Below are 57,671 nucleotides of genomic sequence, written 5' to 3'. Positions count from 1 at the left end.
TCTTGTTCATATTTTTTTAACTGTCTTCTTCCTTCTGGAGTAATTTGATAATATCTTCTATTTCTTCCACCAAAGGGCTGATCATAAGTTGTAAGACAATTGTCTTTTTGCAGTCGTCTTAACACCGGATATAGAGTGGATTCAGATATAGATATAGCCTCTATGAGATCTTGAGTGAGTTTGTAGCCGTAAGTGTCTTCTTTGTTCACAGTTGCAAGGACACATAAATCTAAAACTTGAGAACTTAGTACAAACATAAACATACTCCTTTCTATACGATATCATTTATTTGAGTATATTATACAGTGTATAGTATAGTGTGTCAATTAATATTAAAAATATTTACTATGTTTCTTTTATTGGAGTAGTTAGTATATAATAAAATAAAGTTAGAGTAGGGGTGAAAGTTTTGGATACAATATTTATTAAAGATTTGGCAATATGTGCAAAGCACGGTTTATATAGTGAAGAAAGAGAAGAGAAACAGAAATTTTTAATTTCTCTGGAATTGTATTTAAGGTTAATAAATGCAGGAGAGACGGGCGATTTAAAAAAATCTATAGATTATGTAGAACTATGTAAAAAAGTTGAAGAAAAATTTACGACAAATTTTTATAATTTATTAGAAGAAGCTGGAGAAGATTTAGCAGAGTTTATTTTAAGTGAATATGATATTTTAAATAAAGTTAGAGTTTCAATAAAGAAACTACATACTCTAAGGCCGAAAAATTTTAAATATGCTGAGGTTTCTGTAGTTAGACAATGGCACAGAGCGTATATAGCATTGGGCTCAAATGTGGGGAATAAAGAGGAAAACTTAGAGAAGGCAATTGAATTTATAAATAGTAAGTATCATACTAAAATAAAAAAGAAATCAAATTTTATAATTACAGAAGCTATTATAGATAGAAAAACTGAAGAATTTTTAAATGGAGCCTGTGAAATAAAAACTCTTTTAAGCCCTAGGGAATTAATTAATCATTTACGAGACTGTGAAGCTAAAATAAAAGAAAATAAAAGTGACTCAAAGACGATTATAGATTTAGATGTATTGTTATATGATGATATTGTAACAAATGATGAAGACATAATAATTCCTCATCCAAGATTGGAAGAGAGAGATTTTGTATTGACACCTTTAAGTGAAATAGCTCCATACTATGTACATCCTCTTTCAAAGAAGAGAATAGTGGATTTAAGAAATGAATTAAAGAAAAAAAACAAACAGTTATTTTAAAAACTGTTTGTTTTTTTGTTTATTCAAATGTGGCAATAAGCTCTCCACTTTTTACAATGTCATCAATTTTTACCAGAATTTCATGAATTGTACCATTAGAATTGGCAACGATATTGGATTCCATTTTCATAGCCTCAATTATCATAATAGTGTCGCCAGCTTTTATACTTTGACCTTGTTTTACATTTATATTTACAACTTTGCCTGGTATTGATGAACCTATTTGTTTTTCATCTTCAGGATTAGCATAGTCAATGCTGTCTTTTTTTATAGACATAGAAGTTACGTTTTTATCTTCAATTTTTATAGTTCTTCTATTTCCGTTTATATCAAAAGTTAAGTTTCTATATCCCTCTTGGTCAAGTTTTCCAATTTCTACTAGAGTTACAATTAAGTTTTTTCCTGTATCAATTGGAATTTCAGCTGTTTCATTTTCCATAAGTCCATGGAAGAAAACATGTGAAGGCATCATCCAAAGAGAACCATTTTTTTGTGAAGCTTTAATATAGTCTTCAAAAACTTTTGGATAAAGTGCAAAGCTAATTAGTTCTTCTTCAGTTGGATTTATTTTATATTTTGTATTTAAATAAACTTCATCAGCTTCAAAGTCTTCATCGTCAAGAAGGAGTCCGGCACGTACTTTTATTGGTTCTTCACCTTTTAAAATCATTCTCTGTAAGTCTTCAGGAAAACCGCCAAGAGGTTGACCCATCATACCTTTAAAATAACTTTTTACTGAATCTGGGTAATCTAAGTTTGTACCTTTTTCCAGTATGTTTTCTGGAGTTAGTTCATTTTGAACCATAAATATTGCAAAATCACCAACCATTTTTGATGAAGGAGTTACTTTTATAATGTCACCAACCATTTCATTTACAGAGCTAAACATTTCCTTAACTTCTTTAAATTTATATCCCAGTCCAAAACTCTCTACTTGAGGTTTTAAATTTGAATATTGTCCTCCTGGGATTTCATATTTGTATATTTCAGTTGAGCCGGATTTTAAGTCGGATTCAAAATTAGAATAAACTTCTCTTACAGAATCCCAATATTTTGAAATATCTTCAATTTTATCAAGATTAAGGCCCGTATCTCTATTAGTATTTTGAAGAGCAGCTACAACAGAGTTTAGTGCAGGTTGACTTGTAAGTCCGCTCATTGAGTTAATTGCAAGGTCTGCAATATCAACACCAACTTCTGTTGCCATTAATACTGTGGCTACACCGTTACCGGTAGTGTCATGAGTGTGAAGGTGAATTGGAATGGAGATTTCGTTTTTAAGAGCTTTAACGAGTTTCCTTGCAGCATAGGGTTTTAATAATCCGGACATATCTTTTATTCCTAGAATATGGCAACCGGATTTTTCAAGTTCCTTAGCTAAGTCAACGTAGTATTTTAAGTTGTACTTATCTCTATATTCATCTAGTATATCACCTGTATAACACATTGTACCTTCGGCAATTTTTCCGTTTTCTAAAACTTGATCAATAGAGAGTTTCATATTTTCCATCCAGTTTAGAGAATCAAAAATTCTAAAGATATCAACTCCATGTTCAGAGGATTTTTTAATAAAACTCTTAACAAGATTATCGGGGTAATTAGTATATCCAACTGTGTTATTGCCCCTTATTAACATTTGAAGTAATATATTTGGCATTAGTTCTCTAAGCATTATAAGTCTATCCCAAGGGTCTTCTTGCAAAAATCTATAAGCTACGTCAAAGGTAGCTCCTCCCCACATTTCAGATGAAAATAGTTCTTTCATATTGTTATTTGTAGCTTGGGCAATTTTTATTAAATCTATAGTTCTAACTCTAGTTGCCATGAGTGATTGATGGGCATCACGCATAGTAGTATCAGTAACTAGGAGTTTATTTTGTTTTAATATCCAATCAGAAAGTCCTTTAGCTCCAAGCTTGTCGAAGATTTGTTTTGTACCTTCATATTTTTTTATATCTTCTGCTTCTGGAACAATAGGGGTATTGTAAAGTCTGTCCTTTTTTGAAGGATTATTTACAATGTTTTCTCCTATAAAGGACATAAGTCTAAGTTCTGCATCAGGTTTAGTTTTAATTTTAAATAGAGAAGGATTCTTTGAAATAAATCCGGTGTCACAAGTTCCATTTTTAAACTCTGATGAGTTTAAAACATTTAGTAAGAAAGAGGAGTTAGTTTTTACTCCGGTAACCTTTGTTTCTCTAATAGCTCTAATAGCTTTACTTATAGTGTCCTTCCATGTTCTGGCATGAGTAATCACTTTTACCAGTAGGGAATCGTAGTAGGGAGTTATAATAGCTCCCGTGTATGCATTGCCGCCGTCTAATCTAACGCCAAATCCTGAACTTGACCTATAGTGAGTAATTTGACCTGTATCAGGTGCAAAGTCATTTAACGGGTCTTCAGTTGTTATTCTACACTGTATAGAGTATCCATTTAACTGTATAGAGTCTTGATTTTTAATATTTATCTCTTTGCTATTAAGAGGGTATCCCTCTGCAACGTAAATCATAGATTGAACTAAGTCGATTCCTGTAACCATTTCAGTTATAGTGTGTTCAACTTGAATTCTGGAGTTTACTTCTATAAAGTAGTGATTGTTATTTTTATCAACTAGAAATTCTACAGTACCGGCACTTAAATAGTTTAGGGACTTTGCAATTTTTAATGCATCATTTAATATATTGTCTCTTGTTTTTTTATCAAGGGAAAATGCCGGAGTAAATTCTATTACTTTCTGATGTCTTCTCTGAATAGAACAATCTCTTTCATAGAGATGGACAACATTTCCGTATTTGTCTCCAAATATTTGAACTTCTATGTGCTTTGGATTTTCTAAATATTTTTCAATAAACATTGCATCATTTCCAAAGGCTTTTGAGGCTTCCATTTTAGCGGAGCGAAAATTAGGTAGTAGCTCATCTTCGGTTCTAACTATTCTCATCCCTCTTCCGCCACCGCCAGCTGCAGCTTTTAACATTATTGGATATCCAGCTTCGTTGGCATATTTAATAGCGTCGCTTTCGGACTTTATAGCCTTATCTGTTCCCGGAATTACTTCTACACCAGCAGCTCTTGCAACTTTTTTTGATTCAATTTTATCACCAAGTGAAGCCATTACACTGGGTTGAGGTCCTATAAATGTAATTCCTGCTTCTTCACACTTTCTTGCAAACTCAGAGTTTTCAGCCAAAAAACCATAGCCGGGATGAATTGCATCTACATTTTTATTTAAGGCTAGAGTTATTATTTCATCAATATCTAAGTAAGCATCTAATGGAGATTTTCCTTTTCCGATTAGATAAGATTCGTCTGCTTTTGTTCTAAAAAGTGAAAGTGAATCTTCAACTGAATATATTGCAACGCTTCTTATACCAAGCTCTCGACAAGCTCTAAAAATTCTTATTGCAATTTCGCCACGATTTGCAACTAATATTTTTTTGAACTTTTTAATATTGTACATTTTCAATCTCCTTTTTTGGTTTAAATTTTATCTATTATACATCAATAGATTTTAAAAGTATAGTAAAATCCGTATAAAACTATATATAAAAAGCTATAGTAAGTTCGCTTAAACTATAGAAATAAGTGTATATGTTGTAATTTGTTGACAAATTAAAGAGGGTATGCTACTTTAATATAAACTGTAGATAGGGAAGTAAAAATAAGTTAAACTTTTTAGAGAGTGAACGATGGTGAGAGTTTCATAAGAAATGACTTATTAAATGGACCCTTGAGGGCTTTGGGGAAATTAGTATCCAAAGACGGCTTCTCCCGTAATAGAGATAGAGTGTTGTAGCATTCGAAGAGTGGGTAGTACATAATACTATCAATCAGGGTGGCACCGCAAAATGATTGTTTTGTCCTTGAAAATCTGTAGAGATTTTCGAGGGCTTTTTTAATTTAATTAGTATTACACTTTAGATGCGAGGAGTTTTTAGTTAAAAATAGGAGGCTATATTATGTCAAAAGTACCTTATAAAATTTATTTAACAGAAGATGAAATACCGGAGAATTATTACAATATTAGAGCTGATATGTTAAATAAACCTGACCCTTTATTAAATCCGGCTACAAAACAAGCTATAACAAAAGAAGAATTAGAAGCTGTGTTTTGTTCAGAACTTGTAGATCAAGAGTTAGACAATACTAATAGGTATATTCCAATACCAGAAGAAATAAGAGAAATTTATAAAATGTATAGGCCATCTCCAGTTGTAAGAGCCTATAATTTAGAAAAAAAATTAAATACACCTGCAAAAATTTACTATAAATTTGAAGGTAATAACACCTCAGGAAGCCATAAATTAAATTCTGCAATAGCCCAAATTTACTATGCAAAAAAACAGGGGTTAAAAAAAGTAACAACAGAAACGGGAGCAGGGCAATGGGGGACAGCTCTTGCAATAGCTTGTAGTTTATTTGATATGGACTTAGAAGTTTTTATGGTTAAATCCTCTTATGAGCAAAAACCCTTTAGGAAAAATATTATAAAAGTCTTTGGAGGAGAAGTAATCCCTAGTCCTAGTGATACTACAGAAGTTGGAAGAAAAATTCTTGCAGAAAATCCTAACACCAGTGGTTCTTTAGGGTGTGCAATTTCAGAGGCGGTTGAAGTGGCTTCAATGGATCCAAATTCAAGATATGTCCTAGGATCTGTTTTAAATCAAGTTGTACTTCATCAGTCTATTATCGGATTGGAGTCAAAAATTGCCCTTGAAAAGTATGGAGAATATCCAGATATAGTAATTGGGTGTGCAGGTGGAGGTTCCAACTTGGGTGGCCTTATAGCACCTTTTATATCTGACAATATAAAAGGTACAAGAGATAGTAAGATTATAGCTGTAGAGCCAGCTTCATGTCCATCACTTACGAGGGGAAAATTTGTATATGACTATTGTGATACTGGGAAAATAACACCTCTTGCTAAAATGTATACATTGGGAAGTGGGTTTATTCCTGCGGCAAATCACTCCGGAGGACTTAGATACCATGGGATGAGTCCTATAATTTCTAAACTATATCACGATGGATATATGGACGCTGTGTCTTATGCGCAGTCAAAAGTTTTTGAAGCAGCTATTATGTTTGCAAAAACTGAGACGATTTTACCGGCACCTGAATCAGCTCACGCAATAAGAGCTGCTATAGATGAGGCATTAAAGTGTAAGGAAACGGGAGAAGAAAAAACTATTTTGTTTGGATTGACAGGCACTGGTTATTTTGATATGTTAGCTTATGAATCATACTTAGAGGGTACAATGGAAGATTATATTCCATCAGATGAAGATTTAAAACTAGACTTAGTTGGAGAGCTTTAAAACTTGAAACTAAATATAGTTTAACTTTTTAATTTAGTGGTATCTATAAAGTGATATAAATTTTAAATGGGGGTAGTAATATGACTGAAGAAACTTTATTAGCAAAGAACTACAAAAAATATGAGGGTGAAAATATAGACATATATTTCAACCTAGAAGTATGTGAACATTCAGGAAAATGTGTTAAAGGGGACAATGAAGTTTTTGACACAGAGAGAAAACCATGGATAATGCCTTTGGCAAGTCACACTGAAAGAATTCAAGAAGTAATAAAAACTTGTCCTTCAGGAGCTCTTAAATACAAATTAAAAGACTCTGATGAAATTCTACCTTAAGGAGGTAATGTTAATGAACAGTATTGAATACAAATTTGAAAAGGGAAATGATTTTGAAAGATTTGCAGCTTATGAAAATGGAGTTGAGGCAGGAGAAGTAACATTCACAAGAGCAGGGGATGAAATTTTAATAATTGATCATACTTATGTAGATGAAAACTTTAGAGGCAAAAATATTGCCGTTGATTTGGTTAAACACGTAGTAGATCTTGCAATTGAAGAAAAGAAAAAAATTGTTCCACTATGTCCTTTTGCAAGAAGAGAGTTTAATCAAAAGCCAGAATATCAAGAAATAGAATATAAGGGATAAGTTATTTAAAATATAAGTAATACAAAAAATATCAATGGATTTCCATTGATATTTTTATTTTCATAAAATAAATGTAAAGATTGTACTAAGATTGAGAAAATCATGTATTTTTCCGTCATTTAAGTATATAATATATCTCAGTTAAAAATAGGAAATATTGTATAATAATTTGAAGTTAACAATGAGTAATGATAAAATTATAGTTTAAGTATAGAAAGGATGATTGCATGGGCTTATTTGAAAAAGTCTTTGGATCTTACAGTGATAGAGAAATAAAAAAAATAGAACCTCTAGTGAATAGTGTTGTGAGTCTTGAAGATGAAATTGAAAAGTTAACAGATGAAGAATTAAAATTAAAGACGCCTGAGTTTAAGAATAGATATGAAAATGGTGAGAGCTTAGATGATCTATTACCAGAGGCATTTGCAGTTGTAAGAGAAGCTGCTTGGAGAGTACTTGGAATGAAGCATTTCGAAGTACAAATCATGGGTGGAATAATATTACACCAAGGACGTATAGCAGAGATGAGAACTGGAGAGGGAAAGACTTTAGTTGCAACCTTGCCGGCCTATTTAAATGCACTATCTGGAAAAGGTGTACACATTGTAACTGTCAACGACTATTTAGCTAGTCGTGATATGTTGTGGATGGGAAAAGTATATCAATTTTTAGGATTGACAGTTGGATGTGTTATACATGATATGGAGCCGGCTGATAGAAAAGAAGCTTATAATTTTGACATTACTTATGGTACTAATAACGAATTTGGCTTTGACTATCTGCGAGATAACATGGTTGTATACAAAGAGGAAATGGTTCAAAGAGATTTAAACTATTGTATCGTTGACGAAGTTGACTCTATCTTAATAGACGAGGCTAGAACGCCTCTTATAATCTCAGGACAAGGTGATGAATCTACAGAATTATACGTTAGAGCAAGAGATTTTATAAATAGCTTGAGCTTTAGAATAAAAACTGAAGAAGAATCCAGCTTTGAAAGATTTAACAGAGAATTTGAAGAAGAGACAGTTGATTTTGTAATATCAGAAAAAGATAAAAGTTCTACACTTACAGATAAAGGTATAGAAAAAGCTGAAAAATATTTTGGAATCGACAACTTATCAGACTTAGAAAATATGGAAATCTCTCACCATATTAACCAAGCTTTAAAAGCTAAGGGAAATATGAAGAGGGACATTGACTATGTCGTTGAAGATGGAGAAATTGTAATTGTAGATGAGTTTACAGGTCGTTTAATGTATGGGCGAAGATATTCGGAAGGACTACATCAAGCAATTGAAGCAAAAGAAAACTTATCTGTAAAAGCTGAATCAAAAACACTTGCAACTATAACATTCCAAAATTATTTTAGAATGTATAAAAAACTGGCAGGTATGACAGGAACAGCAATGACAGAAGAAGAGGAATTTAGAGATATTTACCATATTGACGTTGTTGAAATACCTACAAACAAACCTATAATTAGAATAGATAACAATGATTCAATTTATAAAAATGAAGATGCTAAATTTAAAGCAGTAGTAAGAGATATAGAAGAAGCAAATACCAAGGGACAACCGGTTCTAGTAGGTACGATTTCAATTGAAAAATCTGAGGAACTATCAAGGTATTTAAAGCGCGCTGGAATAAAACACAATGTACTAAATGCTAAAAACCATGCTCAAGAATCTGAAATAGTAGCTCAAGCAGGACGTTACGGAGCTGTAACCATTGCCACTAACATGGCAGGACGTGGTACGGATATTGTACTTGGCGGTAATGCAGAGCATATGGCTAAAAAAGAGTTAGTTAAAAAGGGAATAGAACCTGAAGTTTTAGAACAAGTAGATACATTTAATGAAGTTGTAGATGAAGATGTATTAAAGGCACGTAAAGACTATCAAGAATTAGTTGAAAAATTTAAAGTTGAAACTGATAAAGAAGCTGCAGAAGTTATAAATGCAGGAGGACTTCACATAATTGGTACTGAAAGACATGAATCTAGACGTATAGACAACCAATTGAGAGGACGTTCTGGACGTCAAGGAGATCCGGGTTCAACAAGATTTTATATTTCAGGCGATGATGATTTAATTAGACTTTTTGCCGGAGATAGATTTAAAGATACAATGGAAAAAATAGATGCTCCAGAAGATGAACCAATAGAAGCTAAAATTTTAACTAGACTTATAGAGTCAGCACAAAGAAAAGTTGAAGGAAATAACTTTTCGATTCGTAAACATGTACTTCAATATGACGATGTAATGAATAAACAAAGAGAAGTAATCTATGCTGAAAGACGAAGAGTTCTAGAGGGAGAAGATTTAAAAGACTATATTTCTACTATGGTAGAAGACGTAATTGAAAAGAATGTGGACTTTTATAATAAACTTACAGATCATAACGAAAGACACCTTGACCTTGAAGGATTGAGTAATTTTGTAAGAGATGAATTTGGTATAGATAAGGGAAACTTGGAAGAATTTAAAGACCTGTCAGCTGAAGATATAGAAGGCAAGATAAAAGAGTTATCTAAAGAGAAATATAGTGAAAAAGAGTCTGAATTTGGAAGCGATAAGTTCAGAGAAATAGAAAGAGTGGTACTTCTTCAAGTAGTTGATCAAAAATGGATGGACCATATAGATGCAATGGATCAACTTAGAAAGGGTATAGGACTTAGGGCAGTAGGACAGACCGATCCTGTTAGAGCATATGGTCAAGAGGGATTTGACATGTTTGAAGAGATGAATGAAGCTATAAAAGAAGACACAGTAAAGATGTTATACCATGTACTGAATCCTGAAAGAGTTCAAAGAGTTAGAGTTGCAAAAGAAGTAGATACTGTGAATCCAGATACAGGGAAACATAAACCCTATACTAGAAAAGATAAAAAAATTGGAAGAAATGATCCCTGCCCATGTGGTAGCGGTAAAAAATATAAAAACTGTTGCGGAAAAAATCAATAATATTAGAGCTTCCCAAATATAGAAATATTTCTATGTTTGGGAAGTTTTTTTTGTTAAAAAAAGTTATGAAAGGGTATCCTTTATAAAGAAGAACTTATATTTACGTTTGACAAAATTTTATATTACTAGTAAAAAAGTATGTTATATTTTAAATTAAATAAATTTAAAATAGCTTGACATGGGCAAGTTGATACATTACTATATTAGTATAGTATTATATTGGGATTGCACAAATAATATAATACAGTTTAAAAATGTAAGTATGAAAAACGTTTCCCATAAACGTTTATTATAATATGGGGGTGCATAATATGAGTTTTTTTAAAAAGAAAAAGAAGCGATCAACAGAAGAAAAAAAGGACATAAATGCAGAAGTAGTAAAAAGTAATATAACGACTGAAGATGATAAATTTACAGATGAACAGAAAAAATTTTCTAAAGTTGATAAGGAAGAAGTACAAAATTTGAAAAGTGAAAAAGGGGGTAAATCTATGTTGTTTCAAACAAGTAAAGAACATGAAGACCTACGTAAAGAAATCAGAGCATTTGCAGAAACTGAAATTAAACCTATAGCATTTGAATTGGATCAAAATAATGAATTTCCTACAGAGGCAATTAAAAAATTTGGAGAAATGGGATTTATGGGATTGCCTTTTCCGAAAAAATATGGCGGAATGGGAAAAGATATTTTAAGTTATGCTATAGCAGTGGAAGAACTTTCTAGAATTGATGGTGGAACAGGAGTTATACTTTCTGCACACGTATCACTTGGAAGTTGGCCAATATTTGCATATGGTACAGAAGAACAAAAACAAAAATATTTAATACCATTAGCTAATGGATCTAAAATTGGAGCTTTTGGACTAACAGAAGAAAATGCAGGAAGTGACGCTGGTGAAACAGAGACAACTGCAGAATTAGATGGGGATTATTATATATTAAATGGTACAAAAATATTTATCACAAATGCAATTGTAGCTGATACTTATGTAGTATTTGCTGTAACTACTCCAGGAATTGGAACTAAGGGCATAAGTGCTTTTATAGTTGAAAAAGGATGGGAAGGATTTACTTTTGGAGACCATTACGATAAATTGGGAATTCGTTCTTCTTCAACAGCAGAATTAAATTTTAACAATGTAAAAGTTCCTAAGGAAAACTTATTGGGAAAAGAAGGTCAAGGATTTAGAATTGCAATGGCAACTCTTGATGGTGGACGTATTGGTATAGCAGCTCAAGCACTAGGTATTGCTCAAGGTGCTTATGAAAATGCAGTACAGTACTCTAAAGAGAGAGTTCAATTTGGAAAACCGGTTGGATTTAACCAAGCAATTTCTTTTAAAATATCAGATATGCTTACAAAGTTGACAACAGCTAGATTTTTAGTTTATTCAGCTGCAGAACTTAAAGAAAATGATAAACCATACGGAATGGAAGCAGCAATGGCTAAGCAATATGCTTCAGACATAGCACTTGAAGTTGTAAATGATGCACTTCAAATATACGGTGGTTCAGGATATATCAAGGGAATAGAAGTAGAACGTGCTTATCGTGACGCTAAAATAACTACAATATATGAAGGAACTAACGAAATTCAAAGAGTTGTAATTGCATCACATATTTTAGGAAGACAACCTAAGGAAAAATCTGTTTTATCTGTTAAAAAAGGTGGACCAATTACAGGCGAGAGAAAGAGATTAATTTTTAAAGATGGAACAGCTAAAGAAAAAGTAAAAGCGTTAGTTGATGCTTTAAAACAAGATGGATATGACTTTACAGTTGGTATTGATATTAATACACCAATCGTAGATTCTGAACGTGTTGTAAGTGCAGGTAAGGGAATTGGTCCTAAGGAAAACATGAAGTTAATTGAAGAACTAGCTAAACAAGCAGGGGCTTCAGTAGGTGCATCAAGACCAGTTGCAGAAACTCTAAAATATGTTCCACTAACTAGATACGTTGGAATGTCCGGTCAAAAGTTTAGGGGTAACCTATATATAGCTTGTGGTATTTCAGGAGCAACTCAGCACTTAAAGGGAATAAAAGATGCTGCTACAATAGTGGCAATTAATATAAATGGAAATGCACCTATATTTAAAAATTGTGACTATGGTATAGTTGGAGATTTAAAAGAAATTTTGCCACTACTAATAGAAGCTTTAAATACTGGTGAAGAAAAGAAACCAGCACCTCCAATGAAGAAGATGAAGAGATCTAAACCTAAGAAATTAGCTCCAAACTATAAAGTATACACATGTATTGGATGTGGATACGAATATGATCCTAATGTTGGAGATCCAGATGGTGAAGTTGATCCAGGTACTATGTTTGAAAAGATACCTGATGATTGGATTTGTCCAGACTGCGGTGAGGAAAAAGACAAATTTATTGAAGTTGAGTTTCCTGAAGGAAGACGCTAATTTAAGGGGGAAAATTGTATGCTAAATAATATTAGAAAAGTAACTGACGATTTATATTTTGTCGGAGCTAATGACCATAGATTGGCATTATTTGAAAATATCCATCCAATACCACAAGGAGTTTCTTATAACTCATACTTGATGATGGATGAAAAAACAGCTCTTTTTGACACAGTTGACTGGTCAGTAACAAGAAATTTACTTGAAAACATTAGAGAAGTACTTGATGGCAGGGATCTTGACTATTTAATTATAAATCATATGGAGCCGGATCACTGTGGAGCAATTGAAGAAATTTTAATAAGATATCCAAAATGTATAGTAGTTGCTACAGAAAAAGCATTTGACTATATGAGACAACTTAGATATAGATCAATAGATGATCATGAGTTAATGATAGTTAAAGAAGGAGACAGTCTTTCACTTGGAAAGCACAACATTGCATTTGTTGAAGCTCCTATGGTTCACTGGCCAGAGACAATGGTTTCCTTTGATACAACTGACGGAATACTATTCTCAGCCGATGCCTTTGGAAGTTTTATAGCACTTGATGGAGTACTATTTGCAGATGAAGTAGACTTTGACAGAGACTGGATAGATGAAGCAAGAAGATACTATACAAATATCGTTGGGAAATATGGACCATTTGTACAATCAGTTTTGAAGAAAGCTGCTACACTTCCAATTAAAATGATATGTCCACTTCACGGACCTATTTGGAGAGAAAACTTAGGTTATATACTTGATAAATATGACAAGTGGAGCAAATATGAGCCAGAGACAAAGGGAGTTTTAATTCCTTACGCTTCAATGTATGGAAATACAGAACAAGTTGCTCAAGTAATAGCTTCAAAACTATATGATGCTGGTATAAAAGACGTTGTACTATATGACGTTTCAAGTACAGATACATCTTATTTAATAGCTGAAACATTTAGATTAAGTAATATAATCTTATGCTCTGTAACTTATAACTTAAATATATATCCAAAAATGGAGTACTATTTAAGAGAAATGAAGTTGTTAAATCTTCAAAATAGAACATTTGCCATTGTAGAAAATGGATCATGGGCACCTAGATCTGGAGACTTAATGGAAAAATTCTTAGATGAAGAAATGCGTATGATGGACGTATTAAATGAGAGAGTAACATTGAACTCTGCACTTTCAGAAGGGAACTTAACAGATATCGACTCTCTTGTTGAAGCTGTAGTAGATTCAATTAATAATGATTAATTAAAAATAAATATAAAAATAACTGCTCTTTTAAGAGCAGTTATTTATTTTACTAGTATATTAGGAGCAGAGTAGTAGTTTCCCTGACCTCCTACTGTGGAATTTTTACCTATTCTAGTATATGGTGCAATAAATTTTTCGTTGTATATATACATCCCGATTACTGCATTAAAGTTATTAACCTCTAATTTCCCATTTTCATTAAACTCAATAAAACTCAGTGGTTCAACTTCAAGAAATTCTTGGTAAATATAATTTAAATCAATAGAAGTATTTATTTTTTCCTTCCATTCTTCAGAAGAATAATCTTTTCCAGCATAAACGCCACTACTTGCATAGTCATCGGCAGGTTTTAAAATATACTTATCTTTATTTTCCATTAAAATTCTAATGTCGTCTTCATCTTTTAAAAGACAAGTTTCAGGAAAGTGTCTTTCTATAAAATCATTTTCTTCATCAGATAAAATGCCCTTAGTAATTTCGTGAGATAATATAGTGAATATAATTTTACTGTGCATTATTTGAGACCTAAAAGATCCCAACATCATAAAGGCATTGTCATAGTAAGCTTCAATAAACTCAGGTAGCTCATTATAGTGTTTCATAAATTCTTTTGTGACCATACGTCTATATACTAAATCTATTTCATAATCATCGCATTTTAACTTGCCATCAGTATATGTCAACTTTCTGACGTCACAAATTTCACAGTTAAAGCCCAGTTTATTATAGTATCTTTTAAATTCATCAAATTCACTGGATATTCCAATATCTAAAAAGTCAACAATTGCAACATTAGGCTTTTTACTATATATATTTTCATATATTTTAGTAGACTCTGTTACCCATGGTGTAAAGAGCTCTATATTTTCCAATTCATAGTCTTTTTTAAAACTTTTAAAAGCCTCAGTCTGCATTAATAGACTTCCAATAATATTATCTTCATTCATTCCTGAGGTTCCATCAGTATTAAATTCGCAGAATTTAAATTTATCCGCTCCTGCATATAACATGTCATATCGAGCCATTGGAGCAGGAATAGTATAACCCGGATCGTGAATAATTAAGTTCTCTAAGTCTTTTGAAAAGTTAAATAGTTTTCTGTATTGGCTATTAGTTAAATATTCACTTGTAATTTTATTGGTAATACTTACGAGAACCTTTGTCATTTTGTTAAAATTTTCTTTTTCTCTTTCAGAATAAAAAAATCCTTGATATAGAGCGGGGACAGGTTCGCCTTTGTATATTGCATTAGATTTTGCAATGTTGTCCTGATATTTTAAATAGTCTTTAAAATATAACTCCTCATCTTTCTTTACAAGATTAATATATTTTTCTACATATTCATTATTGTACATCTGGCACCTCTATTTTATTTTCTAAAACTGCTTTGTTAAGTCCATATTTTTTATAGGAGTTTTCAAATATATCTCTAGGTCTTTGTCTGTTATTAGATAATTCTATTATAGGATCTAAATACTTAACCTCATCGGGAGCCAAACCCTTTGTTGCAAGGTTTAAAATAAATTCTTCCAAGTCATAGATTTTTTCACCAAGATATTCTCCGTTTAGTCCCAACTGCTGTGTTGAGTTTTTTGCATCAATAACATCTTTATAAGAGGCATCTTTAAATTTTTCATATAAAATATTTAAATTATCTTCACTGTAAAAAAGAGCCTTTATAAGTGCTACAACAGAAAAGTTTAAAGGATATTTTAAACCATCCATCATTCTAAATTCTAAATATTTTTTTAATCTAATATCTGGAAAAACAATACTCATAGCGTGAAAAATATCATCATCGGAATCAGTATCAGGATTAAATAGATCTTTAAAAAGTGTATCTCCAGTGCTAACTATTTCTCCGTCCTTTTCCATAAAAATAGGAGGAGAATTTAAAATAAATTCAGCATATTTTTCATAGGACAAGTCTTTGTCAAAGGCAATAGGTAGTACACCTGAGCGATCAGAATCAGTATTTTCCCATATTTTTTGCCTTAAATTATTGCTATCATAGGGTTTTGATTCAAAAATAAAACTATTGTCAAACATAGTATATAAAACAGGTGAAAGCGCACTTCCTAAAAAATATTTCTTTTTAAAATCATCTTCATTGTAAAAATCAATTGCAACTTGAACTGATGCAGTTCCCTTCATCATGTTGTGGGCCATAGTACCCTTGTTTTTAAAGTAATTAAACATATGAGAGTAGCGTTCCTTAGGAAGTATTTTAATCTCATCAATAGTAGTCTTAGGATGGTATCCTAAAGAAATTAAAACTTGATTTTTTTTAGCTAAGATAGGTTCTACTATTCTAATGAAATCTTCATAGCTATTTACAAGGTCAACTATATTTTTTTTAGATTTAATACTTAGCTCAAATTGAGATCCAGGTTCAGTGGATACAGTCCAATCATCTTTTTCAAAGCCTAATACATACTCTCCATCAAAAAAAGGTTTTGCATTAAGGTTTTTAGAGAGCTCTGCAAGAGTTTCACCGACACCATTTTCTCCATAGTAAGAAGCCGTTTTTAAAGTATCTTTATCTATTATAAAGTTTTCAAATTCCGCTCCAACAGTAAAATCATCTTTTTTCTTTTCGCCCGATTTTATATAATTAACGATCCTATCAATCTGTTTGTTATATTTCATATTTCCTCCATTAATTAAAGTATTTAAATACTATTAATTCTTATTTACCCAATAATGTACTTAAATATTCTAAAGTAATTTAAAAGAAAGTTAAAAATGGTATTGACAAATTTTTAATAAATGATATTATATCAATAAGTTATATAATTTATGAAGTGGGAAGTAGTATTTTTGAAGTTTTACAGAAAATTTGGTGTAGATGAGAGCCGAAGAATGGATTTAATATGAAATAGGACCATGGAGATTTTAGAGTGAAATAATTTAGCTCTTTACGGATAATCGCGTTAAAGATTTTGAGTGGATGTCTTTATGGCATCAACAAGAGTGGTACCACGGATAAATCGTCTCTTTTTGTAAATCAAAAAGAGATTTTTTTATACTCATAATTAGTAACTTAAATAATATTTTTACTAAAAAATTCTACGAAAAAATAACACTATTTAAATAGTGTTATTTTTTCGTAGAATTTTAAATCATTAAATTTGCAATTATAAATATAATTTTTGAAACAAAGTCAAATAATATAAATGGAATTAAATACCATGCAACAAAGTTGACTTTACTCTTATCTTTAAGTTGTCCCCAATATTGTCCTATTGAAATTAAAGTTGCAAATATAAATAGTAGTATAGTTGCAAGTGGTAGGGCCATTAGAGAACTAAGTAAACTAAATGAAAACAAACCATCCCATGGAGAGAATACAAATGCAATAAACAAGAATGCTTCACATACCATCCAATTGACAAGGGAGTAGTTGACAACTTCTTCATCACTGGTTTCAATCCAATCTTTTTCAGTGGCTATATTTAGTGAAAAATAAAATTTAAAAATCTCAAATAAATTTTTAAGTATTATTAAAACAAATAAACTTATGGAAATTCTTCTCATACTAATAATTATAGGTAGGGAAGAGAGAAGTATACATATCAGTAGCATTACTCTAGTATAATCTGCTCTATAGGAAGAAAATTTTTCCAATATTTCAATATTTTTTTTATTTATAAATTCTTCTAAATTTAATAAGTGCTTTTTAAAAGTAGTGCTAAAATTTTTTGTGGTTTTAACTTCACCAATATTAGAATTTAATTTATCTTCTTTTGAGTTAGGATTATCTAGTGTATTTTTTTCACTTTTTTCTTCATTTTTTACTTTTTTTTTCTGTTGTGATGCTTTTTTTGTTATTTTAGAAAAAAAATTATCCTTGTCTTCTTTAACGGAATCTGAATCTTCAACTTTATTTTTCTTAAGTTCTTCATTAACTTGTTCAGTAAAACTTTTATAGCTGACAGGTTGTTCTTTTTTACTTTCATCTGAACTTTTATCTTTTAAGTCTGAGCTTTTTTTAGAATCTTCTTTTTCACTTTCTAAAAGAGCTTTTTCTATAGCAACCTTAGGTATGCCTAAAGTGTTTTCCATAGAAGTTGTATATTCAGTTGAAGAAGATATTTCAATGTCCTCTTCCTTAGTTAAAGGTTTTTTTTCATTTGTAGAGGAAAAAATTGAAAATTCATCATCATCTTCATTTATAAAATCTTTCCAAACTTCTTTTAAGTTTCTTTTTTTCTTTGGAACAGATTTTTCCTCTATTGAGTCAACTACAGTGTCAGGAGCAATGTCAGTTTTTTCATTTGACTCTTTACTTAATACTTCTGCTTTTTGGGCAGTTTTTTCAGACGGTTTAACAATCTTAGGATTTTTAGAACTGTTTTTTTCAGGGCCATATGTGTCATTTGAAATTGATTTATTTTCATAATCGGAAATATTTTGAGAGATTTTTTCGTCAACTGCTTTTATAATATTTTTAATATCGTCAGTTGTATCTATTCCATCAAGATTTGTAATAGGTTTAAAGACTTTAGTGGAGTCATTTAAATTTACTTGTTTTTCTTCTTTTTTATTGCTTTCATCGACAATTGAAACTTTAACATTTTTTAAATTTTTGCCACAGACCGGGCAATAGTTGTCATTTGGAGAAACTTTACTTCCACAATTTGAACAAAACAATAAGCTCACCTTCTTTTATGTTAGTTTAATTAATTATAGCATAAAAAAAACAGATACTCTATTTTAAATAATAAAAAAAGGAAGCATTTGCTTCCTTTTTAAATCAGTTAAATTATTTTGCTGCTTCTTCTTCAGCTGGAGCTTCTTCGTTAGCTGGAGTTTCTTCAGTAGCTGCTTCTTCTTCAGTAGCTGCTTCTTCTTCAGCTGGTTCTTCTGTAGTAGTATTGTTTGCTGCTGGTTCTTCAACTGTGTTATTAGCTGGAGCGTTGTTTGCTGGAGCTTCTTCTTTTCCACCACAAGCAACTAAACCTAACATCATAACACCAACAGTAGCAACACTAAGAATTTTTTTAATTTTCATTTTAATAATACCTCCTAAGTAATAAATGATTATCTATATAATACCTGCAATCTGTGAAATTTAAGTGTATAGAATGTAAAAAGTAATGGAATTATAAAATATTTTTAAATAAGAACATAAAGAATTAAGTTTAAAATCATGTTATAATTACTTGGGGAGTGAATTTAATGTATCAGGCACTGTATAGAAAATACCGTTCAAAGACATTTGGAGAGCTTTTAGGACAAGATAGTATAGTTATGGCTTTGAAAAATCAAATTAAAAATGAAGAGTTGTCCCATGCGTATTTATTTTCAGGAACTAGGGGAACAGGAAAGACTTCTGCTGCAAAAATATTTGCAAGAGCAGTAAACTGTTTAAATCCAAAAGATGGAGAACCTTGTAATGAATGTGAAAGCTGCAGGGCAATTTTAGAAGATAGAGTTATGGATGTAGTTGAAATGGATGCAGCTTCAAATAATGGAGTAGATGACATTAGGGAATTAAAAGAAAAAGTTATATACCCACCTTCTACATCTAAGTACAAAGTCTATATAATAGATGAGGTTCATATGCTTTCAAAGGGAGCTTTTAATGCGCTTTTGAAAATATTGGAAGAGCCTCCAAAACACTTAATATTTATTTTAGCAACAACTGAACCTGAAAAAATACCTCAAACAATATTGTCTAGAACACAAAGATTTAATTTTAAGAGAATCGGTACAAATACCATAATAGAAAATTTAAAGAGAATTACTGAACTTGAAAATAAATCATGTGATGATGAAGTATATGCTCTAATTGCAAATAACTCCGATGGGGCAATGAGAGATGCACTTTCACTCTTAGATCAGTGCCTGTCTTTTACAGATGAGCATATTAGCTATGAATTGGCTATAGAGATACTGGGAGTAACTAATGACGATATAATATTTGAGTTAATTGATGCACTTATAGAATCTGATATTGACAGAGCACTTTTGTCTTTGGATAATATTTACATGGCGGGAAAAGATATTACTATATTAATATCTGATTTAATAATGTATTTTAGAAATTTAATGGTAGTTAAAACAGTTAAAAATCCAAAAGAATTATTTTATACTACAAAATTAGATGAATATATAAGGCTTGCTAAAAAAATTAGTATTGATAAAATAATAGAAATACTTAAAATATTAAGTGAGACATTAAATAATGTTAAGTATGTTCAAGATAAGAGAACTATTTTTGAAATGAGTATTATAAGAATAAATAGTCTTGAAAATGAAAGTAGTTTAGCTGCAAGAGTTGAATTACTAGAAGAAAAGTTAAAAAATCTACAAAGTTCAGGAAAAAGTTTTGAAAACACAGATATTTCTGAAGAAAGAATACAATCGCATAGTAGTGTAGAACGCACTTTACAAAAGTTAGATGAGGAAGTAGAGATTTCTACAATAAAAACACAGACTCAACAATCTAAAAGTATTTCAAAGGAAATTAATTCCGAAAATCTTAATTTAAAAACAGATGTTAAGTCAGGTGAAACTAAAACTACTACAGTTAGCAAAATCACTTTAGATATTATTTTAGAGAATTGGAATAAAATTTTAAATGAAATAAAACAACAGAGAAGAGTAAATGTGGCAGTTCTTCTGGGAATGGCAAAAATTGCAGATTTTAAAGACAATACACTGTTTATAGAATATGATGAGAAAAACTTTTTTAACTACAAGGCTATTTCTAATGAGGACAATATAAAATTTTTAACGGAATTTTTGAGTAAGTTCTTTAGTGAGAGTATAGAAGTAAAGTTTGTACTGTCAAATTTAAAGGACAAGGGAAGTGTGATTGAAAAAGTAGAAGATGTATTTGGTAAAGAAAATATACAAAAAATATAGGAGGACAATATGGCTAAGGGATACCCAGGATTTCCAAAAGGTGGCGGAGGAAATATGAACAACATGATGAAACAAGTTCAAAAACTTCAAAAACAAATGGAAACAATGCAAGAGGATTTAAAAACTCAAGAAGTTGAGGCAACTTCAGGTGGAGGAGCTGTAACGGCAAGAGTAAATGGCAATAAAGAATTAGTTGCACTAAAGATAGACGAAGAAGTAGTTGATCCGGAAGATGTGGAAATGTTAGAAGATTTAATTGTCGCAGCTGTAAATGAGGCAATGAGAGTTGCTGAACAAAAAGCAAGTTCAGAAATGAATAAACTTACAGGTGGACTTAATATTCCGGGACTGTAATTATGAAGACAACTGCAAAGCCCATAGAAAATTTAATAAACCAATTAAATAAGTTGCCGGGCATTGGAAGTAAAACAGCGCAGAGATTGGCATATTTTATAATAGATATGAAGGAAAGTGAAGTTAAAAACTTATCGGAGTCTATTATAGATGCAAAATTAAATGTAAAGGAATGTAGCATTTGTTCAAATTTTACAGATGAAGACCCATGTAAAATTTGTTCAAGCAGCAAGAGAGACAATAGTATAATATGTGTTATGGAATATCCAAAGGACGTTGAGGCTATGGAGAGAACAAGGTGTTATAATGGACTCTACCACGTTTTGCATGGCACTATATCACCTCAAAAGGGAGTAGGACCCAATGATTTAAAAATTAGGGAGCTCTTAAAGAGATTGGAAGATGACAGTGTAAAAGAAATAATAATAGCTACTAATCCAACAGTTGAAGGAGATACTACAGCACTTTATATATCAAAAATAACAGTTCCGCTGGGAATAAAAACTACTAGAATAGCTTATGGAATACCAGTTGGTGGAGATTTGGAATACTATGATGAAATAACAATTTCCACGGCGTTAAACAACAGAAGAGAATTAAAATAAAAAAGACACTTACGTGTCTTTTTATATTTCCTGTTCTATTACATTACTTACATCAAAGTGACCCATTAGAGATTGGACTATTTCGCCATCAACAGTAAACTGAACACTGGTAATAAAAGTTTCTCCATTGTTAGTTGTAGAAGTAAGCGTTTTAAATATTGAAGAAATTAATATTTCTTCATCTAAGCTCCCACCGCTTAAGTCTTTAGAGCTTAAATCAACAGTGGCAGTATATCCATTAACTTTAACTGAATTGATAGTTATTTTTTCAGGTATGGCAGGGTAGACTTCTACTACTTCAGCACTTTCACCAGAAACTTTTGGAGCATTTTTTAAATCTTTAACAGCGTCAAATACAAAGTCAACAGAATTTGACTTAAGGCTGCTAACCATTACAAACTTATTTTCTTCATTTCCACTTTCCACATAGTCTTTAGATGGGAAGTAGAGAGAAATTTCATAAGATGTATTTTCTAATGCCTCTTTTACTTCTGCATTTTCATTTTTTGAACAGGCAGTTAAAGTGAAAATCAGTAGTAAAGATAAAGATAGTAATATTTTTTTATAGTTTTTCATAATAATCTCCTTGTAAAATTTATAAATGATTATTTAAGTTATTGATAGGGTATTCTTAAATTATACTATTATATTGTGTAAATTTGTAGTATAATTTCTATTTGATTGAAAGGAAGTGATAGATATTGGCCGATAATAAAAAAAAGGATGACAAAAATTTTAAGAAAAAGCTTCCTATGCTTATATACTATGTGATTGCTATAATTTTGATTTTTGCAGTACCTTTGGTTTTTAATCCAATGCTACAGGGTAAAGAAGAAATTACGGAAGTAGATTATAGTAAGTTTCTAGAATATGTTGACGAGGGCAAGGTAAAAAGCGCTACAATTTGGGATCAAAAAGTAGAGTTTGAAACTGAAGATTCTAAGGGCAATGTTAAAAAATATGAAACTGCAAGAGCGGCAGATTGGACTTTAACAGATAAGCTACATGACAAAAATGTAGATTTTAAACAAGAATACACTAAACCTATGAATCCGTTTCTTTCAATTATTTTACAAATGTTAAGCACATTTTTAATTTTAGCTGCATTTTGGTATTTACTTTCAAAAGTACTGTCCAAAAAAATGGGCGACGGTGGCGGAGTAGGTCCAATGAGCTTTGGAAAGTCCAATGCAAAAATATATGTGGAGTCAACTGACGGCATTACTTTTAAAAATGTAGCAGGGCAAGATGAGGCGAAAGAACAGTTAACTGAAATAGTAGACTTTTTGCACAATCCTAAAAAGTATACTCAAATTGGAGCTAAACTTCCAAAGGGAGCTCTATTAGTAGGCCCTCCTGGAACAGGAAAGACTTTACTTGCAAAGGCAGTTGCAGGAGAGGCAAAAGTTCCTTTCTTCTCAATTTCAGGTTCTGAATTTGTGGAGATGTTTGTAGGGCTTGGAGCTGCAAAAGTTAGAGATTTGTTTAAACAGGCTCACGAAAAAGCACCTTGTATAGTATTTATTGATGAGATTGACACAATAGGAAAAAAACGTGATGGAGCAGGATTTTCTGGAAATGACGAGAGAGAACAGACGCTTAACCAGTTACTTTCAGAAATGGACGGTTTTGAGGGAAATGATGGAGTTGTTATTTTAGCAGCTACAAATAGACCGGATTCACTAGACCCAGCACTGTTAAGACCTGGTAGATTTGATAGAAGAGTTCCTGTGGAACTTCCGGATTTAGCAGGACGTGAAGCAATATTGAAAGTTCACGCAGAAAAAATAAAGAAAGATCCGAATATTGACTACAATGCAGTTGCAAGATCAACAGCAGGAGCAAGTGGAGCAGACCTTGCAAATATGGTCAATGAAGCAGCTCTTAGAGCTGTAAGAGAAAACAGAGACATTATGACTCAAAGAGATATTGAAGAGTCTGTTGAAGTGGTGTTGGCAGGATATGAAAAGAAAAACGCAGTTATTTTACCACAGGAAAAAGAAATTATTGCATATCACGAAGTTGGTCATGCAATTGTTGCTGCAAAACAGACGGATTCTGCGCCAGTTCATAAGATTACTATTGTTCCAAGAACAAGTGGAGCTTTGGGATATACAATGCAAGTTGATAAAGAAGAAAAATTCTTAATGAGTAGAGAAGATTTATTTAATAAAATCGTAACTCTAACTGGGGGACGTTCTGCAGAAGAACTGTTTTTCTCACTTAGAACTACTGGAGCATCAAATGACATTGAACAGGCTACTAAAATTGCAAGAGCTATGATAACAAGGTATGGAATGAGTGAAGAATTTGGATTTGTTGCAATGGAAACACTTACTAATCAATATCTTGGTGGAGATACATCTTTAAGTGTATCACCTGAGACAGCTAAGCGAATTGACATTGAAGTTCAAAAGGTAATTGAACAAGCCCATGAAAAGGCAATTAACATTATTAAAGAAAATGTTGATGCAGTTCATGAAATAGCAAATTATTTGCTACAAAAAGAGACAATTACCGGAGAAGAATTTATGGAAATATTAAAGAAACACGAAGAATAAAAATAAGAAACCTCTAGGTTAATTAGCCTAGAGGTTTCTCTATTTTATAAGTGTAACAATGGCATTTAAACCATAGTTTATTCCATCTCTTCTTGCAGAGTGCAGGTTTAGATTGGAATAGGTATTTTCTTTAGATACTTCAATATGTTTCTTTAAAATACCGTTTTGCAATAGTAACACTTCATTTGCAAGTTTCATATTTAATTTAAATTTATTCTCAGATTCTCTTTTAAAAAATATATCTCTATTTTTAAAGTGCTTAAATTCATCATATACATCTGAGCCCACTTCATATAGGTTAAAATCAATAGAAGGGCCAATAAATGCATACATATCTTCACGTTTAGAATTATAATCTGAGATGAGCTTTTCAATTGCAATTTCTGAAATTTTAGTGGAAGTTCCTCGCCAGCCAGAGTGAACACTTGCCTGAACTTTTTTAATTGGGTCATATAAAACTACTGGAGTGCAGTCTGCAAATTTAATTACCAGTGCAGTATCTCTATCATTAGTTACTAAGCCATCTACATTGGAAATAATTTTTCCGTATATAAAATCATCTCCACCTTTGGCATCTACAACGTTGTTACTGTGAGTTTGAATTGCTGTAAAAATGATTTTTGGATTTAAATTAGATTCTGCTAAAAAATTCTTCATGTCACTTCCAATTTTATCTCTATTATTTTTATATTTAAAATTATATTTTTTAGTGGCTATACTGTTTTGAAGTCCAATGGACTCTAATAAATTTGATTTCATATTATCACCTAACTAATTATAGCATGAAAAAGCTAGTTGTTTTAACAACTAGCTAGTTTATAAATATATTTAATTGTTGTCTTCGTACCATTCTTCAGAATGAATATTGCAGTAGAGAGTTGGGAAGTATTCATAGTCATCAGGAAATATATTGGAATGTTCTGATGGAATATAGGATTTTCTCTTAAATAATATTTTGTATTCAACATCTTCCTTAGGACAGTATTCTCCAGCAAGTCTGCTACTTTCGTTACAAATTAAAAGTTTTTCATGTTGGTCACAGTACTTTGTGGGTTCTGTACCACTTTTAAATTTTTCCATATAGCCGGAATTTGACTCTTCACAAAGTTTCGTACCTAATTTGCCGTTTTTTTGGCAAATGAATTTTTCCACTATATTCTCAGGTGAACTAAACTTTTTATTTTCAATATCTGTATTTAAATTTGAAGAAATATTTTTAAATAAATTAATTACAAGTTTGGGTTCAGAACTTAATTTTATCTTGGGAGAGTCACAGCCAATCCAAGAGGAGACAGTGTATTTAGAATTAAATCCACTAAACCATAAATCTGAATCATCTTCATTTACTCCAATCTCACCGGCAACGTCAATTTGTGGTGTTTTAGAACCTTTTGCAACACCTCTTGTAACATTTGTTCTAAGGGCATCTTCTATTAAGTAGCAGTTGTCGGAGTCAAATTTTTTATCTGCAGCTGTACTGCTATTGTTAATTAATTCAATTCCATTGGCATCTTCTATTTTTATAACAGAGCTAATTGGCTTGGTATTTCCCTTAGTCGCTATAGTTCTATAACTAGAAGCAGCTTGAATATTAGTAATACCCCTTTGCATATTTCCAAGGGCCAGACTGTTAAAGTTTTCATCATTTTTTTCTTTATTTTCCTCAGAACTTATAAAGTGGTCACTTTCAGGATCACTACTATTAATAAGTCCCAACTTAGAATAGGTTTCTTCAATTTTATCAATTCCCAGTTTTTTACCTAAACTTACAGGAACTACATTTGAATTATTTTCTAAAGCCAGTCTCAAAGTCAACAGTCCTCTAAATCCATTATAATCATTAATAGGCCACATTTCGCCAATTTCATCATATGTTGGAACATCATCAATTACAGAACCCAGTGTAAACTTATTTTCAAGGGCAGTTAAATATACAAAGGGCTTTAAAAGAGAACCGGGAGACCTAACAGAAGTTGTAGCTCTATTAAAGATTTTTGCATTTTTATTTTGTATATCTAAACCTCCTACTATTGCTTTAACATAACCTGTATCATTTTCAAGTATAATTGAAGAAGATTGAGGTTGAAGGGTAGGAGTATTTTCATAAGAATAGTAATTTTTTGAAATAATTAAATTGTCACTTTCATCAATTGTATAAAAATCACTAATCTCATTTAAATAACTGTGGTCAATTATTATATAATCAGCCTTTTTTTCAAAAGAGTCACTTGGAATATTTAAAAATCCAATATTATAGGTCTGTAAATTTTTATTGTCGTTTATTTCATAGAGATCTATTATATCTAACTTATTACTTGCTGAATTGAAAAGACCTTTGTCAATTGATAAATCTCCCTTTTCATTAATATTGTAATTATTTTTACTTAGTATAAAGTTAAACTCACTGTCAAAAAAATTGTCTTTGGCAAAATATATTACTTGGCCATTCTCATCTACGATGTTGTTATTGGAGTCTTTTGTAAATGCTAATCCATAGGCTCCATGAGAAGAAGATGAGTTGTTATTTAAATAAGCTGGAAAATCTTCATATAAGTTTTCTAAATTTTTTTGTAAGTTTTCATCTATTGAGGAATAAATTTTATATCCTCCAGTGAACAGTTTGTGTTCAGCTTCATCTGAAGATATATTGTAGTGTTCAGATAAAAGTCTGGCTGCTTCAGATTTAATGTAGTCAGTTGAATAACTACTCATATTGTGAAATTTTTTAATTCCCGGTTTAAGTGAAGCAACTACGTCAAATTTTAAAGCTTCTTCATATTCTTTTTTGTCTATATATTCAAGTTCTAACATTTTTTCTAAGACTATTTTTTGTCTTTCAAAAGAATTGGAATTTAAAACTATATACATTTGCTCCCCGTTTATATCCATAGTTCCTATAAATGGTTCATTGTTATAGTAGTCTTTGGGAATTCTCTTAAAAGGTGGATAAATAGTTGGAGATTTTGCAATTCCAGCTAAGAGGGCACATTGAGACAAATTTAAATTATATACATCTTTGGAAAAATAAGTTTGAGCAGCAGCTTCTACACCATAGGCACCTTGGCCTAAATTTATTCTATTCAAATAAGCTTCTAAAATTTCATCCTTTTTTAAAATAGTTTCTAAGTCCATGGACATATAAGCCTCTTGGATTTTTCTAGTCATTCGCTGGTCATTAGTCAAATAGACGTTTTTAATCAGTTGCTGAGTAATAGTAGATCCTCCTCTTACAACTTTACCAGCTGCAAGGTTTGATTTTAACGCCCCTAGAATTCCTCTTATATCAACACCCTTGTGCTCATAAAACCTTTGGTCTTCAATAGCTACAAAGGCATTTTTTAAGTTTTTGGGAACTTTTTCAATGGGCACTATAGTTCTATACTCCAGAGATTCAATTTTTTCAAGGAGTGTGCCTTCTTCATCATATATGTATGAGGTTTGGTCAAAGCTACTTGAAAGGTTTTTAAAATCAGTTTTAGGAGTTTCAGAAAGTATGTCTAATATAACAGAACCGACAAGAGTTCCAATTAACATTAATAAAATAAAAAAGATCAGCGCTAAAATTTTAAGCTTGTCTTTTTTATTGAGTTTTCTAAAGTTTTCCATGATTACCTCCAAAAATTATTATATCATTTAATACATTAAATTACTATAAAGAGCTTATCCAGCCACTGTAGAAATAAGATTTGAATACCTATAGGCTTATTTGTATAATGTAGGTATGGATATAATAAATGATGTAAAAAAAGAGAGAGTAATAATTGTGGGAACAGATATTGGGGCATATCCCCATAGTTTAGATTCATCATTAGCTGAGCTTGAAGAACTTGTAAAGGCAGATGGCGCAGAAGTAGTGGGCGTTGTGACGCAAAATATTGATAAGTATTCACCTAAACTTTTAATAGGATCTGGAAAAGTTGATGAAATAAAGGATATGATTCCAAAGTTAGAAGCTAATGCAGTAGTGTTTAATGATGAGTTGTCGGGAGTACAACTTAGAAACCTTGATGATATATTTAATGACAATAAGAAATTTGACAGAGAAATTAAAGTGTTAGATAGAACTAATTTAATATTGGATATATTTGCACTAAGAGCCTCTACTTATGAGGGAAAGTTACAAGTGCAATTAGCTCAATTAAACTATCAACTTCCAAGACTGTTGGGAATAGATGGATGGTCAAGAACTGGAGGGGGAATAGGAACTCGTGGACCTGGAGAGCAAATTATTGAGACAGACAGGAGAAGACTTTTAAGGGAAATTGACACAATAAGAAGAAAACTTAAGAGAGTACAAAAAAATAGAGAGTTAACCAGAAGTAGGAGGATTGACAATAAAATTCCAATAGTATCTCTAGTAGGTTATACGAATGCGGGAAAGTCTACTCTTTTAAATAGATTAAAAGTAAGTGATGCAAAAGAAGTCTATGTAAAAAACATGCTATTTGCCACACTTGACCCAAATTCCAGAAGGGCAAAACTTCCAAGTGGAAGAGAATATATAATTTCAGATACAGTTGGATTTGTATCAAAGCTGCCAACAAAACTAGTTGAGGCATTTAAGTCAACTTTGGAGGAAATAAAGTACTCTGATTTAATTTTGCATGTAATAGATGCATCAAGTGAGGATATGGATATACAGTATTCAACTACTATGAAAATTTTAAAGGACTTAGATATAGATACAGAAAAGGTAATCAATGTATTTAATAAATCTGACAAAATAGATGTAATGGAAACTTTAATATCACCTAAAATAGGTGGAGAAAAAATATTTTTATCTGCCAAGTTTGACGAGGACTTAAGTGAGCTATTAGATGTTATTGAAAAGAAACTACCTGAAAAGTTGTCAAGAGTAGAGTTGTTAATAGATTATAATGATTCAAATGTACTTTCTGAAATTTTAGACAATCACAAATATGAAAGTTTGGAATATTTAAATGATGGAGTAAAATTAGTTGTATTTCTTACAAGTGAAGAATTTAACAAATTTAAAAGGTATGTGGTTTAAATGTACAAGACAATACTCAATAATAATTTTGACGAATTTGTCGAAAAAAAATCTAAATTTATTGGATATGCATTTAAAATTTCAAGTGAAGAAGAGGCAATAAAAATAATCGGTGAAATAAGTAAAAAGCACAGAGATGCCACACATAACTGCAGTGCCTATATAATTGGAGAAAAGAAACTTATTCAAAAGTATAATGATGATGGAGAACCATCAGGAACGGCTGGAATTCCAATGCTTGAAGTATTAAAAAAAGAGGATTTAACAGATGTCTTGGTAATAGCAACCAGATACTTTGGAGGAACTCTGCTGGGAGCAGGGGGACTTGTTAGAGCTTATACAAAGACTGCTAAAATAGCTATAGACAGTGCAATAGTTGTAGATATGATGCCTTTTCAAAAATTGTCAATAAAGTATGACTATACTAAGCACGGTTCAATTACAAATTATTTAATAAAGAATGGCTATAAAATATTAGATGAAATATATACTGATAAAGTTGAAGTAGTTCTTCACAATGAAGTAAATAATGAAAAATTAAAATTTGATTTAATGAATGAAACAGGTGGAAATATAGAAATTGTTGAACTACTTAGAGAAAATTTACCTGTTTTAAATGGGAAAATTATCTATGAAAAAAATTAAGTGCTAATAATAAAATTTATTAAAGTTTATTTAATGGAGGATAAATATGGAATTTGAACCAGTTGTAAATTGGTTAAGAGAAATTGTAAAAAAATCTAATGCAAAGGGACTTGTATTTGGACTGTCGGGGGGAATTGACTCAGCAGTTATTGCAGGCCTTGCCAAAAAAGCCTTCCCAAATGATTCGCTAGGTGTAATTATGCCCTGCGAAAGTGCAGATGAGGACGAAGAAGATGCAATTCTTGTGGCAGATAGATTAAACTTAGAAGTTGAAAAAGTAGATTTGACCAACACTTATAGAACTCTTTTAAAAGATTCATTTATAAGTGATAATAAAATGGCGAAGTCTAATATAAAGCCAAGGCTTAGAATGACAACACTATATTACTATGCACAAGACAGAGGTTATTTAGTTTGTGGATCTTCAAATGCTTCAGAATTTTATATAGGATATTACACTAAAAATGGTGATAGTGGAGTTGACATATTGCCACTAGTTAGTTTTTTAAAAGAAGAAGTATTTGAAATGGCAAGAGAATTAAATATACCCGAAAAAATAATTGATAAAAAACCATCAGCAGGACTGTGGGAAAATCAAACAGATGAAATGGAAATGGGCTTTACTTATGAAGAGCTGGATGCTCACATAAGAGGAGAAAAAATAGATAGTGATATTGCCAAAAAAATTGAACATATGCATGAAGTATCAGAACACAAGAGAAGCTTTGCAGCAATGTATATAAAATAAACTAAAGGGATTTCCCTTTAGTTTATTTTATATACTCACTCTTATATTCATTGTATATATTTAAAATTAATTCTGCATTTGGATTAGCTCCAGATAGTACTAAAGCTATGTTTTTGCCTTGCAGTTTATTTTTATACTTTTCAAATGCTGCTACAACAGTGGCACTGGAAGGCTCAACAATCATAAGTTCCCTTAAGCCCATAAAGGCAGTTGCTTTTCTTATTTCTTTTTCAGAAACTAAAAAAATGTCATCTAAGTATTTTTTACAAATTTCAAAAGCTAAAGGTCCCACACCTCCGATTAGAGATTCACAAATGGAATCTTCACTTTCAAATTCTTCATAGCAAAAATCATCTTCAAGAGATTTTTTCATAGCTGGACAAGCTTCTGTTTGAACGCCATAAACTTTAATATTTGGATTGGTTTCCTTAGCGGCTACACATATTCCACCAATAAGGCCACCTCCTCCAATTGGAGCTATTATTGTGTCTATGTTTGGATTTTTCTCCAGTATTTCAAGCACCATAGTTCCTTGACCTGCATAAATATATGGGTCGTCATAATAGGAGTCTATTAAAGTTAAGTTGTTGTCTTCAATATATTTAGTTCCAAGGTTGTGAGCTTCATCATAATTATTTCCCATTTGTAAAACTTCTGCTCCAAAGTATTTTATTTTATTTAGTTTTGCAGTAGTTGTATTAGCAGGAACAATAATTACAGCTTTTTTTATTCCAAGGATTTGAGCACCAAGTGCTACAGAGGCGCCATGATTTCCAGAAGATATTGTAGCTACACCAAAATTTTTTTCATCTTCTGTCAAAGAAAACATCTTATTTAAGGCGCCTCTAATTTTAAAGGACTTAACTTCTTGAGTTGTCTCTAATTTAAAGAAAACGTTAGTGTCCTTATCTGATAAGTAAATTGACTTAATAAATGGAGTATTATTTATATATTTATCTATTTTTAATCTTGCATCTTTGACCATTTGTAAATTTAATTCTTTTAAATATTTCAAATAAAAAACCTCCCATATGTAATTTTTAAAACTAAAATATATATTGATATTAACATAAAAACATAAAAAAAGGACACGCTTTGTGTCCTTTTTAAAGTTAAATTTTATTTTTCTTTGCAAGTTGTGGCATTATAAGACCTAAACCTATCAAAATAAATGGAGTTATAATATTCATCATAAGTTGGAAAGAGTCTTCAGAGTACATTCCTCCTATACAGGCAAATGCTGTAAAGAAGAAGCACCAACCACCAAAGAGAATTCCCAACCATTTACTTTTTACAAATTTGTATTCAGGTTTAAATTTTTCTCCTGCTTTTTTTAAGGCAATATAAGCTACAAATACCCATAAATAGCGAAGAGGCATACATACTGAATTTAATTTAATAAGCCATTTAACAAATACATCAACATTATCAATTCCAAATGCAGGAACTACTATTAGTATAGATACTAGTACAAATGTTAATTTTATGCCATTAATGTAGGTGTCGTTTTTATTTTTCTTAAATAGAGCTTCCGGTATAAATCTTCTATCTCCTTCGTCAAGTAACATTCTAAGTGGAGCATCAATAGACATAATTAATACGGAAAATTGTCCAATCATATTTGTAATTGCATATACAATTAAGAAAAAGTTTCCAAGATTGTAGTATTCGCCTAGTTTTTGAAATGCATAGTAGGCACCATTTGTCATTAAATCTGTAGGGATATTATTTGGATCAAACATCATACCTAGAGATATAGTTCCTAAAATTGCAGTAACAGCTACCATAATAGCTAAAGTTATCATACCCTTAGAAAAATCTGTTGAAGGATTTTTCATTTTGTTTACATAGGGAGAAATTTTTTCAGACCCGCCTACGGCAAAAACTAAAATTGATATACTGGTAAAGAACTTCATGTCAAAAGTCGGTAAAAAAGTTTTAACAGACCAGTCAATGTCATATAATTTAGCACCGGTTATAGCAGGAGCTGTAACCATTAAAACTATAAATAATATTGACATAATAAACATAGTAGTTCCAGCAATAGAAGATAATTTTTTCAAGGGATTTAAACCCTTTGAAGCAATGTATATTCCTATTACAAATATTATAAAACTGCCAATTTGAAGTAACTTAGGGTCTACTGAACTGATAGTGTTGTTTTGAAAAACAGCCCAACTAGTTGCAATTAAGAACCCTTGAGGTTTCTGAGATATATAGGGCATATGAACTATCCAATAAGTCCATCCGGCGTAGTAAGCCAATTTTGGGCCGATTGTCTCATGGATCCACGAACTTACACCACCACCACTATCCTTAAAGGCAGAACCTAATTCTCCTACCATAAGTGTATAGGGAACGAAGTAAATTGCGAATATTATAATCCAAGCAACTATAGCCTTCAGGCCACCATATTCCGAAAATCCGTTTATTACATTTCCAAAACTCCAAACAGTTGAAAATGCCATAAAAGCTAAGGTGTACCACGTAATTTTTTTGCTTTTTGTCTCTGTCATTTTTTCACTCCTTATTATTATATTTACTGTAAAAATAAAATAATATAAAATAAGTGCTCGTAAATAATTAGTGAGTTATTTAAATTAATTAAATAATATATTTTTACAGCTTGGAATTTTATATTCCTTTAATATTTTAACACAAGTATAGGGATAAAAAATATTTGTATAAAAAATAAATTATGCTTGACAATGTTAAATATAAATAATACAATGAGTAAAATTTAATGAAGAGCTATGATAAAGAAAAAGATATTGGAATTTATTTTAGAGAGTCAGATTAGGTGAAAGCTGACATAGAGGAAAATATGTAATATTCACTTTTAAGCTTGATGGTAGAATGTTAGTAGACTGTCACGGATGCCACCGTTATTTTAGGCTAGGGATTTTTTGATTCTGAAAATGAGGTAATCTTTAGATTATAAACTTAGGTGGTACCGCGAATACACTTCGTCCTATATAGGACGAAGTTTTTTTATTTTACGGAGGAAAATTATGAAAAAATTATTAGTTTTGGCGATTTTATGTAGTGTACTTTTAGTTGGTTGTTCTCAAAAAGAGACAAGTAATAGTGTTGGAGAAAAATCTAATACTGAAATAACTTCTAAGAGTTATAAGGTGGGAATAATAAAGTATATGGATCAGATTTCTTTGGACGAGGCAAAAGAAGGCTTTATTGAAGAAATGGAAAAAAATGGAATTGAAGTAGAATATGTTGATAAAAATTTAAACGGAGATATGTCACTTGTAACAGTTGTTCCTGAAAAAATGCTATCAGATGAAGTGGATTTAATATATACTGTGTCAACAATAGCAACTCAAGGAGCAAAAAACACAACTGAAGACATTCCAATAGTATTTAGTGCGGTAACAGATCCGGTAGCTGCAGAATTAGTAGACTCTATTGAAAAGCCAGGTGGAAATGTGACAGGGGTATCAGACTACATTGATCCATCAGCTCAAATTGATGAATTTTTAAAACTATATCCCAATGTAAAGACATTTGGAGTTATTTACAATTCAGCTGAACAAAATTCTCAAGTTCAACTTGAAGAGTTAAAAAAAGTAACTGAGGAAAAGGGACTTGGACTTGAAATTTCAGGAATAAGTACTGTAAATGACATTCCACTTGCAATAACTTCACTATCCGGAAAAATAGATGCTCTGTTTGCTTTAACAGACAATATGGTGGCAAGTGCAGCACCAATAGTTTCAGAAAATTTGTTAAAGAATAATTTGCCAAGTTTATCAGCTGAAGAAGGACAGGTAAAAAATGGACTTTTAATGAGTGAAGGAGTTAACTATAGAGAGCAAGGAGCTCAAGCTGCCAGAATGGCAATAAAAATACTGCAAGGTGAAAAACCTGAAAATTTACCAGTAGAGTACAATGAAAAAAATGTAAAAAAAGTAAATGAAAAAGCTGCAAAGGCATTAAATCTTGATTTAAACAATGAAATATTTAAAGATGCAGAAATAATAAAATAAAAATTTAATATACCTCTTGACTTTAAAGTACTAATACCATATAATTCATATTAATTTAATAAAAGCATAGCAGGAGAGAAAGAAAGCTGGATTATCTAAAGAGAGTCGTGAATGGTGAGATGCGGCATTAAACGGTTTTGTAATATACACTCCCAAGCTTATCTGTTGAAATTATAGTAGGTAGATACGGACGCCCCCGTTAACGTAGGATAAGGATTTGTTGATCCTGAATAAGGTAATCTTTTATTGATTATGAAATAGGGTGGTACCGCGTAAGTCAAGTCTTTCGCCCCTTAGGAAACTAAGGAGTGAAGGGCTTTTTTTGTACATTTATTTAGTGGTTTAATTACAGGAGGGAAAAGATGAAAAGGAAATTATTATTAATTGCAATTTGTATGACAATGATTTTGACGGCATGTGGTTCTAAGGGAGAAACTGAAAATACCGGAAAGGAAGTAAACGAAGATAAAGTATTAAAAGTTGGAATTATACAATATTCGCAACATATAGCGCTTGATAGAGCTAGAGAAGGTTTTATAAAACAATTGGAAAATGACGGATTTGCACTTGAGGTAGAAACCATTAATGTACAAGGAGACAGTAATTTAGTTTCTACTACAGCAAAGAAATTTGAGTCAGATGGAGTGGATTTAATATATGCAATAGCTACACCGGCAGCTCAAGGGGCAAAAAATGCAGTTGAAAATACACCGGTAATATTTAATGCAGTAACAGATCCCGTAGATGCAGGCCTTGTGGAGTCTAACGAAAAACCTGGTGTAAATGTTACAGGAGTTTCAGACTATTACTCTATAGAATCTCAGCTGGAAAGCTTTCTAAAGTATTTTCCAGAATCTAAAAAGCTTGGAGTATTGTACTCCACTGGAGAGACAAACTCTGAAACACAAATTAAAGAGCTAAAAGAAATTACGGAAAAATTGGGAATAGAGCTCTTTGAAATAGGTGTAAGTACTATTAATGACGTTCCTCAAGCTATGACTTCACTAAGTAGAAAAATTGATTCATATGTTGCAATTTTAGATAACTTGGCATCATCTTCAGCAAGTGTAATATCTGTTGAATTAATTAAACAAGAAATTCCTTCTTTTGCCAGTGAAGGTGGTCCTGTTGAAAATGGAATACTAATGAGTGATGGAGTAGACTATGAAAAACTTGGAGCAGAGGCAGCTAAAATAGCAGAAAAAATTAAATCAGGAGAAAAAGCAGCAGATATACCGGTGGTATTTTCAAAAGATACAACTAGAACAGTAAATAAAAAGACAGCAGATGGATTAAAAATAGATGAAAATTCACTAATATTTGAAAATGCAAATATTGTGGAATAAGGAGGAGTAATTAGTATGGGTGCAGTCTTAATGGCATCTCTTGAAATAGGGTTAATATTTTCACTACTTGCAATAGGAGTAATGTTGACATATAAAATTTTAGATATAGCAGATTTATCAGTTGAGGGAACATTTCCACTAGGAGCTTTTGTATTTTCAAGTGTAGTAATGAATGGGTTAAGCCCTTACTTGGGAATGTTATTAAGCTTTTGTGCAGGTTTATTAGCAGGATTTTTGACATTTGTACTCTATAAAAAACTTAAAATTGCACCGATTCTTGCGGGAATTTTAACAATGACAATACTTTATTCAGTAAACCTTAGAATTACTGGAAGCAGTAATGTACCATTAAATAATTACGACACAATTTTTAGTAAATTAGAATTTCTTCCAAAAGTTGTAATTTTAATAGTTATTGTAGTACTTTTAAAAATAATTATGGATACTTTTTTTAAGACGGAAAAAGGTTATTTATTAATAGTTACTGGAGACAATGAATCTCTAGTGAAATCTCTTGGGAAAAATCCTGATGTCTACACTATGGTAGGTTTGATGTTAGCCAATGGACTGGTTTCATTAAGTGGATGCTTAATGGCACAATACCAAGGATTTGCCGATGCTCAAATGGGGGCTACAATGATCGTAACTGCTCTAGCATCTATAATTATAGGTGACACTTTTATGAAGAACAGTAGAAAGTTAAAAATGACAACTAGAGCTATAATTGGAGCAATTGCCTATAGGATAATAATAGGAATAGCAATAGACTTAGGATTAAATCCAAATGATTTAAAGGCAGTTACTGCAATTACGGTTATAATATTTATTTTATACAACAATGTTTCAGCTGTTGGCATGAGTAAATTAAAAAATATAAACACCAGAGCTTAGAAAGAGGTTTGAAATGTTAAAAATAGAAAATTTAAATAAAACTTTTTACCCGGGTACACCTGAAGAACAGAAAATATTTAACAACTTTTCTCTTGAGATAGAAAAAAATGTATGTACTACAATTTTGGGACCAAATGGATGTGGAAAGAGTACTTTATTTAATTTAATAAGTGGCAGTATAGAAAGTGATGGCGGAACTATTACTTTAAAGGAAAAAAATATTGAAAAGCTATCTGAAGAAAAGAGAGCTATTTACATTGGAAAAGTAAGTCAAGATCCGTCAATGGGAGTTTCACCAAGCTTGAATATTTTAGAAAATATGTCTATGGCACTTAAAAAAGGAGAAAAGTTTACTTTTAAAAAACTAGTAAAGAATGAAAATCTTAATTTTATTGTAAATAAATTAAAAGAATTGGATTTAGGCTTAGAAGATAAATTAACTACACAAGTAAAATTTTTATCAGGAGGTCAGAGGCAATCACTATCTCTATTGATGTCCACTATAAAGAGGCCGGATTTATTACTTTTAGATGAGCACACTGCAGCTTTGGATCCTAAAACTTCAAAGTTAATTATGGACAAGACAGTGGATTTAATAAATAAAGAAAAAATCACTACTTTGATGATAACTCATAATTTAAGACATGCAATAGAGTATTCAAAGAGAATTATTATGTTAAATAAAGGTGAAATTGTACTGGATATAAATTCAAAGGAAATAACGGAAGAAGAACTCACTAAATTTTACAATGACAATATTTTAGAGAGTTTAAAATTAGTATCTTAAGTATTTTAAAGGAGGCAGATTTTAGGTTGCCTCCTTTTCATCTTTATTGAATTACTGCTATAAAGAGAGTATAATACATATATAGACTTAAAATAAATATTAGGTCTATATTTATAGGAGGTAATAATATGAATATTGAAAAATATTTAGATGAGAAAGAAATCATTGGCTGGAGAAGATGGTTTCACGAAAATGGAGAATTATCTTTTAAAGAGTATAATACCAGTGCTTTTATTGAAAATGAACTTAAAAAAATTGGCAATATAGAAATCTTAAAACCTACTCCAACTAGTATAATAGGTGTTATTAAAGGACCTAAAGAGGGAAAAGTCGTTGGACTTAGAGCGGATATAGATGCCCTTCCAATTGAAGAAGAGGCAGATGTGGATTTTAAATCAAAAAATAAAGGTGTAATGCACGCCTGTGGACATGATACTCATGCAGCAATGCTACTTGGAGCTGCAAAGGTACTGGCAAATAATAGAGAAGAATTAAATGGAACAGTAAAATTAATATTCCAACATGCTGAGGAACTGCCACCAGGAGGAGCTATTGAAATAGTAAATTCAGGTATGGTTGACGATGTAGATGAATTTTATGGAATTCATATATTTCCAGGGTTACCAGCAGGTCATATACTCTCTAATACAGGTGCTATTATGGCATCTTCTGACACAGTTACACTTAAGATACAGGGAAAGGGTGCACATGGGTCAATGCCTGATAAATCTATAGATCCAATTATGATAGGTTCTATGATTGTTATAAATATAAATCAAATAATTTCCAGAAATATAAATGCCTTTGAAAATGCTGTAATTAGTTGTGGAATATTTAATTCTGGAACAGCTGAAAACATAATTCCAGACACAGCAAACTTAAAATTTACTGTTAGAAATTTATCTGAAGATGTGAGAAGAACTATAAAATCCAGAATAGAAGATATAATTGCCGGAATTTGTAAGGCAAATGGAGCAACTTATGAATTAGATTATCTAATGGGCTATGATGTAAATATAAATGATGAAAATTGTGTAAATAAAATTAAAAAAGCAGCTGAAAAAGTCGTTGGGTTAGATAATTATGTGGAATTGCCCCAACAAATGGGAAGTGAAGATTTTTCTTCTTATAGGAGAATTGCCCCAAGTGGATATTTGGGATTATCTGGAGGAAGTGCAGAAGAAGGATATGAATATGTAAATCACAATCCAAAATTTAAAATTGACGAAAAAGCTCTAATGTATGGTGCTAAAATGCACATTGAGTTGGCATTATTGGGATTGGAAAAATAAATATATAGATTTTACGCTGAGTTCAAATTTGGACTCAGTTTTTTTATAGATTTTAAAAGGAAAAACATGGGTATATTATTAATAGTTTGTACTATAAAAGTAAAGGGGGATTTTAATTGAACACTTGCTCAGTAAAAAGTGGCTGTGGGTGTGTTAAACAGATAAAAATTCCGCTATTGATATTTTTTATATTAATAATGCTCAAACATGACTACGGTGTAGTAAAAAAAGACCATGCAGTTTATGCTTTTGAAAACTATGTGGAAAGCGAGTTATTATCTGACAGTATAAAAAATTACAGTATTGATTATGACAAAGATAGTGGAATGTATATTGTAGATGTAGAAAATTTAAAAGACTTAGATAATAAGGGCACTTATACTATAAATAAATCTGGAGTAAATAAGATTTATAACTTAAGTAATACAGAAAAAAGTGTTAAAAATCAAGAATTGTTATTTAAATATTCAATGAAAGATTATTTAGTAGATAAACTATTTAAAACAAAGAGTGTTTAATTAAACACTCTTTGAGTTTATATTTTTTATAGAGTTAAAATTAGGAGGAGAAAAATTATGAAATTTAAATATTTAATAGATGTTGAAAGTAGAGACCTTTCAAGGACATTAAATAATATTGAAGAAAAGGTGGAAATGGTTCAAATTGTAAACCGAACTATTGTAGAAAATTTAACGTATTTTGATGTATTAGTTGGATTTGAAGCTAAAGAGTGATGAATTTAATACTTCAAAATAGAGTATTTAAAGTTATTTATATATTAATGTCGGTTGAAAATTGAAAAACATAGGTATATATATTAAGTAGATACATATGAAAGAGGTGTTTAAATGAAATATGAAGTTGTAAGAGATTTTCCTGATAGTATATTGTTTGATAGAGGTGGTGTCTGTATATCAATTTATCAACCTACACACAAAAATAAATCAGAAAATGCACTGGATAAAATTATGTTTAAAAACCAAGTTCAAAAAGCCGAAAGGAGTTTAGCGCAAAAATTTTCTAAGAGAGAAATCGAAGAGTTTTTAGATCCACTGTATAAATTAGACCAAGATAATGAATTTTGGAATAAGACAAAAGATGGATTGGCTATATTTTTAAATAAAAATAAATGTGTAATCTATAAACTAGATAGAGAATTAAAAGAACTTACAGTTGTTTCAGATAGTTTTCACATTAAACCACTTATAAGAGTATTTCAATCAGCGGATAAATACTATGTATTAGGGCTTAATAGAAAGACATTTAAATTATACTATGGTGATAGATATGGTCTTACAGAAATAGAATTTGCAGAAGATGTACCTGTAGAAATTACTGATGTACTAGGTGACCAATATACATCTCCACACATATCTATATCAAAGGGCGGCACAATGTATGGTACAGGAAGTAAAAAGGATGAAATTGAAAAAGATATAGAAAGATATTTAAGGTATATAGATAAATTTATATGGGAAAATTATTCTAAGCCAACTGGAGCACCGCTTGTATTAGTTGCATTAAAAGAATATCAAGGAGAGTTTAGAAAAATTTCAGGAAATAAGTATTTAATTGAAAAGGGAATAGATAAGGATTTTGAATCTCTAGATATAAATACAATAAGAGAAGAATCTTGGAAAATAATAGAGGCCATTTACTTAAATAAAACTGCAGAATTAGTTGAATTATATAACAATGGTAAGAGCAAAGAATTAGCCGGTGATAGTTTAGAAGATGTTTCAAAAAAAGCAATTGAAGGTAGAATTGAAACCGTCCTTTTAGAATCAGATAAATTAATTCCTGGAAAAGTTGATTTAGAGACAGGTGAAATTGAAAGAAAACCTCTTGAAGACGTTGAAACTGATGATGTGTTAGACGATATAGCAGAATTAGTTTTAAAATCTAAGGGTGAAGTAGTAATGTTACCTAAAGAGAGAATGCCAACAGAAAGTGGAGTGGCAGCTATATTTAGATACTAAGCTTAAATAGTATAAAAATCCCAGTTGAGAAAGTCTAACTGGGATTTTTATATATCTAAATTTTATTTTAATATTAATTTTTTAAAGCTAATATAATGGAATTAAATTTTGCGGGTTCTTCCCATTGAGGAAAATGACCGGACTCTTTAAAAAGATAATAATCTTTTTTTGTATGTATATTTTTATACCAATTACCAGCTATTTCAGATGAAACATGAAAATCATGTTGTCCTTCAAATAAAATTATAGGTACTTTAAAATTATTTAAATTGTTAAAATTTACTTCCATTAGTTCTTTCCAAAAGTATTCAATACTTTGTATAGAACCTCTTTGTCTATTAAGTAAATTTAGTATTGAGTAGTGTTTTGAAAATAAAAATGGAGTTATAAGACTATTCATACTTGTTTTTCCATATATAGAGCCTTTTAATTTGACAATTTGCCTTGTTAGATATAGTAATGAATTAACCCAATCATCTCCATTTAATTCTTGTTTTATATTGCTCAACTTCTTTTGAACTTTGAGATTAGAAGAATATTTTCCTATAAACTTAATTTGAGAATTTAAATTCTCCTCCATGTTTACAACTTGTCCACATCCTAAATAAGCTTGAACCAGTTGAGGATATTTTTCTATAAATTTAATACCAAGCACAGAACCCCATGAATGTCCAAGAATATAAAGTTTTTCCTTTTTAAATCTGTCTAATAAATATTTGGAAAATTCATATATATCATCAACAAATATTGAAATAGATAAGTTTTCACTTTTAGAAAATTTATAGTAAGACAAACCGGAACCTCTTTGTTCTAAAACTACTAAAGTAAATGATTCTGATAATGATAAGTTATGTTTTTCAATTAAGGGAAGGCAACTATCACCGGGACCACCATGTAAATATAACAAAATAGGATTGTTGGTATCTTTACTGTATATACCGAAATATTGCTTTACACCGCCAATTATTTTATATTCAAGCTGATTCATCTTATTTCTCCTAATTAAATTTAAATAAAAAAACAGGTTATTATTTTTAACCTGTTTTTTTATGGTACCGGTAGTGGGACTTGAACCCACACGTCATTGCTGACAACGGATTTTGAGTCCGTCCTGTCTGCCAATTCCAGCACACCGGCATAATTTTTATAACTACTATAATTTACCATTGTTTTAATAATAAATCAAGATAAATTATATATTAAATCTGAAATATACTTTGGAATAATGTATAATTACAAAGAAGGAGTGATTTGTTTGAAAGAAAGAGTACTTATTATAGATGGTTCTTCCCTGTTTTTTAGGGCGTTTTATGCACTACCGCTATTAAAGACAAAAAGAGGTATATATACTAATGCCATTTATGGATTTATTATGATGTTGGAGAATGCAATTGAAAAAGTGAATCCAAATTATTTAGTTGTGTGTTTTGATATGAAGGGAAAGACTTTTAGAAATGACTTGTATAAAGATTACAAAGGGACTAGACAAAAGACACCTACTGAGTTAGAACAACAATGGCCCATTGTAAGAGATATTATAGATAAAATGAATATAAAAATTTTAGAGTCGCCGGTTTATGAAGCTGATGACATTGCGGGAACCTTGAGTTTAACTGCAGAAAATGAAGGGTATGATTCTATTTTACTAACTGGAGACAAAGATTATTTTCAGCTAGTTGATAAAAATACACAGGTGCTCCTAACAAGAAAAGGTATTACTGAAATGGATATTATATCGGTGGAGAGTATTAAGGAAGATTATGACATCACACCAGAGGAGTTTATAGATTTAAAAGGACTTATGGGGGATAATTCAGACAATATCCCAGGAGTACCGGGAATTGGTGAAAAAACAGGGCTAAAACTCGTAAGAGAATTCGGTACAATTGAAAACTTATATGACAATTTAGATAAAGTTACAGGGAAAAAGTTAAAAGAAAATCTTGAAAATTATAAAACTCAAGCTTTTATGAGTAAAAAATTGGGAACTATAGTTAGAAATGTACCCTTAGATGTGGGAATTAAAGACTTAAAAATTCAAGAGCGAAACTATGAAGACTTGTCAAATATGTATAGAGAATATGAATTTAATACTCTATTACAAAGACTTCCTGAAGAATTTCACAAAGCTGATATTGAAATGATATCAGGAGATTTAATTAAATATGAAGATAAGTCGCTAGATGAAGTAATAGACAGTATTCATAGTAAAAAATCTTTCGCATTTAAATTTGTAACTGATGGTAAGATTTATGAATCTATTAAGCCTATATATTTAGCTATAAAAGTTAATGATGATGCTCCGGTAATATTAAATATAGATGATGAAAAAACATTAAAATTAAAATCAATATTTGAAGATGAAAACATTGAAAAAATAGGACACAATTTAAAAGAAGACATTATGATTTTAATGGACTATGAGATAGATATAAAAAACTATACCTATGATTCTATGATTGCAGAGTATATTTTAAATTCCACTGAGTCAAATTATGATATTAACAACCTTTCAAATATTTATTTCAGTATAGGATATATGGACTTAGATGAACTATTGGGCAAAGGGAAAAAAAGCAAAAAGTTTTCTGAAATTGAAGAAGATGAATTAAAAAAATATTTTGCATTTTATTTAAATACTATCCATAATTTAAAATCTCTGCAATTGGAAAAAATTAAAGAGCAGGGAATGGATGAACTCTACTATGAAATAGAGTTGCCACTCGTTGAAGTACTAAGTTCTATGGAGTTTATTGGAATTAGAACAAAGAGCTCTGTCTTAGATGATATTGGAGATAATCTAGATATAAAGATTAAAGAATTAGAGAAAAATATCTATAGAGAAGCAGGGGAGGAATTTAATATTAACTCTCCTAAAAAATTAGGTGTGATTTTATTTGAAAAGTTAAATTATCCGGTTATAAAGAAGACAAAAACAGGTTACTCTACAAGTGCAGATGTACTGGAAAAACTAGAAGGCAAGGGCGAAATTATAAATTACGTCTTAGAATATAGACAACTTGCAAAATTAAAATCTACTTATGTAGATGGTTTAAAAGAACTAATTAATGGAGATACAGGTAGAATTCACTCTCACTTTAATCAAACAGTTACTTCAACAGGACGTATATCTTCAACTGACCCAAATTTACAAAATATTCCAATAAGAACAGACGAGGGAAGATTGATACGAAAGGCATTTTTAGCATCTGAAGACTGCCTATTAGTTGATGCAGACTACTCTCAAATAGAGCTTAGAGTTTTGGCAAGTATTTCAAATGATAAAAATATGATAGAAGCTTTTGACAATGATGACGATATTCACAGGAGAACTGCATCTGAGGTTTTTGGAGTTGACTTTGACGATGTAACACCACTTTTAAGATCTAGAGCAAAAGCTGTAAACTTTGGAATAGTATATGGGATTTCAGATTATGGACTTTCCCAAAATCTAAATATTCCTAGAAAAGTTGCAGCTGATTACATTGAAAAGTATTTAAAACACTATAGTGGAATTAAAGATTATATGGACAATGAAGTAGAAAAAGCCAGAAGTAAGGGATATGTAGAGACGATTTTAAAGCGTAGAAGATATATTCCAGAGCTAAATGCTAAAAATTACAACATCAGGTCCTTTGGGGAGAGAGTTGCATTTAACACTCCAATACAGGGCTCTGCAGCCGATATAATAAAAATAGCAATGGTAAAAGTATATGAGGCATTGAGAGATGAAAAATTAGAGTCAAAATTAATTTTACAAATCCATGATGAATTAATAGTAGATGCAAAAGAAGATGAAGCTGATAAAGTAAAAAAATTAATGAAAGATATTATGGAACAAGCAGTTGAGTTAAAAGTAAAATTAAAAGTTGATATGGAAGTGGGAAGTAGTTTGTATGACACAAAATAAAACTATAATTGCCATCACAGGTAGTATTGCAACTGGAAAGAGCCAAGCTGTAAACATAGTAAGAGAACTGGGATATAAAGTAATTGACTCTGATAAAATAGCTCATAAAATATTAGAGAGAGAAAATATAATAGATAAAATTAGAAATAGCTTTAATGGCGATATTTTAACTGAAAAAAAAATTGATAGAAGTAAACTTGGAAAAATTGTATTTGGAAATAGAGAAAATCTTAAAAAGTTAAATAGTATAACTCACCCTGCTATATTTGAAGCTATTAATTTAAAAGTAAAAGAGTTAGATGAAAAGTTAATATTTCTCGATATTCCACTGTTAATTGAAGAGCTGGATAAAATAATGGGCTATGATTTAAAAATAAATTCCATTTGGCTTATATATACAAAAAGAGAAATACAAATTGAAAGGTTAATGAATAGAGATAAAATTAATAGAGAGTATGCAATAAAAAAAATAAACTCTCAAATGCCAGTGGAAGATAAAATTAAATTTGCAGATGTTGTAATAGAAAATAATGGTAGCGTTGATGATTTAAAAAGACAAATACTGTTTCAATTAAAAAAATTATAAATAATAAAGACCCTAAAAGATGGATTTTAATCAAATTTTTAGGGTCTTTATTATTTTAAGGATGTTAAAAATGTATATTTTTATAAATAGTAGAAAAATTTATTGTTTAGTACTTAAGTAATTAAATTTGCAGTATATTCTTTCTACACCTGCTAATTGGATACCAAGCACAATTTGAGCAAATATCTTCTAAAATTAAAGGTGTTATTTTAGAGAATATCTCACTTACAATTTTATTGTAGTTATATATTTTTTCTTCAATATTAAAGTAATTTATTATTTTTTCGTCGTAGCTTTGAACTTTAAAATTGTCTTTACATAAATTGGTTCCGATTTTATTGGGACAACTAGCACATAAGTCGTCAGTTGAAAATATAATTTCTATTTTAGAATTTAAATTATTTCTAAGATAGCTTGTAATAGTATTCATATTATCTACAAAATCTTCACTATAGCCATTTCCGCTGTAGCCTTGAGTACATAATAAGTGGTGAGGTCTTAACTTATACATATAAATTTCCCTTAAGTACAGATGATTTAATTTTTAATCCTAAAACATCAATTAGTATTATTTTAATAATAGCAGTTGGAATAAATGGCAAGACACAAGCTATAAAAGCCATGTATAGACTATTAGCAGTTACAAAGCTGTAGAAAATTGCTCCAAAGGCAAAATTTATAATTGTTCCTAAAATTAGTCCTATAATTAATTCAGAGTGTTTAGAATTTTTAGCACCTATACCTGCTAAAAGTGCCATTAGTGGAAATGAAATAATAAATCCGCCAGTAGGGCCAAAAATACTTCCAAGACCACCGTTGTATCCCGCAAATACAGGAATTCCTATTGCACCAAGTAATATGTATATAAGCGATGCTATAGTTCCATTTTTAGGTCCTAAGACTATGCCGGCTAAAGGTATAATAAAAGTTTGTAGAGTCATTGGAACTCCGTAGGGCATAGGGATACTAAGTTGAGAAACTACAGAGATAATTGCTGTAAAAACTCCAATATAACAAAGATCGTGAACTGATAATTTTTTCTTCATAATTAAAACTCCTTATTCTTTTGATAAATTAATTATAATTAAACAAAACTCACTTGTCAATATAAAAATTCAATTTGGTTGACAATTGAATTTAACATTGACAAGTGTCATAGTTAAGAATATAATTAATAATTACGTTGACAGGTGTCAGTGTTCAAAAGTTATAAGGAGAAGATTTTATGTATACAGGTAAAAATCCAATAGCAATACGGTCTCAAGAGTGTTTTGTGGAATCTCTATTAGAACTTATGAAGAGTAAATCGCTATTTAAAATTACAATAAAAGATATATGTGAAAAGGCAAATCTTTCAAGACAAACTTTTTATCAACTATTTTCTACTAAAGAAGATGTTCTAAGATTTTATATTAAAAGATCTTTTGAAGAAATATATCCAGACTCAAAAGTTGAATACCATGAAAATGTAAAATTAATAGCACAATATTTTTTAAAATTTTTAATGGAAAATGACGACTTTGTAAGAATGTTAGTGGAAAATAGAATTGCATATTTAATAGTTGATGAATTGGCAATGAGTATAAGAAATATTGGAAACAAAGCAAATATTGATAGTAAAAAAGAAAACAATGAATATGAAGTAGCTTTTATAGCTGGTGGAATATCCAGTACAATATTTTATTGGTTAAAGTCAGATAAAAAAATTAGTGAAGAAAAATTAATAGATTTAATTACAAAAATGTCAATTTAAAAGTGATATTTTTAATTAATATAATGTGTTGGGAGGAAATCATCTTATGTTAAAACTTATTAAGTATTTAAAATCAAAGGAATGGTGGGAGGTAGGATTTTGTCTAATATTTGTTGTAGTACAAGTTTGGCTTGATTTAAAATTACCTGACTATATGTCGGAAATTACAAGATTAGTTCAAACTCCGGGAAGTGAATTAAATGAAATATTAAATGTGGGCTTCTACATGATTATATGTGCCCTAGGAAGTTTAGCATCGGCAATAATTGTGGGATTTTTTGCTGCAAGAGTAGCAGCTTCTTTTTCACAGACAGTGAGAGGTACACTATTTAATAAAGTTGAATCACTTTCTATGACAGAAATAAATCAGTTTTCTACTTCTAGTTTAATTACTAGATCAACTAATGATATAACTCAAATACAGATGTTTATAACTATGGCTTTACAATTGGCTGTTAAAGCTCCAATTATGGCTGTATGGGCAATCATAAAAATATCTGGAAAGGGATTTGAATGGTCAATAGCAACAGGAGTGACTGTAGCTGTTTTAATGATTTTAGTAATGGTAATTACAATTTTTGTAATTCCTAAATTTAAAAAAATGCAAATTTTAACAGATAATTTAACAAGGATTACAAGAGAAAATTTAACAGGATTAAGAGTTGTTAGAGCTTACAATGCTGAAGACTTTCAAAGTGAAAAGTTTGAAGTTGCAAATACGGAATTAACTGATAATACTTTATTTACAAATAGAGCTATGTCACTTATGATGCCGGTCATTAATATAAGTATGAGTGTATTAACTCTATCTATTTACTGGATAGGTGCAAATTTAATAAATGCTGCACAGGCGACAGAAAAACTGGGGTTATTTTCAAATATGGTTGTATTTTCATCTTATTCTGTTCAAGTTATTATGTCATTTATGATGTTAGTCGTTATTTTTATAATGTATCCAAGAGCCAGTGTTTCAACAAAGCGTATAAATGAAGTGTTAGACACTGTACCTACTATAGTAGATGGAGATTTAACTGAAGGATTGGACAATGTTAAAGGGGAAGTAACTTTTAAAAATGTCACATTTAAATATCCGGATGCAGAAGAATATATATTAAAAAATATAAACTTTACAGTTAAGCAAGGAGAGACAGTTGCATTTATTGGATCTACAGGAAGTGGTAAATCTACATTAATTAACTTAGTACCTAGATTTTTTGATGTTACAGAGGGAGAAGTACTAGTAGATGGAGTAAATGTAAAAGATTACAAACAGGAGAGTTTATTTAATAAAATAGGATATGTTCCTCAAAAAGCAGTACTGTTTAAAGGAACAATTAGATCGAATGTTGCCTATGGAGACAATGGCAAAGATATAAAATACACAGATATGGAAGTTAAAAAGGCAATAGAAATTGCTCAGTCGAAAGACTTTGTAGAACAAATGGATGGACAATATGATGCTTTAGTAGCTCAAGGGGGCTCGAATGTCTCAGGAGGTCAAAAACAGCGTATATCTATAGCAAGGGCAATATGTAGAGAGCCTGAAATTTATATATTTGATGATTCTTTTTCTGCTTTGGACTATAAGACAGATAAAATTTTAAGAAGCGAGTTAAAAGAACAAACAAAGGGCGTTACTAGCATGATAGTTGCACAGAGAATAGGAACTATTATAGATGCAGATCAAATAGTTGTGCTAGATGAAGGCGAAGTTGTTGGTAAGGGCACTCATAGAGAACTATTAAAAAGTTGCGATGTCTACAGAGAAATTGCCATGTCACAATTAAGCGAGGAGGAATTGCAATGAGAGGTCAAAAAATGCATGGTCCTATAGATAAGCCAAACAATTTTAGAAAGACTTGGGGAAAATTAATTAAGTATTGTAAAAGATATATGCCGGCAATACTTTTGACATTAGTTATTGCAATAATGGGAACAGTATTTCAAATAGTTGGACCAGATAAATTAAAAGATGTTACTAATGAAATATCAAAGGGACTTCCTGCTATAATTAATGGTCAGACAATAGTAAAAGCGATTGATATGGTATCTATTTCTAACATTGTAAAAGTTCTTGTAATATTGTATGGGTCAGCTCTATTTTTAAATATGGTAGAAAACTATATAATGGCTACAATAACAGCAAAAATTTCAAAAAATTTGCGTACAGATATTTCTAGGAAAATAGATAGATTACCTTTAAAATATTTTGACAGAGTAAGTTATGGAGATGTTATAAGTAGAGTTACAAATGATGTAGATACAATTGGTCAGACATTAAATATGAGTATTGACACTTTAGTTAGAGCTATTACAATGTTCTTTGGAGCACTTGGAATGATGCTCTACAATAATGTAACTATGGCTCTTACGGCGGTGGCATCAACAGTAATAGGCTTTGTATTAATGTTACTCATTATGTCAAAATCACAAAAGTATTTTGTAGAGCAACAAAGAGAATTGGGAAATATAAATGGACACATAGAAGAAATTTATTCGGGTCACATTATTGTAAAAGCATATAATGGAGAAAAAATAGCAACAAAGAAGTTTGACAAAATTAATAATGACTTATATTTAAGTGGCTGGAAGTCACAATTTATGTCAGGATTAATGACACCACTAATGAATTTTATAGGAAACTTTGGATATGTAATGGTTTGTATAGTAGGTGCTGTACTAGTTATGCAAGGTAAAATTTCCTTTGGTGTAATAGTGGCATTTATGATATATATCAGATTTTTCACGCAACCACTATCACAGATAGCTCAAGCAATGCAAAATTTACAGAGAACTGCAGCTGCAAGTGAAAGAGTATTCGAATTTTTAGATGAAGAAGAAATGGAAGTTGAATCTGGAAAAGTTAAAAAACTATCAAATGTAAGAGGAGACGTTGAATTTAGAGATGTAAAATTTGGATACGACAAGGATAAGATGGTAATAAAAGATTTTTCAGTAAAGGTAAAAGCCGGACAAAAAATTGCCATTGTAGGTCCAACAGGAGCAGGAAAAACCACTATAGTTAATTTATTAATGAGGTTCTATGACTTAGATAGTGGAGAAATTTTAATTGATGAAATACCGACAAGTGAAGTTACCAGAGAAAATGTTCGTGAACAATTTTGTATGGTATTACAGGATACATGGATATTTGAGGGAACCATTAAGGAAAATGTAATTTATGCTAAAGAAGGAGTCACAGATGATGAAGTTGTTCAAGCTTGCAAAGTCGTGGGATTAGATCACTTTATAAAAACTCTTCCAGAAGGTTATAATACAGTTTTAAATGACAAGGCAAATTTATCAACAGGACAAAAACAATTAGTTACAATAGCTCGTGCAATGATTCAAAATGCACCGTTATTAATATTAGATGAAGCTACAAGTTCTATTGACACAAGAACAGAGCGTATAGTTCAAAATGCTATGGATAAGTTAATGGAAGGTAGAACTTCTTTTGTAATAGCACATAGACTTTCAACAATAAAAAATGCAGATGTAATTTTAGTTATGAATAATGGTGATATAATTGAAAGTGGAAATCATGAAGAACTTTTAAAGAAAGGTGGTTTCTATGCAGATTTATACAATAGTCAGTTCGAACAAGTTTCATAATGTAAAGAGGTGTAGAATATGAGTTATAATGTTATTGTAATTGAAAGAGAATTTGCAACTGGCGGATTAGAAGTGGGAGAAAAATTAGCAGAAAAGCTAAATATTCCATGCTACAGTAAAGAAATACTAGATAGAGCCGCAGAAAAAATGAATATGTCTCCAAGTGAACTTAAAGACTTGGAAGAGAGTATGACAGGAAATTTGCTGTTTAGTTTAAATATGTTGGCAAACCTTACAAAGGGATTTAATCCGGGTTTGACAGAAGAGCAGAGACTAGCATTAGTTGAGTCTGAGATTGTAAGGGAAATATCTTTAAATCCATGTGTAATAGTGGGAAGAGGGGCAGCAGGACTGTTAAAAGACAGAGAAAATGTAATGAAGATATTTATTCATGCAAATTTAAAATTTAGAAAAGAAAGAGCTGTAAATGTCTATAATGTAGATCCGTCTTTAGTTGAAACGACACTTAGAAAGTTTGATAAACGAAGATCAAATTATTTTAAAGCTGTCACAGGAATAGAGTGGAAGTCACCTAAAAATTATCACATGATTTTAAATAGTGAAATGTTGGGAATAGACAATATAGTAAATTTATTATATGCAACAGTAAAAAATATTTAATTAAAATAAAGCATTATCTAAAATTAGATAATGCTTTATTTTAATTAAACTGACTATATATTTATGGTATTATTAAATAAATACATAATTTTAGAAAGGCTTAGTTTATGGATAGAGATTTAACACAAGGTAATGAGCTACGTTCAATAATTTTTTTCAGCATTCCAATGATAATAGGAAATTTACTACAGCAACTTTACAATGTAGTTGACACACTTATAGTGGGGAGATTCCTAGGTGGAACAGCTTTAGCAGCAGTAGGTTCATCATTTGCACTAATGACATTTTTAACCTCAATAACACTGGGACTTTGTATGGGAAGTGGTGTTGTATTCGCACAGTTTTACGGAGCTAAAAAAATAGAGGAATTAAAAAGTGGAGTTTTTAATGCTTTTTGCCTGATAGGAATAATTACTCTAATTATAAATATAGCGGTGTATTTATTTTTGGATAAAATACTATTAATTTTAAATATACCTATGGAATCCTACAGTGAAACAAAAACTTATCTGATAATAATTTTTTCAGGACTTATGTTTACTTTTATATATAATTTTTTTGCAGCTATTTTGAGAAGTGTGGGAAATTCACTTTCACCTTTAATATTTCTAGCTATATCGGCAGTTATAAATATAGTTTTAGATATAATATTTGTAATTTTATTAAACTGGAGAGTTGCCGGAGCGGCTATTGCAACAGTGATAGCTCAATTTATATCGGCACTTTGCTGTGTTATTTACTATTTTAAGAAAATGTCCAATTTAAAATTAGAGAAGAGGCACTTTGAGTTTAATAAAATAATTTTAAAATTAATAGCTAAAAACTCAATACTCACCAGTGTTCAACAGTCTGTAATGAATTTTGGGATTTTAATGATACAGGGGCTTGTAAATAGCTTTGGAGTGACAGTGACAGCTGCCTTTGCAGCTGCTGTAAAAATCGACTCTTTTGCCTATATGCCATTACAGGATTTTGGAAATTCTTTTTCCACATATATTGCACAAAACTATGGAGCCGGAAAGACTAGTAGAATAAAAAAGGGAATTAAATCTTCTCTTATTTTAGTAATAATATTTAGTATTATAATTTCCATCGCTGTAGTTTCTACCGCTCCATTGCTAATGAAAATATTTGTAAAGTCAGAAGAAATTGAAATAATTTCCATAGGAGTAAAGTATTTAAAAATAGAGGGAACTTTTTATTTATTGATTGGAATTTTATTTTTATTATATGGGTTTTATAGGGGAATTGGAAAAGCGGGAATGTCTGTAGTCCTTACAATTATATCTTTGGGTACAAGAGTGTGGTTGTCTTATTTATTATCTCCAAATCCTAAAATAGGATTAATAGGGATATGGATTTCAATACCAATAGGTTGGTTTTTAGCAGATGTCATCGGAACTTTATACTATGTTTGTTATAGGAAAATTTTACTTAGAGAAATTTAAAAAATTAGGGGTTTTATTTAAGTTTTATGTTATGCTTTAAAAGTCAAACTATAAAAATAAAATATTTAATTTATGTTTAATTTATATAAGAGGAGGATGAGATGTTTAAAAATATCAAAATTAAAAGTGGAATTGTGGCACTTACAACAGTACTTCTACTTTCCGGATGTAGTAAAACCCAAGAGAGCAAACTGCGTCCACAGGACGATTTTTATGATTATGTAAATGGAGAGTGGATTGCCAGTGCTAAAATTCCTGAAGGTGAAATTTCAATTGGAGGTATGGGCGATTTACAAAGATCTGTTGAGGCTACAGTAAAAGAAGATTTAAATAAAATGTTTTCAGGTGAAATAGAAGCGCCAACTGCAGAAACAAAGGAAATGGTTAAATATTATCAAGTCCTTTCGGATGTAGATAGACGAAATAAAGAAGGTGCAACTCCTTTGATGCCATACTTAGAAGAAATTGAAAGTATGTCAAATTTGGAGGATTTCAATAACCATGCAGGTGAATTTACCATAAATGGAATGTATTCTCTACCATTTGTTGCTTCAGTAGGGACTGACATGCATGATACTAGAAAACATACACTTCATTTTGGACCAAATTTGGAGACAATATTGGATTATAATGATTATAATGAAGAGACAAAGAAAAATCATAAAGTTTATATTTCACTATATCAAAAAATGCTGATGATGGTTGGCAAAACAGAGGAAGAAGCAATTGATATAGTTGGCAAAGCGATGAAATTTGATGAAGTAATAGGAAAATTAAATATAGAAGATATAGATGACAGTGACACGGAAGATGTGTTGGAAGGGTACAATCCCTACTCTGTAGAAGATTTTACTGCAATGAGCAAATCAATAGATTTCAAAAATATTATAGAAGATATTATTGGAGGAATGCCTGATAAGGTTATATTAACGGACCCTGAATATTTCAAAAATATTGATGCAGTTGTGTCTGAAGAAAACTTTGAAGATTTTAAATATTGGATGTATATTAAAATGCTAAATTATGGTTCGTCTTTTATATCTCAAGATTTTGATAAAGTTCGAAATGATGCAAATATAGAAATGGGAGAAGAACCAATTGACGTTACAACTGATGAAATTTACTATATGACAGCAACCATTGCATTTAACGACGCCATTGGCGTTTACTATGGAGAAACTTATTTAGGTGAGGAAGCTAAAAAAGATGTTACTGAAATGACAGAGAAACTAATAGCTGAGTATAGAAGTAGGTTGGAAAACAATACGTGGTTATCTGATGCAACAAAAAAAGAAGCCATTAAAAAAATAGACACTATGATTTTAAAAATAGGATATCCTGATCAATTGCCAAAGAAGTATAAAGATATGGTTATAAAACCTGAAGACAGTGCTCTAGATATTATGTTAAATTTTTCTAAAGCCGAAAACAAAGCACTATTTGACTCTTATTTTGAACCGGTAAATAGAGTAGAGTGGGCAGAACCTGCTCAAAATGTAAATGCATATTACAATCGTCAACAAAATAGTATAGCTTTTCCTGCTTCTATATTGCAAGCGCCATATTATAGTTCTGAGCAGACAACTAGTGAGAACTATGGAAGTATTGGAGCAATTATAGGTCATGAGATTTCTCATGCTTTTGATCCAACTAGTGCTCAATTTGATGAAAATGGAAACTTAAAGAACTGGTGGACTGAAGAAGACCACAAGGAATTTAAAAAGCGCACAGATGATTTACTAGTTCAATTTGACGGAGTGAAAATGGAACAGGGAACAGTTAATGGAAAATTGACAATTGATGAAAATACAGCGGATGCAGGAGGATTGAGTGTTGCATTAGCAGTGCTTAAAAAAGAGCCTGATGCAAATTTAGAAGAATTTTTCACTAGCTGGGCATTGGGATGGCGTACAAAATATACACCTGAGTATCAAAAACTTTGGTTAAAAGAAAATCCTCATGCACCTGATAAACTTCGTGTGAATATTCAATTTTCTAACATAGATGATTTTTACACAACATTTGATGTAAAAGAAACTGATAAAATGTATGTAGAGCCAGAGAAACGAGCAGATATTTGGTAGTTTATATTTATTTGAGAATTAAAAAAACATACCTTTACGAGTTAGATAGTAATTTTAGCTTTTAAAGGTATGTTTTTATGTATATGGTGCGGAGAAAGGGACTTGAACCCTCACGCAAATAATTGCACATGCCCCTCAAACATGCCTGTCTTCCATTCCAGCACCTCCGCAATTTTTATAATTATACTATATATATTAAATTATTTCTATAATAATTAAAAGAATGATAAAAAATCTAAACGAAACGTTTTCAGTTCCATATTACAGAGATGATTACTCAATGTGGAATTGCTTAAAAATTTTTAACAATTTTAGTATATGGAATATACATTCCAAAAAAATAGTGTTATAATTAAATTATTGTTTTAATTTAACAGAGTAAAATTTTATAATTGAGGTGAAGTAAATGAGTTCAAGAAATCTTACTTTTTCTGTAGGTGGAATTCACATGGATGAACATAAAGGTTTGACAGAGCATGCTTCTATTGAGAAAATGCCCAGTCCTAGCACTGTATACATACCAATGAGTCAGCATATAGGTGCTCCATGTATTCCAATAGTTAAAAAGGGAGACACAGTTAAAGTCGGACAAAAGATTGGAGATTCAGAAGCTTTTATTTCTTCATCAGTACATTCATCCGTTTCTGGCACTGTAGTATCTATTGAAAATATGTATACTGCTGATGGAAGATATTGTGAATGTGTTGTCATAGAAAATGATGGTAAAGATGAAAACGTTGAACCTAAACCACTACTAAACTATAAAGACGTTTCAATGGATGAAATTATTTCGTTCATTAAAGACAAGGGAATAGTTGGTATGGGAGGAGCAGGTTTTCCATTACATTCAAAGCTTAGAAATGAAGATCCCGTGCTTGACGAATGCATTATAAATGGTGCAGAGTGTGAGCCTTTTCTTACATGTGACCATAGGATAATGGTTGAAAAAACAGAAGAAATTTTAAAAGGTCTTGAAATTTTTTCTAATTTTTATAATGAGAAAGTTTCATATATGGCAATAGAGGAAAATAAACCCGATGCTATTGCTATTATGGAAGAAAAAATAAGTGAACATCCTGAGTGGAAAAATTTAAAAGTAGTTGGATGTAAGACGAAATATCCGCAGGGAGATTCAAAGAGATTATCAGAGGCTGTAGTAAATAGAATAGTTCCTCAAAATGGAGTTACTAATGATGTAGGAGTTTTTTTGACGAATGTTGGAACAACACTTGCGTTCTATGAAGCTGTTATTGAAGGAAGACCATCCTATGAAAGAGTAATTACAGTTAGTGGAAGTGGTATTAACACTCCTAAAAATATTTTAGTTAAAATTGGAACTTCAGTAAAAGATATTATAGATTTTTGTGGAGGAGTAAAAGATGATTTTATTGAAATAGTTTGTGGAGGACCTATGACTGGAAAATCTGTTTTTGATTTAAACAGTCCAATTACCAAAACAACTTCAGGAATATTAGTATTTTCAAATGCGGAAGTTAAAGATGATAAAGAGTCACCTTGTATTAAATGTTCAAGGTGTGTAGACCATTGCCCTGCGCACATTAATCCAACAGAAATTAATGCAGCGATATTAAAAGGCAATGTAGATTTGTGTGATGAATTATATGCAGATCAGTGTATGGAATGTGGAATTTGTTCTTTTGTTTGTCCTGCTAAGAGAAATCTTGCACAGTCAATAAAATTAGCAAAGCGCGAAATAAAATCAAGAGTAAAGAGATAGGAGGTTCAAAATGGAAAATAAAACCGTAATAAATGATTCAAATTCTTTAAAGGGCAATGAGTTTTATGTTTCACTTGCACCCCATATTAGATCTAATGATTCTGTTCAAAAAATAATGCTAGATGTTATTATCGCACTTATGCCTGCATTAGTGGGTAGTATATATTTTTTTGGGATGAGTTCAGCTATACTTATAGCGGTGTGCATAATTTCTTGTGTGGGTACAGAATATATTTTTCAAAAATTAATGCATAAAGAAATTCAAATTTGGGATTTATCGGCAGCTGTAACGGGAATTTTAATAGCATTTAACTTACCAGCTACTGCACCATGGTGGATGGCTGCATTTGGATCTATATTTGCCATATTAGTGGTTAAAGAGTGTTTCGGTGGGATAGGATGTAATTTTATGAATCCGGCCATTGCTGCTCGTATAGTTTTAATGGCATCATGGGCAAAGCTAATGACAAATTATTCAGGTCCAGATGGAATTAGTGGTGCTACACCACTTCAAATGATTAAAGAAGGAACAGTTACTAACTTACCGCTTTTAAAAGATATGGCAATTGGAAATATATCAGGGGTTATTGGAGAAACATCTGCTATACTTTTAGCGATAGGTGGAATTTACTTAATAGTTAGGGGAATTATAAATTTTAGAATTCCATTAATTTATTTATTGACAACAGCAATATTTTTACTTATTCTTGGAATTCCAGTGAATATACTACCTTATGAAATTTTAGGTGGAGGTTTATTTTTAGGAGCTTTCTTTATGGCAACTGACTATACAACAACTCCGATGAATAATAAAGGAAAGATTATTTTTGCCTTGGGGTGTGGGATAATTACTGCAGTTATAAGGGTTAAAGGGTCTCTCCCTGAGGGAGTTTCCTATTCAATAGCTCTTATGAACGTTGCAACACCTTTAATTGACAAACTAACTAAGACAAAAGCATATGGGGAGGCGAAGTAAATGAAAGAACCAATAAAATTTG

General features: G+C 30.9%; 47 protein-coding genes, 2 tRNA genes and 4 other annotated features (2 of these 53 running past the window's edge). Of the genes, 33 read left to right on the top strand and 16 right to left on the bottom strand.

Going from position 1 to position 57,671, the window contains the following annotated elements; genetic code table 11:
* Positions 1-257, bottom strand: partial view of a PadR family transcriptional regulator gene (locus tag BUB47_RS01475; RefSeq protein ID WP_073183070.1) — the 5' portion only. 55 nt of this gene lie to the left of the window's left edge; only the first 257 of its 312 coding nucleotides appear in the window; the start codon lies at positions 255-257; its stop codon lies beyond the left edge, outside the window.
* 152 nt (positions 258-409) lie between these two features.
* Between BUB47_RS01475 and folK the strand changes: the two genes are divergently transcribed.
* Positions 410-1,237 carry a 2-amino-4-hydroxy-6-hydroxymethyldihydropteridine diphosphokinase gene (folK, locus tag BUB47_RS01470; RefSeq protein WP_073183068.1) on the top strand — a complete coding sequence of 276 codons (828 nt, stop codon included), beginning with the start codon at positions 410-412 and terminating at the stop codon, positions 1,235-1,237.
* Between the two features lie 19 nt (positions 1,238-1,256).
* Here the strand turns inward: folK and BUB47_RS01465 are convergent, their stop codons facing one another.
* Positions 1,257-4,688 carry a pyruvate carboxylase gene (locus BUB47_RS01465; RefSeq protein WP_073183398.1) on the bottom strand — a complete coding sequence of 1,144 codons (3,432 nt, stop codon included), beginning with the start codon at positions 4,686-4,688 and terminating at the stop codon, positions 1,257-1,259.
* Between the two features lie 184 nt (positions 4,689-4,872).
* Positions 4,873-5,105, top strand: a binding site (T-box leader).
* A gap of 91 nt (positions 5,106-5,196) precedes the next feature.
* On the opposite strand from BUB47_RS01465, the gene BUB47_RS01460 reads away from it, so the two are divergent.
* The 6 genes from BUB47_RS01460 (at position 5,197) to BUB47_RS01435 (ending at position 13,822) form a co-directional block, all read left to right on the top strand.
* Positions 5,197-6,555, top strand: a complete 1,359-nt coding sequence (locus BUB47_RS01460; protein ID WP_073183067.1) for a TrpB-like pyridoxal phosphate-dependent enzyme — start codon at positions 5,197-5,199, stop codon at positions 6,553-6,555.
* A gap of 80 nt (positions 6,556-6,635) precedes the next feature.
* Positions 6,636-6,890, top strand: a complete 255-nt coding sequence (locus BUB47_RS01455) for a (4Fe-4S)-binding protein (protein ID WP_073183065.1) — start codon at positions 6,636-6,638, stop codon at positions 6,888-6,890.
* On the top strand, positions 6,874-7,200 hold the full coding sequence (locus BUB47_RS01450) for a GNAT family N-acetyltransferase (protein ID WP_407639554.1): 327 nt from the start codon (positions 6,874-6,876) through the stop codon (positions 7,198-7,200). The genes BUB47_RS01455 and BUB47_RS01450 overlap by 17 nt, the downstream gene beginning before the upstream one ends.
* A 227-nt stretch (positions 7,201-7,427) precedes the next feature.
* Positions 7,428-10,166 carry a preprotein translocase subunit SecA gene (gene secA, locus BUB47_RS01445; RefSeq protein ID WP_073183061.1) on the top strand — a complete coding sequence of 913 codons (2,739 nt, stop codon included), beginning with the start codon at positions 7,428-7,430 and terminating at the stop codon, positions 10,164-10,166.
* 491 nt (positions 10,167-10,657) lie between these two features.
* The gene (locus BUB47_RS10180) at positions 10,658-12,586 is read left to right on the top strand and encodes an acyl-CoA dehydrogenase family protein (protein WP_073183397.1); all 1,929 of its coding nucleotides are present in this window, start codon (positions 10,658-10,660) and stop codon (positions 12,584-12,586) included.
* 18 nt (positions 12,587-12,604) lie between these two features.
* Positions 12,605-13,822 carry an FprA family A-type flavoprotein gene (locus BUB47_RS01435; RefSeq protein ID WP_073183059.1) on the top strand — a complete coding sequence of 406 codons (1,218 nt, stop codon included), beginning with the start codon at positions 12,605-12,607 and terminating at the stop codon, positions 13,820-13,822.
* Between the two features lie 44 nt (positions 13,823-13,866).
* On the opposite strand, the gene BUB47_RS01430 is transcribed toward BUB47_RS01435, so the two are convergent.
* The 4 genes from BUB47_RS01430 to BUB47_RS01415 all read right to left on the bottom strand — a co-directional run bounded on the left by BUB47_RS01430 (position 13,867) and on the right by BUB47_RS01415 (position 18,839).
* Entirely contained in the window at positions 13,867-15,180 is a 1,314-nt protein-coding gene (locus tag BUB47_RS01430; protein WP_073183057.1) for a glutathionylspermidine synthase, read from the bottom strand.
* A complete protein-coding gene (locus BUB47_RS01425) occupies positions 15,170-16,474 on the bottom strand; it encodes a glutamate--cysteine ligase (RefSeq protein ID WP_073183055.1) in 1,305 nt (434 codons plus the stop codon). Before BUB47_RS01425 ends, BUB47_RS01430 begins: the two co-directional genes overlap by 11 nt.
* A 141-nt stretch (positions 16,475-16,615) precedes the next feature.
* Positions 16,616-16,826, top strand: a binding site (T-box leader).
* Between the two features lie 116 nt (positions 16,827-16,942).
* A complete protein-coding gene (locus tag BUB47_RS01420; RefSeq protein WP_159430527.1) occupies positions 16,943-18,478 on the bottom strand; it encodes a zinc ribbon domain-containing protein in 1,536 nt (511 codons plus the stop codon).
* A 112-nt stretch (positions 18,479-18,590) separates the two neighbouring features.
* A complete protein-coding gene (locus BUB47_RS01415) occupies positions 18,591-18,839 on the bottom strand; it encodes a hypothetical protein (protein WP_200779451.1) in 249 nt (82 codons plus the stop codon).
* 167 nt (positions 18,840-19,006) lie between these two features.
* Here BUB47_RS01415 and dnaX point away from each other — a divergent pair, with 167 nt between their 5' ends.
* Genes dnaX through recR form a run of 3 tightly spaced genes read left to right on the top strand, consistent with a single transcriptional unit; the run spans position 19,007 to position 21,657 of the window.
* Positions 19,007-20,698, top strand: coding sequence for a DNA polymerase III subunit gamma/tau (gene dnaX, locus BUB47_RS01410; protein WP_073183052.1), 1,692 nt, complete (start codon positions 19,007-19,009; stop codon positions 20,696-20,698).
* Between the two features lie 9 nt (positions 20,699-20,707).
* Positions 20,708-21,052: a YbaB/EbfC family nucleoid-associated protein gene (locus BUB47_RS01405; RefSeq protein ID WP_073183050.1), complete on the top strand. Its 345-nt coding sequence runs from the start codon at positions 20,708-20,710 to the stop codon at positions 21,050-21,052.
* A gap of 2 nt (positions 21,053-21,054) precedes the next feature.
* Positions 21,055-21,657 carry a recombination mediator RecR gene (gene recR, locus BUB47_RS01400; RefSeq protein WP_073183048.1) on the top strand — a complete coding sequence of 201 codons (603 nt, stop codon included), beginning with the start codon at positions 21,055-21,057 and terminating at the stop codon, positions 21,655-21,657.
* A gap of 21 nt (positions 21,658-21,678) precedes the next feature.
* On the opposite strand, the gene BUB47_RS01395 is transcribed toward recR, so the two are convergent.
* A complete protein-coding gene (locus BUB47_RS01395) occupies positions 21,679-22,233 on the bottom strand; it encodes a GerMN domain-containing protein (RefSeq protein WP_073183046.1) in 555 nt (184 codons plus the stop codon).
* Between the two features lie 176 nt (positions 22,234-22,409).
* On the opposite strand from BUB47_RS01395, the gene ftsH reads away from it, so the two are divergent.
* A complete protein-coding gene (ftsH, locus tag BUB47_RS01390) occupies positions 22,410-24,218 on the top strand; it encodes an ATP-dependent zinc metalloprotease FtsH (protein ID WP_083529040.1) in 1,809 nt (602 codons plus the stop codon).
* Between the two features lie 39 nt (positions 24,219-24,257).
* Here ftsH and pgeF read toward each other — a convergent pair whose 3' ends face one another.
* Together pgeF and BUB47_RS01380 are read right to left on the bottom strand one after the other, a co-directional pair.
* Positions 24,258-24,977 carry a peptidoglycan editing factor PgeF gene (gene pgeF / locus BUB47_RS01385; protein ID WP_073183043.1) on the bottom strand — a complete coding sequence of 240 codons (720 nt, stop codon included), beginning with the start codon at positions 24,975-24,977 and terminating at the stop codon, positions 24,258-24,260.
* Positions 24,978-25,046: 69 nt separating this feature from the next.
* Complete coding sequence (locus BUB47_RS01380) at positions 25,047-27,824, bottom strand: transglycosylase domain-containing protein (RefSeq protein WP_073183041.1); 2,778 nt, start codon at positions 27,822-27,824, stop codon at positions 25,047-25,049.
* A gap of 115 nt (positions 27,825-27,939) precedes the next feature.
* On the opposite strand from BUB47_RS01380, the gene hflX reads away from it, so the two are divergent.
* From hflX to nadE, 3 genes are read left to right on the top strand one after another with little or no spacing between them, the layout of a single operon-like run.
* On the top strand, positions 27,940-29,229 hold the full coding sequence (gene hflX, locus BUB47_RS01375; RefSeq protein ID WP_083529017.1) for a GTPase HflX: 1,290 nt from the start codon (positions 27,940-27,942) through the stop codon (positions 29,227-29,229).
* Entirely contained in the window at positions 29,230-29,874 is a 645-nt protein-coding gene (locus BUB47_RS01370; protein ID WP_073183038.1) for a YigZ family protein, read from the top strand.
* Between the two features lie 46 nt (positions 29,875-29,920).
* Positions 29,921-30,622, top strand: coding sequence for an NAD(+) synthase (nadE, locus tag BUB47_RS01365; protein WP_073183036.1), 702 nt, complete (start codon positions 29,921-29,923; stop codon positions 30,620-30,622).
* A gap of 22 nt (positions 30,623-30,644) precedes the next feature.
* On the opposite strand, the gene BUB47_RS01360 is transcribed toward nadE, so the two are convergent.
* Both BUB47_RS01360 and BUB47_RS01355 read right to left on the bottom strand, forming a co-directional pair.
* Positions 30,645-31,637 carry a threonine ammonia-lyase gene (locus BUB47_RS01360; protein WP_073183034.1) on the bottom strand — a complete coding sequence of 331 codons (993 nt, stop codon included), beginning with the start codon at positions 31,635-31,637 and terminating at the stop codon, positions 30,645-30,647.
* 97 nt (positions 31,638-31,734) lie between these two features.
* Positions 31,735-33,138 carry an APC family permease gene (locus tag BUB47_RS01355; RefSeq protein WP_073183032.1) on the bottom strand — a complete coding sequence of 468 codons (1,404 nt, stop codon included), beginning with the start codon at positions 33,136-33,138 and terminating at the stop codon, positions 31,735-31,737.
* Between the two features lie 228 nt (positions 33,139-33,366).
* Positions 33,367-33,599 (top strand) — a binding site (T-box leader).
* A 34-nt stretch (positions 33,600-33,633) separates the two neighbouring features.
* Here BUB47_RS01355 and BUB47_RS01350 point away from each other — a divergent pair.
* The 8 genes from BUB47_RS01350 (at position 33,634) to BUB47_RS01320 (ending at position 40,918) form a co-directional block, all read left to right on the top strand.
* Entirely contained in the window at positions 33,634-34,623 is a 990-nt protein-coding gene (locus BUB47_RS01350) for an ABC transporter substrate-binding protein (RefSeq protein WP_073183031.1), read from the top strand.
* Between the two features lie 58 nt (positions 34,624-34,681).
* Positions 34,682-34,920, top strand: a binding site (T-box leader).
* 65 nt (positions 34,921-34,985) lie between these two features.
* Positions 34,986-35,969 (top strand): ABC transporter substrate-binding protein, encoded by a 984-nt coding sequence (locus BUB47_RS01345; RefSeq protein ID WP_073183029.1) that lies wholly within the window; start codon positions 34,986-34,988, stop codon positions 35,967-35,969.
* 15 nt (positions 35,970-35,984) lie between these two features.
* Positions 35,985-36,860, top strand: a complete 876-nt coding sequence (locus BUB47_RS01340; RefSeq protein WP_073183027.1) for an ABC transporter permease — start codon at positions 35,985-35,987, stop codon at positions 36,858-36,860.
* 13 nt (positions 36,861-36,873) lie between these two features.
* The gene (locus BUB47_RS01335) at positions 36,874-37,647 is read left to right on the top strand and encodes an ABC transporter ATP-binding protein (RefSeq protein WP_073183025.1); all 774 of its coding nucleotides are present in this window, start codon (positions 36,874-36,876) and stop codon (positions 37,645-37,647) included.
* 128 nt (positions 37,648-37,775) lie between these two features.
* Positions 37,776-38,939, top strand: coding sequence for a M20 metallopeptidase family protein (locus BUB47_RS01330; protein ID WP_073183023.1), 1,164 nt, complete (start codon positions 37,776-37,778; stop codon positions 38,937-38,939).
* Between the two features lie 116 nt (positions 38,940-39,055).
* Entirely contained in the window at positions 39,056-39,457 is a 402-nt protein-coding gene (locus tag BUB47_RS01325) for a hypothetical protein (protein WP_073183021.1), read from the top strand.
* A 57-nt stretch (positions 39,458-39,514) separates the two neighbouring features.
* Entirely contained in the window at positions 39,515-39,673 is a 159-nt protein-coding gene (locus BUB47_RS09965) for a hypothetical protein (protein ID WP_159430526.1), read from the top strand.
* Between the two features lie 114 nt (positions 39,674-39,787).
* Positions 39,788-40,918: a baeRF3 domain-containing protein gene (locus BUB47_RS01320; protein WP_073183020.1), complete on the top strand. Its 1,131-nt coding sequence runs from the start codon at positions 39,788-39,790 to the stop codon at positions 40,916-40,918.
* Between the two features lie 73 nt (positions 40,919-40,991).
* Here the strand turns inward: BUB47_RS01320 and BUB47_RS01315 are convergent, their stop codons facing one another.
* Together BUB47_RS01315 and BUB47_RS01310 are read right to left on the bottom strand one after the other, a co-directional pair.
* On the bottom strand, positions 40,992-41,906 hold the full coding sequence (locus BUB47_RS01315) for an alpha/beta fold hydrolase (protein ID WP_073183018.1): 915 nt from the start codon (positions 41,904-41,906) through the stop codon (positions 40,992-40,994).
* A 62-nt stretch (positions 41,907-41,968) separates the two neighbouring features.
* A tRNA-Leu gene (locus BUB47_RS01310) sits at positions 41,969-42,055 on the bottom strand.
* A gap of 118 nt (positions 42,056-42,173) precedes the next feature.
* Between BUB47_RS01310 and polA the strand changes: the two genes are divergently transcribed.
* Together polA and coaE are read left to right on the top strand one after the other, a co-directional pair.
* Positions 42,174-44,828 carry a DNA polymerase I gene (gene polA, locus BUB47_RS01305; protein ID WP_143270577.1) on the top strand — a complete coding sequence of 885 codons (2,655 nt, stop codon included), beginning with the start codon at positions 42,174-42,176 and terminating at the stop codon, positions 44,826-44,828.
* Positions 44,815-45,414: a dephospho-CoA kinase gene (gene coaE / locus BUB47_RS01300; RefSeq protein WP_073183014.1), complete on the top strand. Its 600-nt coding sequence runs from the start codon at positions 44,815-44,817 to the stop codon at positions 45,412-45,414. The genes polA and coaE overlap by 14 nt, the downstream gene beginning before the upstream one ends.
* 121 nt (positions 45,415-45,535) lie before the next feature.
* Here coaE and BUB47_RS01295 read toward each other — a convergent pair whose 3' ends face one another.
* Together BUB47_RS01295 and BUB47_RS01290 are read right to left on the bottom strand one after the other, a co-directional pair.
* Positions 45,536-45,925 carry a DUF1284 domain-containing protein gene (locus BUB47_RS01295; RefSeq protein ID WP_073183013.1) on the bottom strand — a complete coding sequence of 130 codons (390 nt, stop codon included), beginning with the start codon at positions 45,923-45,925 and terminating at the stop codon, positions 45,536-45,538.
* Entirely contained in the window at positions 45,918-46,460 is a 543-nt protein-coding gene (locus tag BUB47_RS01290; RefSeq protein WP_073183011.1) for a biotin transporter BioY, read from the bottom strand. Before BUB47_RS01290 ends, BUB47_RS01295 begins: the two co-directional genes overlap by 8 nt.
* Positions 46,461-46,639: 179 nt before the next feature.
* Between BUB47_RS01290 and BUB47_RS01285 the strand changes: the two genes are divergently transcribed.
* The 6 genes from BUB47_RS01285 (at position 46,640) to BUB47_RS01260 (ending at position 54,935) form a co-directional block, all read left to right on the top strand.
* Positions 46,640-47,167 (top strand): TetR/AcrR family transcriptional regulator, encoded by a 528-nt coding sequence (locus BUB47_RS01285; RefSeq protein WP_073183009.1) that lies wholly within the window; start codon positions 46,640-46,642, stop codon positions 47,165-47,167.
* A gap of 46 nt (positions 47,168-47,213) precedes the next feature.
* On the top strand, positions 47,214-48,974 hold the full coding sequence (locus BUB47_RS01280) for an ABC transporter ATP-binding protein (protein WP_073183007.1): 1,761 nt from the start codon (positions 47,214-47,216) through the stop codon (positions 48,972-48,974).
* Positions 48,971-50,782 (top strand): ABC transporter ATP-binding protein, encoded by a 1,812-nt coding sequence (locus BUB47_RS01275; protein WP_073183006.1) that lies wholly within the window; start codon positions 48,971-48,973, stop codon positions 50,780-50,782. Before BUB47_RS01280 ends, BUB47_RS01275 begins: the two co-directional genes overlap by 4 nt.
* Before the next feature lie 18 nt (positions 50,783-50,800).
* Complete coding sequence (locus BUB47_RS01270) at positions 50,801-51,403, top strand: cytidylate kinase-like family protein (protein ID WP_073183004.1); 603 nt, start codon at positions 50,801-50,803, stop codon at positions 51,401-51,403.
* 107 nt (positions 51,404-51,510) lie between these two features.
* A complete protein-coding gene (locus tag BUB47_RS01265) occupies positions 51,511-52,851 on the top strand; it encodes an MATE family efflux transporter (protein ID WP_073183003.1) in 1,341 nt (446 codons plus the stop codon).
* Positions 52,852-52,952: 101 nt separating this feature from the next.
* On the top strand, positions 52,953-54,935 hold the full coding sequence (locus tag BUB47_RS01260) for a M13-type metalloendopeptidase (RefSeq protein WP_083529016.1): 1,983 nt from the start codon (positions 52,953-52,955) through the stop codon (positions 54,933-54,935).
* A gap of 84 nt (positions 54,936-55,019) precedes the next feature.
* On the opposite strand, the gene BUB47_RS01255 is transcribed toward BUB47_RS01260, so the two are convergent.
* Positions 55,020-55,105, bottom strand: a tRNA-Leu gene (locus tag BUB47_RS01255).
* Positions 55,106-55,341: 236 nt separating this feature from the next.
* On the opposite strand from BUB47_RS01255, the gene rsxC reads away from it, so the two are divergent.
* The 3 genes in view from rsxC to BUB47_RS01240 are tightly spaced (at most 10 nt apart) and all read left to right on the top strand, a layout consistent with a single transcriptional unit that may run on beyond the window.
* Complete coding sequence (gene rsxC / locus BUB47_RS01250; protein WP_073183001.1) at positions 55,342-56,673, top strand: electron transport complex subunit RsxC; 1,332 nt, start codon at positions 55,342-55,344, stop codon at positions 56,671-56,673.
* Between the two features lie 10 nt (positions 56,674-56,683).
* Positions 56,684-57,649, top strand: coding sequence for an RnfABCDGE type electron transport complex subunit D (locus tag BUB47_RS01245; protein ID WP_073182999.1), 966 nt, complete (start codon positions 56,684-56,686; stop codon positions 57,647-57,649).
* Positions 57,650-57,671: the 5' end (the start) of an RnfABCDGE type electron transport complex subunit G gene (locus BUB47_RS01240; RefSeq protein WP_073182998.1), read on the top strand. 566 nt of this gene lie beyond the right edge of the window; the window shows 22 of its 588 coding nt (coding positions 1-22); it begins with the start codon at positions 57,650-57,652; the stop codon falls past the right edge of the window.

Source organism: Anaerosphaera aminiphila DSM 21120, assembly GCF_900129925.1.
Taxonomy (GTDB): Bacteria; Bacillota; Clostridia; order Tissierellales; family Peptoniphilaceae; genus Anaerosphaera; species Anaerosphaera aminiphila.
The sequence above is the reverse complement of the archived record's forward strand: the minus strand, read 5'-3'. Positions and strand labels throughout refer to the sequence as shown.

What these genes read in the sequence shown, in the direction of transcription:
- BUB47_RS09965 (WP_159430526.1), top strand. Translation starts at nt 39,515, where the DNA reads ATGAAATTTAAATATTTAATAGATGTTGAAAGTAGAGACCTTTCAAGG.
- BUB47_RS01435 (WP_073183059.1), top strand. Translation starts at nt 12,605, where the DNA reads ATGCTAAATAATATTAGAAAAGTAACTGACGATTTATATTTTGTCGGA.
- BUB47_RS01335 (WP_073183025.1), top strand. Translation starts at nt 36,874, where the DNA reads ATGTTAAAAATAGAAAATTTAAATAAAACTTTTTACCCGGGTACACCT.
- BUB47_RS01455 (WP_073183065.1), top strand. Translation starts at nt 6,636, where the DNA reads ATGACTGAAGAAACTTTATTAGCAAAGAACTACAAAAAATATGAGGGT.
- BUB47_RS01285 (WP_073183009.1), top strand. Translation starts at nt 46,640, where the DNA reads ATGTATACAGGTAAAAATCCAATAGCAATACGGTCTCAAGAGTGTTTT.
- BUB47_RS01295 (WP_073183013.1), bottom strand. Translation starts at nt 45,925, where the DNA reads ATGTATAAGTTAAGACCTCACCACTTATTATGTACTCAAGGCTACAGC.
- BUB47_RS01280 (WP_073183007.1), top strand. Translation starts at nt 47,214, where the DNA reads ATGTTAAAACTTATTAAGTATTTAAAATCAAAGGAATGGTGGGAGGTA.
- hflX (WP_083529017.1), top strand. Translation starts at nt 27,940, where the DNA reads ATGGATATAATAAATGATGTAAAAAAAGAGAGAGTAATAATTGTGGGA.
- BUB47_RS01290 (WP_073183011.1), bottom strand. Translation starts at nt 46,460, where the DNA reads ATGAAGAAAAAATTATCAGTTCACGATCTTTGTTATATTGGAGTTTTT.
- BUB47_RS10180 (WP_073183397.1), top strand. Translation starts at nt 10,658, where the DNA reads ATGTTGTTTCAAACAAGTAAAGAACATGAAGACCTACGTAAAGAAATC.
- BUB47_RS01380 (WP_073183041.1), bottom strand. Translation starts at nt 27,824, where the DNA reads ATGGAAAACTTTAGAAAACTCAATAAAAAAGACAAGCTTAAAATTTTA.
- BUB47_RS01340 (WP_073183027.1), top strand. Translation starts at nt 35,985, where the DNA reads ATGGGTGCAGTCTTAATGGCATCTCTTGAAATAGGGTTAATATTTTCA.
- BUB47_RS01345 (WP_073183029.1), top strand. Translation starts at nt 34,986, where the DNA reads ATGAAAAGGAAATTATTATTAATTGCAATTTGTATGACAATGATTTTG.
- BUB47_RS01395 (WP_073183046.1), bottom strand. Translation starts at nt 22,233, where the DNA reads ATGAAAAACTATAAAAAAATATTACTATCTTTATCTTTACTACTGATT.
- BUB47_RS01355 (WP_073183032.1), bottom strand. Translation starts at nt 33,138, where the DNA reads ATGACAGAGACAAAAAGCAAAAAAATTACGTGGTACACCTTAGCTTTT.
- BUB47_RS01265 (WP_073183003.1), top strand. Translation starts at nt 51,511, where the DNA reads ATGGATAGAGATTTAACACAAGGTAATGAGCTACGTTCAATAATTTTT.
- pgeF (WP_073183043.1), bottom strand. Translation starts at nt 24,977, where the DNA reads ATGAAATCAAATTTATTAGAGTCCATTGGACTTCAAAACAGTATAGCC.
- BUB47_RS01430 (WP_073183057.1), bottom strand. Translation starts at nt 15,180, where the DNA reads ATGTACAATAATGAATATGTAGAAAAATATATTAATCTTGTAAAGAAA.
- BUB47_RS01405 (WP_073183050.1), top strand. Translation starts at nt 20,708, where the DNA reads ATGGCTAAGGGATACCCAGGATTTCCAAAAGGTGGCGGAGGAAATATG.
- BUB47_RS01330 (WP_073183023.1), top strand. Translation starts at nt 37,776, where the DNA reads ATGAATATTGAAAAATATTTAGATGAGAAAGAAATCATTGGCTGGAGA.
- dnaX (WP_073183052.1), top strand. Translation starts at nt 19,007, where the DNA reads ATGTATCAGGCACTGTATAGAAAATACCGTTCAAAGACATTTGGAGAG.
- BUB47_RS01315 (WP_073183018.1), bottom strand. Translation starts at nt 41,906, where the DNA reads ATGAATCAGCTTGAATATAAAATAATTGGCGGTGTAAAGCAATATTTC.
- BUB47_RS01320 (WP_073183020.1), top strand. Translation starts at nt 39,788, where the DNA reads ATGAAATATGAAGTTGTAAGAGATTTTCCTGATAGTATATTGTTTGAT.
- rsxC (WP_073183001.1), top strand. Translation starts at nt 55,342, where the DNA reads ATGAGTTCAAGAAATCTTACTTTTTCTGTAGGTGGAATTCACATGGAT.
- BUB47_RS01415 (WP_200779451.1), bottom strand. Translation starts at nt 18,839, where the DNA reads ATGAAAATTAAAAAAATTCTTAGTGTTGCTACTGTTGGTGTTATGATG.
- BUB47_RS01270 (WP_073183004.1), top strand. Translation starts at nt 50,801, where the DNA reads ATGAGTTATAATGTTATTGTAATTGAAAGAGAATTTGCAACTGGCGGA.
- ftsH (WP_083529040.1), top strand. Translation starts at nt 22,410, where the DNA reads ATGCTTATATACTATGTGATTGCTATAATTTTGATTTTTGCAGTACCT.
- secA (WP_073183061.1), top strand. Translation starts at nt 7,428, where the DNA reads ATGGGCTTATTTGAAAAAGTCTTTGGATCTTACAGTGATAGAGAAATA.
- BUB47_RS01460 (WP_073183067.1), top strand. Translation starts at nt 5,197, where the DNA reads ATGTCAAAAGTACCTTATAAAATTTATTTAACAGAAGATGAAATACCG.
- nadE (WP_073183036.1), top strand. Translation starts at nt 29,921, where the DNA reads ATGGAATTTGAACCAGTTGTAAATTGGTTAAGAGAAATTGTAAAAAAA.
- coaE (WP_073183014.1), top strand. Translation starts at nt 44,815, where the DNA reads ATGACACAAAATAAAACTATAATTGCCATCACAGGTAGTATTGCAACT.
- BUB47_RS01425 (WP_073183055.1), bottom strand. Translation starts at nt 16,474, where the DNA reads ATGAAATATAACAAACAGATTGATAGGATCGTTAATTATATAAAATCG.
- BUB47_RS01450 (WP_407639554.1), top strand. Translation starts at nt 6,874, where the DNA reads ATGAAATTCTACCTTAAGGAGGTAATGTTAATGAACAGTATTGAATAC.
- BUB47_RS01275 (WP_073183006.1), top strand. Translation starts at nt 48,971, where the DNA reads ATGAGAGGTCAAAAAATGCATGGTCCTATAGATAAGCCAAACAATTTT.
- BUB47_RS01350 (WP_073183031.1), top strand. Translation starts at nt 33,634, where the DNA reads ATGAAAAAATTATTAGTTTTGGCGATTTTATGTAGTGTACTTTTAGTT.
- BUB47_RS01245 (WP_073182999.1), top strand. Translation starts at nt 56,684, where the DNA reads ATGGAAAATAAAACCGTAATAAATGATTCAAATTCTTTAAAGGGCAAT.
- recR (WP_073183048.1), top strand. Translation starts at nt 21,055, where the DNA reads ATGAAGACAACTGCAAAGCCCATAGAAAATTTAATAAACCAATTAAAT.
- BUB47_RS01260 (WP_083529016.1), top strand. Translation starts at nt 52,953, where the DNA reads ATGTTTAAAAATATCAAAATTAAAAGTGGAATTGTGGCACTTACAACA.
- BUB47_RS01370 (WP_073183038.1), top strand. Translation starts at nt 29,230, where the DNA reads ATGTACAAGACAATACTCAATAATAATTTTGACGAATTTGTCGAAAAA.